At 63.8% G+C, this 57421-nt stretch carries 47 protein-coding genes, 5 tRNA genes and 1 riboswitch (1 of these 53 running past the window's edge); of the genes, 22 read left to right on the top strand and 30 right to left on the bottom strand.

Annotation, left to right across the window (positions count from 1 at the left end; genetic code table 11):
* The 7 genes in view from QWZ03_RS17425 to QWZ03_RS17395 are tightly spaced (at most 24 nt apart) and all read right to left on the bottom strand, a layout consistent with a single transcriptional unit that may run on beyond the window.
* Positions 1 to 306 carry the 5' end (the start) of a glycosyltransferase family 2 protein gene (locus QWZ03_RS17425; protein WP_290333885.1) on the bottom strand. Its footprint begins 552 nt before the window's first position, so the window shows 306 of its 858 coding nt (coding positions 1–306); the start codon lies at positions 304 to 306; the stop codon falls past the left edge of the window.
* A 1-nt stretch (position 307) separates the two neighbouring features.
* Positions 308 to 1474 carry a radical SAM protein gene (locus tag QWZ03_RS17420; RefSeq protein ID WP_290333884.1) on the bottom strand — a complete coding sequence of 389 codons (1167 nt, stop codon included), beginning with the start codon at positions 1472 to 1474 and terminating at the stop codon, positions 308 to 310.
* Positions 1467 to 5552 carry a non-ribosomal peptide synthetase gene (locus tag QWZ03_RS17415; RefSeq protein ID WP_290333883.1) on the bottom strand — a complete coding sequence of 1362 codons (4086 nt, stop codon included), beginning with the start codon at positions 5550 to 5552 and terminating at the stop codon, positions 1467 to 1469. Before QWZ03_RS17415 ends, QWZ03_RS17420 begins: the two co-directional genes overlap by 8 nt.
* The gene (locus QWZ03_RS17410) at positions 5542 to 6651 is read right to left on the bottom strand and encodes a radical SAM/SPASM domain-containing protein (RefSeq protein WP_290333882.1); all 1110 of its coding nucleotides are present in this window, start codon (positions 6649 to 6651) and stop codon (positions 5542 to 5544) included. The genes QWZ03_RS17415 and QWZ03_RS17410 overlap by 11 nt, the downstream gene beginning before the upstream one ends.
* Entirely contained in the window at positions 6648 to 7754 is a 1107-nt protein-coding gene (locus QWZ03_RS17405) for a hypothetical protein (protein WP_290333881.1), read from the bottom strand. Before QWZ03_RS17405 ends, QWZ03_RS17410 begins: the two co-directional genes overlap by 4 nt.
* Positions 7751 to 8023 (bottom strand): acyl carrier protein, encoded by a 273-nt coding sequence (locus tag QWZ03_RS17400; RefSeq protein WP_290333880.1) that lies wholly within the window; start codon positions 8021 to 8023, stop codon positions 7751 to 7753. Before QWZ03_RS17400 ends, QWZ03_RS17405 begins: the two co-directional genes overlap by 4 nt.
* 24 nt (positions 8024 to 8047) lie before the next feature.
* A complete protein-coding gene (locus QWZ03_RS17395) occupies positions 8048 to 8818 on the bottom strand; it encodes a class I SAM-dependent methyltransferase (RefSeq protein WP_290333879.1) in 771 nt (256 codons plus the stop codon).
* Between the two features lie 152 nt (positions 8819 to 8970).
* On the opposite strand from QWZ03_RS17395, the gene QWZ03_RS17390 reads away from it, so the two are divergent.
* Positions 8971 to 10527, top strand: coding sequence for a class I adenylate-forming enzyme family protein (locus tag QWZ03_RS17390; protein ID WP_290333878.1), 1557 nt, complete (start codon positions 8971 to 8973; stop codon positions 10525 to 10527).
* On the opposite strand, the gene QWZ03_RS17385 is transcribed toward QWZ03_RS17390, so the two are convergent.
* From QWZ03_RS17385 to QWZ03_RS17350, 8 genes are all read right to left on the bottom strand, one after another.
* Positions 10528 to 11826: a nucleotide sugar dehydrogenase gene (locus QWZ03_RS17385; protein ID WP_290333876.1), complete on the bottom strand. Its 1299-nt coding sequence runs from the start codon at positions 11824 to 11826 to the stop codon at positions 10528 to 10530. It lies immediately after the preceding gene.
* 136 nt (positions 11827 to 11962) lie between these two features.
* Positions 11963 to 12538, bottom strand: a complete 576-nt coding sequence (locus QWZ03_RS17380; protein WP_284195566.1) for an HNH endonuclease — start codon at positions 12536 to 12538, stop codon at positions 11963 to 11965.
* Between the two features lie 505 nt (positions 12539 to 13043).
* Positions 13044 to 13119 (bottom strand) — tRNA-Trp (locus QWZ03_RS17375).
* A gap of 74 nt (positions 13120 to 13193) precedes the next feature.
* Positions 13194 to 13270, bottom strand: a tRNA-Pro gene (locus QWZ03_RS17370).
* Positions 13271 to 13610: 340 nt separating this feature from the next.
* The gene (locus QWZ03_RS17365; RefSeq protein WP_290333875.1) at positions 13611 to 13814 is read right to left on the bottom strand and encodes a hypothetical protein; all 204 of its coding nucleotides are present in this window, start codon (positions 13812 to 13814) and stop codon (positions 13611 to 13613) included.
* 57 nt (positions 13815 to 13871) lie between these two features.
* A tRNA-His gene (locus tag QWZ03_RS17360) sits at positions 13872 to 13949 on the bottom strand.
* A gap of 199 nt (positions 13950 to 14148) precedes the next feature.
* Positions 14149 to 14220 (bottom strand) — tRNA-OTHER (locus QWZ03_RS17355).
* Between the two features lie 291 nt (positions 14221 to 14511).
* Positions 14512 to 14787 (bottom strand): hypothetical protein, encoded by a 276-nt coding sequence (locus QWZ03_RS17350; protein WP_290333874.1) that lies wholly within the window; start codon positions 14785 to 14787, stop codon positions 14512 to 14514.
* Positions 14788 to 14994: 207 nt separating this feature from the next.
* Here QWZ03_RS17350 and QWZ03_RS17345 point away from each other — a divergent pair, with 207 nt between their 5' ends.
* The 5 genes from QWZ03_RS17345 (at position 14995) to QWZ03_RS17325 (ending at position 18315) form a co-directional block, all read left to right on the top strand.
* Positions 14995 to 15288: a helix-turn-helix domain-containing protein gene (locus tag QWZ03_RS17345; RefSeq protein ID WP_284195563.1), complete on the top strand. Its 294-nt coding sequence runs from the start codon at positions 14995 to 14997 to the stop codon at positions 15286 to 15288.
* A gap of 251 nt (positions 15289 to 15539) precedes the next feature.
* Positions 15540 to 16235: a suppressor of fused domain protein gene (locus QWZ03_RS17340; RefSeq protein ID WP_290333873.1), complete on the top strand. Its 696-nt coding sequence runs from the start codon at positions 15540 to 15542 to the stop codon at positions 16233 to 16235.
* Between the two features lie 178 nt (positions 16236 to 16413).
* Entirely contained in the window at positions 16414 to 17121 is a 708-nt protein-coding gene (locus tag QWZ03_RS17335) for a Bax inhibitor-1/YccA family protein (protein ID WP_290333872.1), read from the top strand.
* 112 nt (positions 17122 to 17233) lie between these two features.
* Positions 17234 to 17701: a DUF3592 domain-containing protein gene (locus QWZ03_RS17330; protein ID WP_290333871.1), complete on the top strand. Its 468-nt coding sequence runs from the start codon at positions 17234 to 17236 to the stop codon at positions 17699 to 17701.
* Between the two features lie 179 nt (positions 17702 to 17880).
* Positions 17881 to 18315, top strand: a complete 435-nt coding sequence (locus tag QWZ03_RS17325) for a DUF3592 domain-containing protein (protein WP_290333870.1) — start codon at positions 17881 to 17883, stop codon at positions 18313 to 18315.
* A gap of 105 nt (positions 18316 to 18420) precedes the next feature.
* On the opposite strand, the gene QWZ03_RS17320 is transcribed toward QWZ03_RS17325, so the two are convergent.
* The 11 genes from QWZ03_RS17320 to dnaA form a co-directional block, all read right to left on the bottom strand.
* Entirely contained in the window at positions 18421 to 20295 is a 1875-nt protein-coding gene (locus QWZ03_RS17320; RefSeq protein WP_290333869.1) for a reverse transcriptase family protein, read from the bottom strand.
* Positions 20296 to 20641: 346 nt separating this feature from the next.
* Entirely contained in the window at positions 20642 to 22297 is a 1656-nt protein-coding gene (locus QWZ03_RS17315) for an SWIM zinc finger family protein (protein ID WP_290333868.1), read from the bottom strand.
* Positions 22297 to 25404: a hypothetical protein gene (locus tag QWZ03_RS17310; protein ID WP_290333867.1), complete on the bottom strand. Its 3108-nt coding sequence runs from the start codon at positions 25402 to 25404 to the stop codon at positions 22297 to 22299. The genes QWZ03_RS17315 and QWZ03_RS17310 overlap by 1 nt, the downstream gene beginning before the upstream one ends.
* A gap of 158 nt (positions 25405 to 25562) precedes the next feature.
* Positions 25563 to 26747 (bottom strand): 2-methylaconitate cis-trans isomerase PrpF, encoded by a 1185-nt coding sequence (gene prpF / locus QWZ03_RS17305; RefSeq protein WP_290333865.1) that lies wholly within the window; start codon positions 26745 to 26747, stop codon positions 25563 to 25565.
* Positions 26744 to 27127 carry an endonuclease domain-containing protein gene (locus QWZ03_RS17300; protein ID WP_290333864.1) on the bottom strand — a complete coding sequence of 128 codons (384 nt, stop codon included), beginning with the start codon at positions 27125 to 27127 and terminating at the stop codon, positions 26744 to 26746. The genes prpF and QWZ03_RS17300 overlap by 4 nt, the downstream gene beginning before the upstream one ends.
* Before the next feature lie 591 nt (positions 27128 to 27718).
* Positions 27719 to 30322 carry a Fe/S-dependent 2-methylisocitrate dehydratase AcnD gene (gene acnD / locus QWZ03_RS17295; protein ID WP_290333863.1) on the bottom strand — a complete coding sequence of 868 codons (2604 nt, stop codon included), beginning with the start codon at positions 30320 to 30322 and terminating at the stop codon, positions 27719 to 27721.
* Positions 30323 to 30428: 106 nt separating this feature from the next.
* Entirely contained in the window at positions 30429 to 31580 is a 1152-nt protein-coding gene (gene prpC / locus QWZ03_RS17290) for a bifunctional 2-methylcitrate synthase/citrate synthase (RefSeq protein ID WP_290333862.1), read from the bottom strand.
* 322 nt (positions 31581 to 31902) lie between these two features.
* A complete protein-coding gene (gene prpB / locus QWZ03_RS17285) occupies positions 31903 to 32787 on the bottom strand; it encodes a methylisocitrate lyase (RefSeq protein WP_290333861.1) in 885 nt (294 codons plus the stop codon).
* 972 nt (positions 32788 to 33759) lie between these two features.
* On the bottom strand, positions 33760 to 36156 hold the full coding sequence (gene gyrB / locus QWZ03_RS17280) for a DNA topoisomerase (ATP-hydrolyzing) subunit B (protein WP_290333860.1): 2397 nt from the start codon (positions 36154 to 36156) through the stop codon (positions 33760 to 33762).
* Positions 36157 to 36287: 131 nt separating this feature from the next.
* On the bottom strand, positions 36288 to 37394 hold the full coding sequence (gene dnaN, locus QWZ03_RS17275; RefSeq protein ID WP_284195544.1) for a DNA polymerase III subunit beta: 1107 nt from the start codon (positions 37392 to 37394) through the stop codon (positions 36288 to 36290).
* A gap of 203 nt (positions 37395 to 37597) precedes the next feature.
* Positions 37598 to 38998, bottom strand: a complete 1401-nt coding sequence (gene dnaA, locus QWZ03_RS17270) for a chromosomal replication initiator protein DnaA (RefSeq protein WP_284195543.1) — start codon at positions 38996 to 38998, stop codon at positions 37598 to 37600.
* Positions 38999 to 39251: 253 nt separating this feature from the next.
* Here dnaA and rpmH point away from each other — a divergent pair, with 253 nt between their 5' ends.
* The 10 genes from rpmH to QWZ03_RS17220 all read left to right on the top strand — a co-directional run bounded on the left by rpmH (position 39252) and on the right by QWZ03_RS17220 (position 47983).
* The gene (rpmH, locus tag QWZ03_RS17265; RefSeq protein WP_072426848.1) at positions 39252 to 39386 is read left to right on the top strand and encodes a 50S ribosomal protein L34; all 135 of its coding nucleotides are present in this window, start codon (positions 39252 to 39254) and stop codon (positions 39384 to 39386) included.
* Between the two features lie 75 nt (positions 39387 to 39461).
* Complete coding sequence (gene rnpA / locus QWZ03_RS17260) at positions 39462 to 39749, top strand: ribonuclease P protein component (RefSeq protein WP_308446985.1); 288 nt, start codon at positions 39462 to 39464, stop codon at positions 39747 to 39749.
* Positions 39734 to 39943, top strand: coding sequence for a membrane protein insertion efficiency factor YidD (yidD, locus tag QWZ03_RS17255; protein ID WP_284195541.1), 210 nt, complete (start codon positions 39734 to 39736; stop codon positions 39941 to 39943). Before rnpA ends, yidD begins: the two co-directional genes overlap by 16 nt.
* 22 nt (positions 39944 to 39965) lie before the next feature.
* Entirely contained in the window at positions 39966 to 41702 is a 1737-nt protein-coding gene (gene yidC, locus QWZ03_RS17250; RefSeq protein WP_290333859.1) for a membrane protein insertase YidC, read from the top strand.
* Positions 41703 to 41780: 78 nt separating this feature from the next.
* Positions 41781 to 43130, top strand: a complete 1350-nt coding sequence (gene mnmE, locus QWZ03_RS17245; RefSeq protein WP_290333858.1) for a tRNA uridine-5-carboxymethylaminomethyl(34) synthesis GTPase MnmE — start codon at positions 41781 to 41783, stop codon at positions 43128 to 43130.
* 537 nt (positions 43131 to 43667) lie between these two features.
* Entirely contained in the window at positions 43668 to 44795 is a 1128-nt protein-coding gene (locus QWZ03_RS17240; RefSeq protein WP_290333857.1) for a Re/Si-specific NAD(P)(+) transhydrogenase subunit alpha, read from the top strand.
* Between the two features lie 37 nt (positions 44796 to 44832).
* The gene (locus QWZ03_RS17235; RefSeq protein ID WP_290333856.1) at positions 44833 to 45210 is read left to right on the top strand and encodes a proton-translocating transhydrogenase family protein; all 378 of its coding nucleotides are present in this window, start codon (positions 44833 to 44835) and stop codon (positions 45208 to 45210) included.
* A 10-nt stretch (positions 45211 to 45220) separates the two neighbouring features.
* Positions 45221 to 46603 (top strand): NAD(P)(+) transhydrogenase (Re/Si-specific) subunit beta, encoded by a 1383-nt coding sequence (locus QWZ03_RS17230; protein ID WP_290333855.1) that lies wholly within the window; start codon positions 45221 to 45223, stop codon positions 46601 to 46603.
* Positions 46604 to 46882: 279 nt separating this feature from the next.
* Positions 46883 to 47054, top strand: a riboswitch (FMN riboswitch).
* Positions 47055 to 47174: 120 nt separating this feature from the next.
* Positions 47175 to 47840: a 3,4-dihydroxy-2-butanone-4-phosphate synthase gene (gene ribB, locus QWZ03_RS17225; protein ID WP_290333854.1), complete on the top strand. Its 666-nt coding sequence runs from the start codon at positions 47175 to 47177 to the stop codon at positions 47838 to 47840.
* The gene (locus QWZ03_RS17220) at positions 47837 to 47983 is read left to right on the top strand and encodes a hypothetical protein (protein WP_290333853.1); all 147 of its coding nucleotides are present in this window, start codon (positions 47837 to 47839) and stop codon (positions 47981 to 47983) included. Before ribB ends, QWZ03_RS17220 begins: the two co-directional genes overlap by 4 nt.
* Before the next feature lie 6 nt (positions 47984 to 47989).
* Here QWZ03_RS17220 and QWZ03_RS17215 read toward each other — a convergent pair whose 3' ends face one another.
* The 4 genes from QWZ03_RS17215 to QWZ03_RS17200 all read right to left on the bottom strand — a co-directional run bounded on the left by QWZ03_RS17215 (position 47990) and on the right by QWZ03_RS17200 (position 51225).
* Complete coding sequence (locus QWZ03_RS17215) at positions 47990 to 49039, bottom strand: CobW family GTP-binding protein (protein ID WP_290333852.1); 1050 nt, start codon at positions 49037 to 49039, stop codon at positions 47990 to 47992.
* Positions 49036 to 49662, bottom strand: a complete 627-nt coding sequence (locus QWZ03_RS17210) for a nucleotide-binding protein (RefSeq protein ID WP_290333851.1) — start codon at positions 49660 to 49662, stop codon at positions 49036 to 49038. Before QWZ03_RS17210 ends, QWZ03_RS17215 begins: the two co-directional genes overlap by 4 nt.
* Positions 49663 to 49668: 6 nt before the next feature.
* A complete protein-coding gene (locus tag QWZ03_RS17205) occupies positions 49669 to 50955 on the bottom strand; it encodes an acetyl-CoA C-acetyltransferase (protein WP_290333849.1) in 1287 nt (428 codons plus the stop codon).
* A 196-nt stretch (positions 50956 to 51151) separates the two neighbouring features.
* Positions 51152 to 51225, bottom strand: a tRNA-Gly gene (locus QWZ03_RS17200).
* Between the two features lie 126 nt (positions 51226 to 51351).
* Here QWZ03_RS17200 and QWZ03_RS17195 point away from each other — a divergent pair.
* From QWZ03_RS17195 to QWZ03_RS17170, 6 genes are all read left to right on the top strand, one after another.
* The gene (locus QWZ03_RS17195; protein ID WP_290333848.1) at positions 51352 to 51945 is read left to right on the top strand and encodes a hypothetical protein; all 594 of its coding nucleotides are present in this window, start codon (positions 51352 to 51354) and stop codon (positions 51943 to 51945) included.
* A 166-nt stretch (positions 51946 to 52111) separates the two neighbouring features.
* Positions 52112 to 52711 (top strand): outer membrane beta-barrel protein, encoded by a 600-nt coding sequence (locus tag QWZ03_RS17190; RefSeq protein ID WP_290333847.1) that lies wholly within the window; start codon positions 52112 to 52114, stop codon positions 52709 to 52711.
* 282 nt (positions 52712 to 52993) lie between these two features.
* Positions 52994 to 53839 carry a S1/P1 nuclease gene (locus QWZ03_RS17185; protein WP_290333846.1) on the top strand — a complete coding sequence of 282 codons (846 nt, stop codon included), beginning with the start codon at positions 52994 to 52996 and terminating at the stop codon, positions 53837 to 53839.
* Between the two features lie 448 nt (positions 53840 to 54287).
* Positions 54288 to 54767 (top strand): hypothetical protein, encoded by a 480-nt coding sequence (locus tag QWZ03_RS17180; protein WP_284195510.1) that lies wholly within the window; start codon positions 54288 to 54290, stop codon positions 54765 to 54767.
* Positions 54757 to 56358 (top strand): GMC oxidoreductase, encoded by a 1602-nt coding sequence (locus QWZ03_RS17175; RefSeq protein WP_284195509.1) that lies wholly within the window; start codon positions 54757 to 54759, stop codon positions 56356 to 56358. Before QWZ03_RS17180 ends, QWZ03_RS17175 begins: the two co-directional genes overlap by 11 nt.
* 11 nt (positions 56359 to 56369) lie before the next feature.
* Positions 56370 to 57421: ferritin-like domain-containing protein (locus tag QWZ03_RS17170; RefSeq protein WP_290333844.1), on the top strand; the 1052-nt coding region annotated here is incomplete at its 3' end.

The following is a 57421-nucleotide window of genomic DNA, read 5'->3' as shown; positions in this document are numbered from 1 at the left end:
CAGCACATAGGGGCCTTGGGCCATCGCCATGCCCAGGTTGCGGGCCGCCGCCACCCCGGCATTGGCCTGCCATGCCGTGCGCAGCCGTCCGCCATGGCGCTGCTGCAGGGAGGCGATCAGTGCGGCCGTTTCATCCACGCTGCCATCGTCCACCAGTATGATCTCGCTGGCCGGGCGGCTTTGCGCCAGCACGCTGGCTACCGTCTCCGCCAGGGTATCGGCCGAGTTGTAGCAGGGAATGACCACCGAGATGGCGGGTGGACAGGCGAGGTCCAGGCGCTTCTGTAACTGCGGCTGCCCGGCCATCTCAGCCCCCACGGGTATAGAGCAGATTGCACTTGGCGCACACCGGCATCAGGCCACAGCGCGCCAGCGTCTCCCGCTGCTGGCGAAAGCGTGGCCCCAGCCAGACGGCCTCCACCTCCTGCTGCGCCAGGTTGCCCATGCGGAACTCGGGGAAGAACTTGCAGGACACCACCTCCCCATCCGGGAACACATCCATGCGGGTGGCAAGCGACTGGCAGCGCTGCTTGTTCTGCGCCGGCACATCGCTGCCACCGATAAAGGCCGGCAGCTCGGCCGCACTCAGGGACGGGTTGTAGCGCAGCTTGATGGGGCCATGGCGGGCATCGAGCGCCGCCATGCCCTGCGCCAGCGCGGCCAGCTGATCGGCTGCCAGCCGGTAGTTATAGGAATACCAGCTGGGCCGGCCAAACACCTGGGGCGTACCGAAGTGGCGCTGGTGGTAGTCATCCATCCTGGCATTGGCCTCGTCCGACAAAAACCAGGGAAAGCTGACATAGACCGTACCCACGCCCTCCTGCTCCAGCCAGGTCACAAACTCGGCCATGCGGGCCACCATGGGGTCGGTAATCAGGAAGTTCACGGTGATCTCGCCCCGGTAGTCGCCCGCCCGCTGCGCCGCCAGCAGCGTGCGCAAGCCCTGCAGCGAGCGGGCAAAGCTGCCCTGACCACGGACAGCATCATGTTCGGCCTCGAAGCCATCGAGCGAGACCGATACCTCCAGCTGTGCCGACAGCTGCAACAGGCCCGGCAGTCGCTTCTCTATCAGGGTGCCGTTGGTACACAGGGCCACCCAGCGCGGGTCTGCCACCAGCAGGTTGACCAGGCCATCCCAATCGCGATAGACCAGCGGCTCTCCCCCCCATAGGTAGACATTGCTTTTGCGGGCACGGGTAGCAGCCAACACCTTGGCGATGACCGCCAGGTCCATGTCTCCCCCCTTGGCACCGGCCGGCAGCATGCGGTGGTAGCCCGCCTCATTCCACTGATAGCAATGGCTGCAGCGCAGGTCGCAGCGGTTGGTCAGCTTGAAGGCCACTTCCTCGGGCACCGGCCGCGCCTGTTCGGCGCCGGTCAGCTCGGCCCGCCGGCTGGCCAGGATATTGGGCGCAATGCGGCGCAGTTTTTCAAAGGCCTGCTGATCCAACCGCGGCCCCTTGGTCTTATCCATGGTGTTGCTCCTTGCTTGCCAGCGTGGCAGCCAGACAGGCCGACAGCACCTGGGCTGTGGCTTGCGGGGTATCACGCAGATACGATTCATGGTCGCCCGGCGCCACCCAGCAACGCAGTCGCCCGCCCAGCAGGGCCTGCCAGTCGCGCGCCAAGCCCGCCTGTTGGTTGGCCTGCGACAGCAGCAACTGCACTGGCAGATCCAGCGGCCTGGGCCGGTAGCGCATGGCCTGGGCAATATGGTTCGCTCCCTGGGCATGGCGGGCCTCCTGGCCCGCCTCGGCCCGGCCCACCTGCGCCAGCTTGCGCCACCAGGCGGCGGCAATCCGGCCCTGGGTGAGGGCGACGTGATAGAAATAATGCAGGCTGCGGCGCGGACGGAAAGCCGGCCGCTGGCGGACATGCCCGCGCCAGGCTGCCCAGAAATCCAGCCAGCCCAAGCGTGCCAACGGCAGCCGTAAGCGCCACAACAAGCTGGGTTGCTGCCAGCAGCGCCAGTGCCAGCGCCGCCACGGCGTAGGGCACCAGCTATCCAGCAACAGCAGCAGGGCCACCGTCTCGCCCTGCGCCTGCAACTGCCCGGCCATCTCGTAGGCCAGCACCCCGCCCACGCATTCGCCCGCCAGCGCATACGGCCCCTGGGGCTGTTGCTGGCGCAGGGTGGCAATATGCCGGGCCGCTGCCTCGCTCACCGACTTGGGCAAGGGGCCGGCATCGTCCAGCAGCAGGCCATAGACTGCCCTGTCACCGGCCAGGTGCTGCATCAGGCGGGCATACAGGGTCATCTCCGCCATACCGCCACGGCCACCGGGCAGCATGAACAAAGGTTGCCGCGTATCGCCCCGGCGTATCTCCACCAGCCCCGCAGCTCCCAGCACCGGCTCGGCAGCCAAGCGGCCGACCTGGCCGGCCAGGCCGGCCGGGGTGGCATGCTCGAACACGGCAGCCAGGGGCAGGCGGCAACCCAGCAGGGTTTCCAGCTGCGCCACCAGCCGCAGGGCCAGCAGGGAGTGCCCGCCCAGGGTAAAGAAATCCTCGTCCGGCCCCACCTGTGGCAGCCCCAACAGGTCGGCAAATACCTGGGCGATGGCCATGGTCTGCGGCCCAAGGGCGACTACGGCGGCAGCCGGCCTGGGCAGTCGCTGCAGCGTGGCCCTATCCAGCTTGCCTGTCGGCGTCAGCGGCAGGCTGGCGTGCAGCCACAGTTCGGACGGCTGTAACGGCGCCGGCAGGCGCTCCCGTAAATAGGCCAACAGCAGTGAGCGCAAATTGGCCTCGTCCGGACTGGCCGGTACCGCCACCACATGGGCCTGCAGTTGCTGCCGCGACGGCGCCGCGCAGACCAGTGCCCGGGCCACCAGCGGGTGGCTGGCCAGTACGGCCTCGATCTCGCCCGGCTCGACCCGGTAGCCGCGCAGCTTGAGCTGGCCATCAACCCGGCCCACAAAGGCCAGCGTGCCATCCTCGCGCCAGCGCATCAGATCACCACTGCGGTACAGCGGCTGGCCGTGGGCGAGCGGCAGTGACTGCAGGGCAGCCGCCGTGGCCTCGGGCTGGCCCAGATAACCCCGCATCAGGCCGTCGCCGCCCAGCCAGGCCTCGCCCACCACGCCGCAGGGGACCGGTTGCCCCAGGCTATCCAGTATGTGCACATCGGTATGGCTTACCGGCCGACCCAGCGGTATGGCGCCCTCGGTATCGGCCAGGGTCACGGTATGAAAGGTACTGAAGGTGGTGTTCTCGGTCGGGCCATAGCAATTGATCAAACGCCCAGCGGGCAGCCCTTGCAGGTAGCGCCGGGCATGGCCGGGCGACAGCACATCGCCCCCCACCAGCAACTGGCCAGGCAGGGCCAAGGCTGCAGGCTCGGCATCCTGCATGGCCTCGAACAGCCCGGTGGTCAGCCAGAGCGTGGTCACACCATGCTGCCGTATCAGGCCGGCTATCTCACCCAGGCTGGGGCGGGGCATGGGCGGCAGCACCAGGCGCGCGCCGTTGAGCAAGGCGCCCCAGACCTCGAAGGTTGCCGCATCAAACGCCAGCGGCGCCAATTGCAGCAAGGTGTGGCCCGGCCCCAGGTCGGCGTAGTTGGCACCCAGCACCAGCCGCAACACCCCCCGGTGTGGCGTGCATACCCCCTTGGGTGTACCGGTAGACCCGGAGGTGAACATCACATAGGCCAAGTCGTCAGCCGCCACCGGGCGCAACGGCGGCGTCTCCGGCAGGCCGGCCCGCGCAGTAGCGTCGAGCAGCTGCACGGGTGCCAGCCCTGCCAGCTGCGGTGCAAAGCCGGCATGGCTCAACACCACGGCCAGCGGCCGGCCGCCCAGGGCTGCCAGCACCCGGCCCGCCGGTTCATCCTGCAGCAGCGGCACAAAGGCAGCACCACACTTGAGTACCGCCAGCATGGCCACGATGTAGTCCACCCCGGCCGGCAGGCAGATACCGACCAGCGCCCCAGGGCTGACCTGGCCGGCCAGGCTGTGTGCCAGCTGGTTGGCGCGCCGCGCCAAGGCCCCGTAGCTGAGCATCTGCCCGCCGCAGACCAGAGCCGGTGCCTCGGGCTGGGCCTCGGCCCAGGTATCGAAGCAAGCCGGGATGCTGCTATCGCGGGGGTAATCAGGCCTGGGGCCACAGCCTTGCCGCCAGGCCAGTTCAAGCGCCTGCGGCGTCAGCAGGGGCAGGGCATCCAGGCTCAGGCCCGGTTCTGCCACGGCGGCCGCCAGCAGCGTCTGCCATTGCGCCAGCATGCGACTGGCCGCAGCGGGGGTAAAGCGGTCGCAGTCATACTCCAGCTGGCCACCCAGGCAGCCATCGCGCTCCCACAGGGTCAGGCTCAGGTCCATCCTGGCCGTGCCATTGGCCACATTGTCGGCTGCTACCGCCAGCCCAGGTAACGACCAGCCGGAAGGAGGCAGGTTGAGGTAGGCAAACAGGGTCTGCACCAGCGGGGGCACATGCGGCTGGCGCGGCAGGGGCAAGGCTTGCACCAGCAGCTCGAATGGCATGTCCTGGTGGCGGTAGGCCTCCAGCACCGTCTGCCGTAACTGCCCCAGCAGGCCACGAAAGCTGGCCTCGCCCTGCATCTGGCTGCGCAGCGGCAGGGTGTTGACCAGCAGGCCCACCAGGCCTTGCAGTTCCCGCCGGTTGCGGTTGGCGACAGGCGTGCCAACCACGATGTCGGCTTGGCCGCCATGCCGGTACAGCAAGGTCTGGTAGGCCGCCAGCAGCAGTACAAACAGCGTCACGCCTTCCTGCGCGGCCATGGCCCTGCAGGCCTGGCTCAGCACCGGCGACAGGTCGAACTGCACACAGGCGCCACGCCGCTGCGCCACCCCGCCCGCCGGCTTGTCGGCGGGCAGTTGCAGCGCGGCGGGTGGCCCAGCCATCCGGGCCAGCCAGTATGCCTGCAGTCGCTCCAGCGGCTCGCCCTGCAGCCAGCCGCGCTGCCAGGCGGCGTAATCGGCGTACTGCCATTGCAGAGGGGGCAGTTGCGCAGGCATGCCCTGGGCCAGGGGGCCATACAGCTGCCCCAGCTCGGCCATAAATACCTCGAACGACCAACCGTCGAAGGCCAGATGGTGGTGGGTCAGCAGCAGGCAATGCTGCTGAGCATCCAGCTGCAGCAGGCTGGCGCGCAGCAGCGGTGGCCGGTTCAGGTCGAACGGCGTGGCCGCCTCGGTGCGGGCCAGCTCGGCCAGCGCGGCCTCATCGGCCACCTGATGCAGCTGCAAGTGAAAGCCTGTGGCCGGATGTATGCGCTGCAACAGCACGCCGTCGTCCAGATACAGGGTGGTGCGCAGAGCCTCGTGCCGCTCCAGCAGCAGGGCCAGGCTGTGTTGCAGCGCCGATGTATGCAGCGGGCCGCGCAGGCGCAGGCTCACGCAGAGATTGTGCTGAGCACTGGGGCCGCTCAACTGCTCCAGCAGCCATAGCCGCTGCTGAGCAAAGCTGGCCGGCAGCGGCCCACTGCGGTCCTGCCGTGCCAGCGGCGGTGCCTGGCGCTGCGCCTGCAGGCCAGCCCGCACCGCACCCCAGCGGGCGGCATGCCCCGCATGGGTGGCAGCGCTATCCGCCATGTTGGGCCGCCGGTGCAGGCAGGGCACCGGCGCCACCGTAATAACGGCAACAGGCGGTACAGATGGGAAACAGCTGGCCGCGCAGATGCTCGCGCACCTGCCTGAGCCGCTCGCCCCGCCAGATCTCCAGCAACGGTTGCTGGTGGATATTGCCTATGGGCAGGTCGTAAAAGGAATGGCAGGTACTGACCTCGCCCCGCGCCGAAATCTCGGCGGCCAGCCAGGGCACGCCGCAGCGGCTCTTGCGGTCTACCATGGCCTGCCAGTTGGCCGAGAAGTATTGCCGGATATTGTCGGCCTGCAGGGTTTTGGGCTGGCTGTGGAACAGGATGCCGCGCTCTGCACAGGCCTGTGCCACGGCCTGCAGCTGGGCTGTCAGGCTGTCGCTGTCTATGCCGGCGAAAATGGCCGGGTCGCGCGCATAGGCACGGGCACAGGGGGCGCCCTGCACGCCGAATTCGGTCTTGAGCACCTCGGCATAGGCCTCGGTCTGGGCATGGGTGGCATAGCTCTGCAGCTCGATGCTGACGCAGGACAACAGGCTGAGATCGATATCCTGCAAAAAGAAGGACGCCACGAAATCGCAATTGGCCGGTGTCACCACATAGGTGATGCCCAGCTCGGGGTAGCGACTGCCCCTGGCCTGCTTCACCGCCTGCAGCTTGGCCAGCCCGCGCATCACCCGCTTGAACACACCACGGCCGCGTTGCCTGTCATTGATGGCCGCCGGGCCATCCAGCGATATCCACAAGCGGGTGGGGCCTTGGTCGACCAGCTGTTCGGCGTATTTCTCCAGCAGCGTGCCATTGGTGGGGAAGGCCAGCTCGCAGCCGCCCTCGCGTATGCGGCGTATCACCTGCCAGATGCCGGGGTAGAGCAGGGGTTCGCCGCCGAAGAACTCGAAGGTGGGCTTGCTCGGCAGGCACTCGTCCACCGTGCGCAGCACCAGCTCGAGATCCAGCGTCGCCAGTTTGTCCAAGCCATGGTAGGCGCCATTGTCACCCCACTCGTAGCACATGGTGCAGCGCAGATTGCACTGCTCCAGCAGCTGTATCACCACCCAGGAAGGGGCGGCCAGTGCGTCGGACAACCGTATCATGCGGCTTGCTCCTGCAGCAGCCTGGCTGCATAGGCCTGCGGATAGTCGGTGCCGCGCCCGGCGTGGGCCAGCAGATTGTGATGCAGCTGTGCCAACAGGGCGGGGTCGAAACCACTGTCGCGCCAGTCCTCGTAGCGTATGCCAAAGCCCAGCTGCAGCCAGATGTCGGCATTGCGGGCCTCGGCATAGCCATAGGGTTCCAGCAGCACGACCGGCGTGGCCGATGCCAGCGAATCGATCAGCGTGCAACCGCCCGGCTTACTGACGATGGCCTGGTTACGGCGTATCACGTCATACAGCACATGGTATTGGGCACGCCGCAGATAGAGGGTTTCACGTGAAGCAGTGACTTCGCCCATGGCTGGGAACTGCAGCTCACCGGCAGCATCGCGGTGCCAGGCCCGCCAGCCGGGCTGCAGCAGGAAGCAGGCGTCGCCGGGCCGGGCGACGGTGGCCTCCGCCTCGGTGTGGATGACGCGATCCAGCGCGAAGCCGGCCTGCGCCAGCGCCTCGGCCCGCGCCTGGTAGGTGCCTATGCCCCAGCCGCCGCCATGGACGGTCAGCCGCGCCTGCCGCTGCTGCCAGGGCAGGGGTGGGGCGCTACCCACGGGTATCTCATGCACCAGCCGGCCGGCATCGCCATGCCATAGCCAGATTTCCCGGCCCTGGGCGGCGAGATCGGCATGCACCCGGAAAGACGCCGACATCTCGGCATCGATGCGGCAATGGTCTATCTCCAGCGCCCAGCCGGTCTGGGCCTGGTAGCGCGCCAGGATGGGCAGCCAGAAGCCTGACCACACCATGAAATGGCGGCAGCCTTGCCGGGCCCAGTCCGCCAGCAAGGTCTGCAGCCGTTCGCCGTCGAGGCAGCCCTGCACGTCGCGGGCCATGCGGTGGGCCAGCTGCGCCAGGGCAAAATCGGCGTGATGTGCCTCGCCGTGGGCAATATGGCTTTGCTGGCGGCTGGCGGTGTAATAGTCCTCCAGCACCTCACAGCGCACGACCAGCCCCTGCTGGCGCAAGCGTCCCTGTATCAACAGGGCGGGGATATAAACCCCCAGCCCGACGGCCGAGGTAAGGATGACGGCGACCGGCGCACTCATGCCAGCCCCGTTGCCGCCTGGCGCCGTGGCATGTTCTGCAGAAAGCCCGCCAGGGTGGCGATGGAGCGCAGGTAATCGAACTCCAACGCGTCGAAGTCGATCTCTATGCCCAGGCGCTCCTCCACCTCCAGCATGAACTGCAGCATCTCCAAGGAATCAAGCCCGACCTCGTTGATCAGGTCGGCGGTATCACCCAGGCTCTGGGCCAGGGCAGGTTCACGCTTGAGTTTGGCCACGATGGCCTTGATGGTTGCGATGGTGGTTTGCATGTTTTCCTCCGCCGTCCTGGCACGCTAGCCCAACTCGTCCAGACGGCTGTTCTTGATGGCCAGGCCTATCCCCATGTAGGGGCCCAGACCGGGGTATTGCTCGGTGTACTCATGGCAGGTCCAGCCGGGCAGCGCCTTGATCTCCTGCCAGACCTTGGCTATGCCGGGACAGCCGATATTGCTGATATCGTGGAAGGCAATCATGTTGGCGTAGGGCGCCAACGCGGCGAACTCCCGCCGACACTGGTTTTCCTCATGGTGCGAATCGATGAACACCAGGTCTACGGTGCCGTACTGCTGCAGCAGCGCCGTGAACTCGGCGGACTGGCTGTTGAGGCAGGCAAACCGGCTGCGCGGGTTGATGGCCTGGTATTCGGTCATGGCAGCGCAAGGAATGATGTCCACCCCCACGGCAAAATCCAGCGGCCGAAACCGCTCCAGCAGTGCCACCGTGGCCAGGTAGCTGCCGCCGTGGCGTATGCCCAGCTCCAGATAGGAGCGCACCTGCAGGCAGGCCAGCTGGGCCAGATAGGGGCCGAACTGGATGGGGTACTGCCAGATGCGCAGGCCCTGGCCGCAACTACCATGCAGTGCGGGCGGAAACTCCGCCAAGCCTTCGTCATTGAGGCCCAGTTGCGGCAGCAGCGTGACGAGATGGTCGGGCTGGGCCAGCCACTCGGCCGGCTGCTGCTGGATCAGCGACAGCCTGGCCAGGTCTACGGCACGGGGCCGCAGGCCCTTGAGCAGGCGCCAGGCACTCTCCTGCACCGACGGTTGGCGTGCGACTTCATCCAATGCTCTTCCTCCTGTCTGTACCTGATCAGGTCAGCGCTCGGGCCCATGCCCTGTGACGCGCTTCACAAGTCATGCAGTGATGGCTTGCATCACCAAAGGTTTAGCGCCATGTTAGTTCATCGCCCAACTGGGCATAGTGAAGGACTTCACAGATGCGTCTGCCCGGCTCCCTGCTGCAGGATTATCTGGCGCGCAGCGCACAGCAACTGCCCGACAAGATCGCCCTGGTCTACGGCCACCAGCGTCTCAGCTACGCCGAGCTGGCCCGCCAGAGCGACGCCCTGGCCCACGCCCTGCTGCAGGCCGGCCTGGTGCGCGGTGATCGGGTCATCGTACTGGCCGATAACAGCGTCGCCAGCGTGCTCGCCCTGTGGGCGGTGCTCAAGGCCGACGCGGTGGTCTGCCCGGTGAGCCCGCATACCCGTAGCGACAAGCTGGCCTACTACCTGCACGACACCGGCGCCCGTGCCCTGATGGCCGATGCCGCACTGGCCGACCAGCACGCCCCCCTGCTAAGGCAATCCCACCAGCTCGCCTGCGTGCTGGTCGACGGCGTTGCCACCCAGCCGCTGCCCGGGCTATGCAGCCATGATGCCGCGCTGGCCGCTTTGCCACCCGGCTTCCAGCCACCGGGGCAGAACCTGGATATCGATCTGGCCGCCATCCTCTATACGTCGGGCAGCACCGGCGAGCCCAAGGGGGTGATGCTGAGCCACCGCAACATGCTGGCCGCCACCGCAGCCATCAACCACTACCTGGGCAATCGGCAGGATGATGTGATCCTGGCGGCCTTGCCGCTGTCGTTCGACTACGGCCTGTACCAGCTGATCCTGGCCACCGCTGTCGGCGCCAGGGTGCTGCTGGAGCGCTCCCACGCCATCCTGCCGCAACTGCTGGCCCGCGCCAGGCGCGAGGCAGTCACCGCCTGGCCTTTAGTCCCCAGCGTGCTGGCGCTGCTGGCCGAAATGCCCTTGGACAGGGTCGGGCTGCCTCATCTGCGCTATCTCAGCAGCACTGGCGCTGCATTGGCGCCGGGCCATATCGCCACCGCACAGCGGCTGTTCCCCCAGGCCCAGCTCTTTGCCATGTATGGTCTGACCGAGTGCAAGCGCTGCAGCTATCTGCCGCCGCAGGACTTGCCGCACAAACCCGACAGTGTGGGCCTGGCCATACCCGGCACCGAACTGTGGCTGGTGGACGAGGCCGACCAGAAGCTGGGGCCGGGGCAGGTAGGACAGCTGGTGATACGCGGTGCCACCGTCATGCGGGGCTACTGGAACAAACCCGAGGCCACCGCTCGCCGCCTGCGGCCCGGCCCCCTGCCCGGCGAGCAGGTGCTGTACACCGGCGACCTGTGTCGGCAGGACGAAGCGGGCTATCTGTACTTTGTGGCGCGGATGGACGAGGTGATCAAATCACGCGGCGAAAAGGTGGCGCCGCGCGAGGTGGAGCTGGCCCTGCTGGCACAGCCCGGCGTCAGGGAGGCGGCGGTCATCGGTGTGCCCGACCCCGTCTGGGGCCACGCCATCAAGGCCTATGTACTGCCAGCCAGCGGTGCCTTGCTGGATGTCGACAGCCTGCTGGCCGCCTGCCGGCGGCAATTGGAACCCAGCCATGTACCCCAGTACCTGAGCCTGGTGGAGCAGCTGCCACGCACCAGCAGCGGCAAGGTCGACAAGACGGCCCTGTCGGTTGCAGACAGCCAGTAGCTACAATCGCCCATCCGCCGCACCCTGCGGCAGGGCCGACTTGAGGTCGTATAGCACATGGCCGGGCTGACCCAGCGCCCGCAGGCCCGCCACGCCCCAGTGCAAAAACTCCGGCTGCGGCACGGCCAGCACCAGGGCGGCATAGCGGCCCGGTTGGGGTGGTTGGCTCAGGAGGCGGAGGTCGTACTGCCTGAAGGCCTCGGTGGCATCGACCCAGGGGTCGTAGATATCCACCCTGGCACCGCAGGCCTGCAGCTCGCGCACCAGGTCTGCCACCTTGGTATTGCGGATATCGGGGCAGGCTTCCTTGAAGGCAAAGCCCAGCACCAACACCGGGGCGCCCGCCACGGCCAGGCCAGCCCGTGCCATCAGCCGTAGCACCTCGCCCGCCACATGGTGGGCCATGCCCTCATTCACCTGCCTGGCTGCCAGCACCAGCTGCGGCGTATGGCCAACGGTGCGGGCCTGGTGGCACAGATAATAGGGATCGACGCTGATGCAGTGCCCCCCCACCAGGCCAGGCCGGTAGGGCTGGAAGTTCCACTTGCTACCGGCCGCTTCCAGCACCTCCACGGTATCCAGCCCCAGGCGCGAGAACACCATGGCCAGCTCGTTCACCAAGGCGATATTGAGATCGCGCTGGGTGTTTTCTATCAGCTTGGCCGCCTCGGCCACGGCAATGCTGCCGGTACGATAGACGCCCGCCGGCACGACGCAGCCGTACAGGGCCTCGATGAATTCTGCCGCCGCCGGGGTAGAACCCGACACCAGCTTGCAGATATCGGCCAGCCGCCGCGTGCCATCGCCAGGGCTGACCCGTTCAGGGCTATAGCCCACCACAAAGCCGGTGTTGAAGGAGAGACCCGATACCTGGGCCAGCAGCGGGGCGCAATGCGCCTCGGTCACCCCGGGGTAGACGGTGGATTCGTAGATGACCACCGCGCCCGCCGCCATGGCCTGGCCGACCAGCCGGGTGGCCGCCAGCACTGCGGCAAGATCAGGCTGCAGCGCCGCATCCAGGGGAGTAGGCACGGTGACGATATAGACATTGCAGCCTGCCAGGTCGGCAGCCTCGCTGCTGCAACGCAGCTGGCTTGCCGCCACCAGTTCGGCGGCGCTCAGCGAGCGGGTGGCGTCGTGGCCCTGCTGGATGGCGGCCACCCTGGCCGCATCGGTATCAAAACCCAGCACCGGGAATAATCGGGCAAAGGCCACCGCCAGCGGTAGCCCCACATAGCCCAAGCCCAGCACGGCTAGGCGTACGGGCTGGCCATCGGGATGCAAGGGGGGTAGAGACACGCACAGGCTCCGGTAGGCGGCAGACAATGGCGCCATCCTAGCAGCCGCCCTGGCGGTTTGCCTGTGGGCAGGTTCACAGGCCTGCAAACCCGGCAGGCAGAAAAAAAGCCAAGTGTCCGGCTGGAACGCTTGGCTTTCAGTGTGCCCGCAGGCGACTGTGTTTGGGCAGCTTGGCCCTGAGGTAGGCATGCTGATCGGCCAGCACATTGCGGCCACTGAGCAGGAAATGCTCGAACCGGCAGGGTGCGTAAGGCACATAGATCAGGGGGCGGAAATCCTCCACCATCTTGGCGCCTTTGGCCTGGTTGCAGTCACGGCAGGCAGTCACGCAATTGGTCCAGGTATCCTTGCCACCACGGCTGCGGGCCAGGATGTGGTCACGGGTCAGGTAGCGGCGGGCAAGACGGCGGCCACAGTAGCCACAGGTATTCTGGTCTCGCTTGAACAGCAGGGTATTGTCGCGGTCGCTCAGCACCAGCTGATCCCAAGCCATGGAGGCCATGATCTCGCTGCCGGCAATGGCAATGATGGGCGCCACTTCAATGCGCGAACGGGCACCATGGTGGTTGTAGCCGCCACGGAATACGGCACGGGCACGGCCCAGTTCCCACGCCACCTTGTTCTTGGCGTAGTAGGTTACGGCTTCTTCGGGATTCAGCCAGGCATAGGGTCGGCCGGCGATATCGAGGGTCAGCACTTGCTTCATGGTCATGATGTCACCTTGGTTACATGTATCTGGTTTTCTCTGGGTTGGTATCGCGCCAAGGGCCGCGCGCGATATACGGCATCCGGGCATCACAAGACCCCACCCTTGCCTGCAGTGTAGTCTCTATGGCGCCATGTGAATCAATAACTTGCTGGCATAGGCACGACAGCACCGGCCGGCCGCCGCCGCAGCGGAAAACCGAACCAAGCGACGGCAACCGGGCCACCGCCCGACACCTGAATATATCCACACAGGCCCCCGCCATGCCCGTGCGTGGCCCATCCCCATCTACCCCAGGCACCTACGGTGCAAGGGCATGGCGGGCCTCCCTTTCCACAGCCAGCCAGACCGTGGCGTTCTGGTGGGAGGCAGCCTGCCTCCCCTATCGGGCGCAGCACCCCGGCATCTGCCAGACGGGCGTGAGGGCGCCCTGGTGCTGCATGGATGTGTCTCCCCCGGCACACCGGCATCGCAAGCCAGTGCCTACGTGCAAGTTGCCAGGAGGTGAAGATGGCGACCCAGGAAGGAATCGAACCTCCAACCTTCGGATTTGGAATCCGCTGCGCTGCCAATTGCGCTACTGAGCCGGATATAGATGCCCGCTGAGGCAGAGTGTGGCCGAACAGATTCTGATTAAAGAGCCAAAGCTGTTAGGGTTACTTGGTCGAAGCGGTCAGGTTCGAACTGACGACCCCCTGGTCCCAAACCAGGTGCGCTACCGGGCTGCGCTACGCTTCGAGAACAGATCAATATCTGGCACAAGCGCCGGGAGCGCCTGGCAGATGCCATTACGGGCGTGGGATTCGAACCCACGAAGGCAGCCAACCGCCGCCCGCCTTACCAGCAGGCTCCCGCCGAAAATCTGGCCGCCAAGGGTAGGGCGCAGCGCTATTAAGCGCCGCGAATTGCCCCACTACGGTCAGCACTTTTTAATTACCCGAGTTGTTTATCTACCTGAATTGGCAAGGGTGGAGGGATTCGAACCCCCGACCACATGGATCAAAGCCATGTGCTCTACCCACTGAGCTACACCCCAACAAAAGAATGACACCGGTTCGACGGCAATGCAGGCCGTGCCCTACAGCGCGGGCCGCCAGGTCACACGAGCCGCGCCATCTATCGTGGCCAGCTGGTTCTGCCTGCGTATCTCAACCATGCTGCGACTGGCCCTGACCAACACCCCGCCACGGCTCAGCAACTCGCGCGCGGCCTGCATGGCCAATGGGGTCAGCGGCTCGAAGGCATCGAGCGACGGCTTCTTGATGCTTGTAGGGTTTGCCATGATGACTCTCCTTCCTGCCACACCTGGGCACGATTGAATGAATGAAAAGCATGTACTTGGGGGAGACCGATCGGATTCGAACCGATGACCACCGGGACCACAACCTGGGGCTCTGCCAACTGAGCTACGATCTCCCCGAAGTACACGCGAAACTGGTATACCGCTCAGCAAAGGACGGCATTTTTCAAGCACTTAGATCCATAACAGACTCTAAGATGTATCAAATTCACGTAAGCAGCCTCTGCACCGCTGCCCCTAACCTGGCAGCCATCGCACCCGCGACCTTGCCGGCACAGGCAGGCAACAGCCAGCACAGAAGCCACTTACGTGAATGCGCGGAAGGTGGGATTCGAACCCACGGCCTCGACCACATTGGGTCGCGCTCTACCGATTGAGCTACATCCACGCGGCTGCCCCGGCAACCACGCCATGCACATGCTGGGCACGGGGGAGGGGGGCAGTACGACGCCATGTTGTGAAAGATCGTTGCTGTCCGTATCCGATAAGTACCGGGAACAGGCCCCGCCGAGCGAGGGCTTTACTGCTGCTGGGTTGCGGGCCGGTGCCAATGTCCGGCAGGCACGCCGCCCGCTTGAGGTGAAGGTTCATCGATAACTCCAATGCCAAGAAAACAAAAAGCCCGGAGTCCATTTGGAGCATCCGGGCTTGGAGCCTGATCGAGTGTTTCGATCCGTCGCTAGCGTATTCCTCCAGCGACCTGTGGGGTAAACCCCGGATGCATCCTGTACATATGCCATGCCTGTTGGTACTGATTGAGCTTGCCCAGGCAGACTTCTTGGTGCTTGCGCTCATGGCGGCCGACTGGCTGGCCTGCCAGCGTCGGCTTGGCGGCAAACGCCTGAGCCACGCTCTCCGGCAACCCGAGGCGAGCGGCGCCAGCGCCGGCCGCAACAGCCAGCCACGACGTCATGCGCCGGCTGACTGCTATCAGGTTGATGGAAAGGGTGTTCACGTTTGCAGCTCCAGTTCGAAATTCAAGTGTGCCGGCCCGCTATCGGGCTGGTATGGGATGCAGTATGGCACGATAAAAAAGCCGCGCGCAAGCCCCTGCAATCAATTTATTTCCATCTGATGCACATTTTCTTCACCAAAGGGCCATAAAGTGCGCCTGGCGACCCGCTGCGGTATGATGCGAATGTCGTAGTGAGGAACGACATGCATGCCAGATACCACCGATTCCGCCAGCACACCGGCCGGCCAGGGCTATAAGTATGGCCAACGCCGCCTTGCACTCAATGTCCGGGTGCTGATGGCCCAGCACGGCTACCGCGATATCTCCAAGCTCTACCGCGAGCTCATCAGCCGTGGCTGCGATATCTCCTATTCGCAGTTCAAGCGCATCGTCGACAACCAGGCCGAAAAGCTCAATACCAATGTCCTCGATGCCCTGCTCAATCTGTTCGATTGCCGCATAGACGAGTTGTTCATCACCCTGGATACCCCGCCGGACTAGCGCCTGCTTGTGGATAAAGTCATAGCCGGGTGATAACGGGTGCAGCAGGCTTTCCCAGTTTGCCCCCCGCCCTCACTGGCTTTCATCAGCAACGGAACAGGCCGCACGCCAGTAATGAATCGAACACTCACGGGCCTGTTGTACCCGCACCGAATCTCGCCACCACTCACCCATATGGGGTATGACCGGCCTGCGCCCACTGCGTAGCATGCAGCCGGTCATATAAAACACCAAAGGGAGAGGGTAGTCAGATGACCGATCAGGCCAATGCCACCAATCAAACATTGTCCACGGCGCATGCGCTGCTGCAGGGCCTGCCTGCAACCGGGTTCGACGACACGGCCTTGCTGGCCTTCTATGAACAACAGCTGGGCAAGGTATCAGCCACCCCATTCCACGCCGAAGCGCTGGACGGTTACTGGCAGGGCCGCATCCTGAGCATAGCGTCCGATATCTACGGGCCAGGCACCCATATCTATGCGTCCTGCGGGCTCAGCGATCCCGAGGCCTTCGGCGGAGAGCGGGAAGCCGGCTTGGGTTATGAGCTGCTGGTGATCAGCCAGGGCCCCGCCGACTGGGCGCTACAGGTAATCGCACAGACCCTGTATGCCGAGGTGGTCAACGAGGCAGGTTTTCTGGAAATCGTGGAAGCACACGATGGCATGACCACCGGCGGGCTGGATATCGGCGTAGCGGCGCCGGTCAACCTGATGATCACCAAGGCTTTCGCCCCGCTGCCGCAGACCCTGCAGTCGGCCGCTGGCCCGGTTGAGATGCTGGTGATCACCGTCATCACCGACGAGGAAGTCACGCTGTCGCGCAAGTCCGGCACGCCAGCCTTGCTCAAGCAGCTGATCAGCCAGGGAGTGGGCCAACTCAGCGATCTGGAGCGCGTCCTGCCCAAGCAGGGCGGCTTGTCGCGGCTCTGGTCGCGCCTGACCGGCTAGGCGACATAGCCATCGGGATGGGCCAGGCAGCAGCAGTCTGGCTGCCTGGCCCATCCTGGTCGCGACACAACTATTCACACTCGCCCCCAAGCAGGCGGGCATGCCCGCAAGCGGCTGCTAGAATTCGCCCCGACATGCCAAATGCATGCGAACTATCTGATAATCAGGGAGAAATACTGTGCAAGAAATCTATGAGGGCGGCCCCAGTGGCGGCATGGCGGTAAACAGCCGCGCCGAGTTCATCCGCTCCACCTATGTCCACCTCAGTGTGGCCATGCTGTCGTTCGTGGCCATCTCGGCCGTCTTCCATGTCGCCGGCCTGGGCCGCGCCATGCTAAGCGTACTGGCCGGCGGCAAGTATATGTGGCTGGCCTTCATGGGCGGCTTCATGGTGGTGGGCTGGCTGGCCACCCATCTGGCCGATAATGCCGAGAGCAACCAGAAGCAGCTGGTTGGCCTGAGCATCTACGTGCTGGCAGAGAGCCTGATCTTTGCCCCGCTGTTCGCCCTGGCGGCCGTCATCTCGCCTGCCGCCATCCCCGCCGCCGGCTTTATCACCCTGCTGCTGGTCGGTGGCCTGACCTGGACGGCCTTCTCCACCAAGAAGGACTTCTCTTTCATGGGCGGCATGCTGCGCATCGGTGGCATGGTCGCCGTGGGCGCCATCATCGCCAGCGTGATCTTCGGCTTCCAATTGGGCATCTGGTTCTCCGCCATCATGGTGGTGTTTGCTGGTGGCTGTGTGCTGTACGACACCTCCAACATCATTCATCACTACCCCACCGACCGCCCCGCCGGCGCCGCCCTCCACCTGTTCGCATCCATCGCGCTGATGCTCTGGTACGTGCTGCGCATACTGCTGTCGCTGGCCAGCAGCGACGATTGATCGCTGCCCCGGCGGCATGAATGCCGCCACCGCCGCAATCCTTTGGCGCAGCCCAGCCAGCAGGCTGGGCTGCGCTCTTTCCTTCATTGCATACCGATACTTACATTCTGTCATGATCGATAAAATCAAAAGCTTTCTGCTAGTACCCGTCCTTATCCTCGTCGGCATAGGCCTGCTCTATAGCGGCGTGCAGGAATACCGCCACAGCAAGGCCCTGAATGACCACGGCAAGCTGGCTGAGGCCGTGATCGAACAGGTGAACTGGTCCACCAAGCGTGGCCGTGACCGCAACTTCAAGGCCGATATCCGCTTCACCACCGAAGCCGGCCAGGAAATCGCCGGTTCGGTCGAGCTGCCCGATACGCAAGGCAAGCAACTGCGCGACAGCGACGCCCCCGGCACGCTGAAGGTGAAGTACCTGCCGGAAGACACCACGGTGGTAGAACTGGCCGACCACCAGGACAACTCCGCCGGCATGTTCGGCGGCGGCGCCGTGGCCCTGCTGGCTGCCGTAGGCGTGGTGCTCTACCGTCGCTACAAGAAGAAATCCGCTGGCGAGATGGAAACGGCTGCTGCCTGATCTACGGTAGCCAGGCAGAAAACAAACACACCGGCTCAAGGCCGGTGTGCTTATTTGTTCCCTTCCCCCCGATAGTTTCCCTATCTTGAAGTACAGCGAGGCACCTTGCACCTGTACCCACATGGTTTTTGTTTGCCTGGTTTAAGGCAATACAGCTGCAAAACAGAAGGAATAGACCGATGTTCGAGTCGACAAGAGATGCGCTAACCCTACCCGTCCTTGCTGTGGTGGGCGCCATCATGTTGTACCAAGGCTATCAGGAACGCCGCGACAACCGGGCGCTGGAAGATCATGGCGTAACGACCGAAGCCACCATCGAAAGTGTGGACTGGCAGACCATAGACTGGCGCAACCGGAACTACTCGGCCAGCATCCAATATGAAACCGAAAGCGGACGTTCGGTGCGGGCCTCGGTTGATCTATCCGACCGCCTGGGCAAGAGCCTGCGGAATCAATCTCCGCGCGATATGCCGCCATTGGAGATACGCTATCTGCCCGAGGACACCCAGGTCGTCGTGCTGTCCAATCACGCAGATAGCTCGGATTTCCTGCTTGGCGTTGGCGCCGCCTGCCTGCTGGGCGCAATAGCCATGGCCATCTATCGCCGAAGCTGAGCGGCCCGGCACTGGCCGGCATGCCTGCGACCAGAATCCGGGGAGTGCTCCACAGGGGGATGGCTAACGACGCTTTGCGCCGCCAACAGGGTTTTGTTGGCGCGCTTAGTGCAACACCCCATCGAACAGGATGCCCACCACCAAGGCCAGGGCAAAATGCCAGCCGCTGATATGGCGGGTGCGCAGGGCATACAGCATCAATGCCAGGCCACATAGCGGCAGTAACCAGAAGCGCCCCAGCACTCCGATGGCCAGCAGGGCCATGAACTGGCCTACGGCCAGCAGGCCGTAGTACTGCTGCACCCAGCCAGCGCCAGCCGGGTTGGCGCCCTGCGGCTGGGCTGCAGGCGGTGTGGCCGTGGGGCGGCTGGATGTACTCTGTGGCACCGGGGCGGGCTTCGCGGCCTCGCGCGCTGCGGCACGCTGCTCGCGTTGCTGCTGGTCGGTCTGCTCCAACTGGGGCACAGGCCGTGCAGCCGGCAGCCAGATGCGGCCCGGCGTCTGCCGGCCTTCGGCGCTGGCCGAGCGGAAAGCGCGGCGATAGCCGGTGCTGGCGGGCGCCGGCAGTACCGAGCCCCACTTGGCACGCAGCAAAGCGGCCCGCTGGCACAGCGGCTCGCCCTTGGCGGGGTCCACCATGGCGATAAAGCGGGCATAGCCCTCCAGCGCGGCAATGACGTTGCTGTTGCCATTCCACTGCTTGCCCAGCGGGCCATCCTTTTCCACCTGGAACAGCGTCGCCCGGAAACGACGCAGCGTATCGCGGCAGATGGCCGGCTGCCGGTTCACCACCACGCCGGTCACTTCCTGCCGGCTGGCAGCGCGCATGATGCGCTGCTTGTCCGGGTGCAGGGTAAAGCCCTCGTCGGCGATAATGCGCTTGACCCGCCAGAGCAGCCGGGCCAGGCCGTCGGCCTGGGGGGCATCGGCCGAGAAGGTCATATCGTCGGCATAGCGGGTATAGCTAAAGCCCAGCTTCGCCGCCGTGGCAGTGAGCCGCCGGTCCAGCCGCCGGCACAGCAGATTGGTGATGGCCGGGCTGGACGGCGCGCCTTGCGGCAGGCAGCGTTCACCCGTCTGCACATGGTAGCGGTTGCCATCCAGCTCCACCTCCTCGCTGGGCGTCTCGGTACAGATCAAGGCCAGCAAGGTCGCCATCTGGCGCGAATAGCCAAACGACTGGAACAGGCCCCGCACGCGCGGATAGGCGATGGAGGGGAAGAAATTCTGCAGATCCAGGTTCAGCACCACGGCGCGGCCGACATGGGGCAGGGCGTTACCGACGATGGAACGCCCCGGCACAAAGCCGTGCGCCGCCTCATGCAGTGGCAGCTTGGCCAGGATACGGTCCAGCACCCAGTACTGGGCACGCTTCAGGCGCGGCATGGGGGCCGAGATCAGCCGCACGCCACCGGTCTTCTTGGCAATTCCGAAGCGGCGGTAATGACTGATGCGCGAGACACTGCGGTGATAAGCCAGAAAGCGCAGCTCGGCCAATGGCACACCCATGGCATCGGCCAGCGCTTGCGGCCCATCGAGCAGCGGCAGCTGCTTGCTTGTCAGCCTGGCGGCATCGTGGCGCGCGTCAACCAGGCCCGCCGATACACCGGCGCCCAGGTAGGTGATGTCCTGTTGCATGCGGGCATGCCATGCGGTGGCACGCTCGTAGCGCAGCTGGGCATGGCGCTGGCGGGTTTCCTCGCGGCGGCGCTTGGCAGCCGCCATGCGCTCTTTCTTCATCTCCAGCAGCGCGGCCTGTGGGTCGCGCACACGGGCCAGGTTGCGGTTGATATGTTGCAGCTCCTGGATCAGCGCGGCTTCCTGTTCGATCAGCGCAGCCACCTCGCCCTCACCGGGCGAAGCCTGGCCCTGGGGCCAGAAGCCCAGGCGGCGCATTTCTTCCAGGACGACGGCGTCCTTGCTGCTGTTACGGATGCGCGCGATGACTGCTTCGCGGCTGGTTTGGGCGGCGTCGCTCATAAGGTGGCGCTACGCCGGGCAGGACAGAGGGGGAACGCGATGGCGGGGTTCTCATCGAAGAGCCTTGTAGACTGGACTGTTCCACTCGAAGCCGTAACGCACCCCTAGCGCCATCGGGCTTGGCACAAGCCGCACCGTCATGGCGCTAGGGGTGTGTTACGGCCCAGTGAAGAGCAGGCCAGTGACGCGTGGGGCAGCTAGGTACAAGGACGGCGATCCACCGTCCGGGTTGCAAGAGCCACCCCGCCATACGCGAGCCCGAGTCTATCAGACCCGGCGTTTTCTCCTCAAGGTAAAGACTGGGTTCATTCCAAGCCGGCCCAGCATGGGCCGGTATCCGGTATCGCTATTGCGTCGCCTGGCCTGCACGCTGGCGGCCAGCCGCCAGTCGCGCGGCCAGCATGTGCTCGCAGGGGCCTTTGTTGAGCCGGTTGCGGACAAAGTAATCGCATTGGCAGCTGGCCTCCACCAGCCGCTCATCGCCATCCAGCACCAGCCTGACCGGCCGCTTGCGGCCAGCGTCGTCTACCAGGGCCTCTATCACCCGACCGGCCGCCTGGGCCTGTATCGCCAGCTTGCCCACTTGGCCGGCGGCCACCATGCCGGCCGCACGCTCCTCCCGCTCGTTGCCGTAGCGCAGCTGATCCAGCGGCAGCGGCTCGCGCGACAGCTCGCGCAGCCGGTAGGCACGATCGCCCAGGTCGTAGACCACCCGCCCAGCCTCGGCAAACAGCAGCAGGCAGGATTCCGCCACCTGTGGGTCCAGCCCGGCGGCGGCACCCAGCTCGGTGGGCGTCAGCTTCCAGTGCTGGGCCAGGGTCTGGTAGACCTTCTCGCGGGTCAGCGCATCGGCATGCTTGCGAGGGCCCAGCAGGTCGAACTGGCCGGCGCCCGACCAGTCATTGGCGGTCCAGCCCGACAGCCCCAGGGTAAAGCGCAGGCCCGAGCCTTCCACCACCCAGAAGCTGGGCAGGCCGGTGCCCAGCAGATGGACTTCCACCGTCTGCGCCAGCGCAATGAAGCGCTCCAGCGTCAGCAAGCGGCGGCGGCCCCAAACCCGTATGGTCTGCGGCTCGGTGGCCGTGTGGCTGGAACGCGGGCATACCACTTCCACGCCCCAGGGCTCGAACACGGCCCGCACCGGCTTACCCGGCTCCAGCTCGAAGCGGATGGCGCGCGGCCCGGCCTTCTCCTTGCGACGCCGTAGCAGCAGACAGAAGTTGTGCAGATCCATGGGGTGCAGATGGAGCCTGTGGCCCGGCTGGGCCATGGCCGCGCTGACCTGCAGGAAGCCGCGCACCCAGCTATCGGGCACGTCTATCTTGTGTTCCACAAACCCAGGGTCGTCGCCGGTCTGGACGGTAAAGCCCTCGGCCGCCACCGCCAGCCGCGTGGTCTTGTAGTCGCGTATCTTCTGGAACTCGTCATACAGCGCGGCCGAGTAATCGATATTGGTGGTGCCGCAGGCAAACTCGCCACGGTGATCAAACGCCTCATGGCTGCAACTGACGCTGGCATAGGTCGATTCATCGCGGCTAAAGCACTCGAAGAACACCCGGTCCGGATGCACGGTGATTACCGGATCCAGCATGATCCACAGGCTGCGATCGCTGGCGTAGATATGGTCGAAGTAGCGCTGCCTGGCCTTCCAGAAAGGGGCCAGCATGGCCTGCTTGCGCCGCTGCACCTCGCCCAGCTGGGCCTGCACCGCCTTGGCCTGGCCCTGCAGTTCGCCGGCCCGTTCCATGAACTCGGCCAGCAGGGCGCCTTCCTGCGACTGCAGCCAGGCCTGGTATTCGCTGTGATCGCGCTGGCGGGTACGCAGATCCGACACCACTACGTCATGCAAAGCCGAGATCGCCTCGCGGAAGGGCAGATGGCGATTGATGTCGGCCACGAAATGCACGGGCTTGCGCAGGGTGTCGGGCGCAAAGCTGATACCGGTGCTGCTGGCATCGTTGCTGACCCGGCTCTCGCCGTAATAACGGTACTGAAACTCCATCAAGCCACCTCTCGCACAGCCGCCGCATGCACGGCCAGACCCGTTGCAATGGCGGGATAACGCCGGCGTATATCGTAAAGACCGGCGATGTACTGCGCCCGGTCGGTCAGGGCTACCGTCACGGCCAGGTGCTCGAACAGCGTGGCCACCTCGCGCGCGGCGGGCTCGGATGCGGCCGCCCGCTGGCGCAGGAAATCCAGCACCGCAGTCTTGGCCGCACGGCCACGGTTCACCTGGGCCAGCACGGTCAGGAAGTAAGGCCGCAGCCGCACCAGGGATGCCACGTCGTCAGCCACCGCATGCTGCAGATAGTCGGCCACAAAACGCTGCACCTTGAGCGAAGGGTGCTGGGCCAGCGCCATCAGGGCCTCGGTATCGCTACCCTGGGCCAGCCGGCCGCCCAGCAGAGCACAGCCCAGGGCCTGCACATCGGCATGCTCGTGGTCGCACAGCTGAATCAGCTGCGCCATCTGCCAGTCTGCCGCCGCCACCCGCGCCTGCAGGCAGGCAATCAAGGCGCCACGGGCGTCATCCCAGCGGTTGGCCAGGGCTGGCAGCAGGCCGTCCACGCCCAGCGCAGCAAAATTGGCCGCCACCATCGCCAGCGCCCGTTGCCGCACGGCCAGGGTCTCGTGGCGGGTCAGCCTGACCCACAGGCTCAGCGGCAGCTCGGCGTCGCTATAACCGTCCAGCAACCAGCTACCCAGGCGCTGGGCCGCACGGCTGCGGGCTTCCAGCAGGCGCTGGGTGGTGTCATGCGGCTGCTCACGGCTGGCCTGGGCCAGCGGCCCGGTCAACAGGGCCAGCACCTCGTCCTGCAGGCCCGCTATGGTCTCGGCCCGGAACACCACGTCCAGCAGGTTGGGCATCAGGCCCGCCAGGAAGGCCGCATCCAGCCCGGCCAAACGCAGCATCAGCGGCTGCACGGCGTGGCGCACGGTAGCCGCCGGGCACAGGGCAAAGCGGGCAATCAACTCGGCCTGGGTCAGCAACACCGGCTCGGGCAGGGCGCCCAGCAAGCGGATGGCAGCGGCCAGCACCCGCTCGTCCTCGCTCTGTAGCAAGGGGCGGTAACTGGCCGGCGGCAGGCTGCTGACGGGTTGCTCGTGGGCGATCAGCCAATCCATGGCCAGGCAGACCACCGGCACGGCGGCATGCTGCAGCAGCCCTTGCAGGCGGCCATGGTCCACCTTGCCGGCCGCCGGGCGGAAGGTATTGCTCACCAGCCAGGCCAGGTTGTCGCAGATAGGTTCCAGCGCTTCGGTGGCCGGGTCGGCATCATCCAGCCAATCGAGCAGCCTTTGCACCGTGGCCTCGGCCACCCCTGGCATGGCCAGGGCGGCCTGGCATAGCAGGCGGCTCAGCTTGCGTACCCTGGCAGTGCGAGCCAGCAGCACCGCCGTGACCAGTGTGGGGCTGCTGGCATGGCCGGCCGGGTCTGCCTCCAGCAAGGCCAGGGCCGCATCGCAGATGGCTGGGTGGCGGCTGCCCACCAGCAGCGCCAGCCAGGCCTCGCGCCGCTCGCGGCCGGGCTCGGCGGCAATGCGCTGGAACAGGTAATCGTAGGCAAACTGGGCGGTAGCGGTATATGGGCTGTTGAGCAGGCGGCGCCACAAGGTATCGCTGATGCCAGCGCAATAGGCCGGCTGCCCAGCCAGGGCACGGGCGGCAAAGCACTGCACCTGCTCGGCGCGGGATTCCAGCGCCAGCCTCAGCAGCAGATCGGGCCGCTGATCCCAGCGCTCGGCCAGGGGCTCCAGCCGTGCCCCTAGCGTGACCGGCAGAGCCTGATCGGCAGCCCAACTGCTGGCATGACGGTTGCTGCGCACCAGCCCACCAGGGCGGAACAACAGGCGGTTGAACAGGGTAGCATCGTGGTGGCGGTAATGGTATTCGCGCCGGGTCTGGTAGCGGCGGCCATCCCATACGCTACGGCTGACTTCCATATCGGGCTTGGCCGCCGCATCGTCATACTGCAGCAGGGCCGCAAAGGCCAGCGGTGGAAACTCCGCGCTGCCTGCACCGCCCAAGCGGCGCAACGTGCGCCAACCGCGCTGCACCAGGTAGCGGCGGGTACGTTGCGAGTAGGCCAGGCGACTGTCCTGGCGGACCAGCTCGTCGCTGATGCGTACCCAGCGGCCATCCAGATACCTGCCCTGGCCTTCGTAAGCATGATGGAAAGCGGCGCCAGTCTGCTCGAAGCGCCGCTGCAGCAAGGCCCACACCGTCGCATCGCCGCGGAACTCCGCCGCCTTGTACAAGCGCCTGGCGGTACGGAAGCTGCCGGCCGCAAACGGTAGCTGCGCCAACTCATCCAGCAGCAACTGCCGCGCCAGCGGCTGGGCCAGCGCAACCTGATCCAGCTGTTCCAGCCACTCGGCACGCTTATGCCGCTGCCATGTATCGGCATCGGCCAGCACTCGCGCCAACTGCGCCGGCTCGCCCGCCTGCCAGGCCTCGCGCAGGGGCAGGGGCCAGTCACCCACCAGCCGCACAGCATGGGCTGCGCGCTCGTCCGCCGACGCCAGTTGCAGCCAGGCCAGCAGCGCCATGCGCTTGACCATCTCGCTACCACCACGCCGCGACAAACCCGCCATGGCCTCCTTCGCCCCGGCATCGCCGCAGCGGCCTATGGCCCAGGCCAAGCAGTAATCCAGCATGGCATCGCCAGTGGCCAGCAACTCGACCAGGCGGGGCACGGCAGCCGCCACCCGCAACTCGCCCACCCGCCAGACCAGGCGCGAGCGCTGCCGGGCCGCCAGCAAACGCCACTGGCCGTGCTCCAGCCGGGCCAGCAAACCTGCCTGCTGCGCCGCCGTCACACCCAACGCCGAGGCATCCACCGCCGGCACCGCGCTCTCCAGGCCCACAAAACCATCATCGAGCTTGGCCGCCACGGTGCGCGCCAGCAGGGCCTGAGCGGCCGCCAGGGGCAAGGGGGCGTTGTTCTTGTGCAGCGCCACCAAGGCTTCGCCCGGCGCACCTTGGCTCAATACCACCCAATAGCCGCCGTCATCCGCCGGCGACAGCGCCAGCGTCAGCTGCAAGGGTTCGGCCCCGGGCCGGAAAAGCGCAATCGCGCCCGTGGCCATATTGTGCGTAGTCAAACTGCCCCCTCCCGTATTCGCCAGAGATGGTCGTAGCCATCGTGGCGGACGATTATAGGGATCGGGCAGGGGCTTGCCTATGGCGCTGGCATGGGTGCTTTTCCACTTGCCAGCCAGGGTGGGGAGCGGGGCGTTTCACGTGGAACGCCCAGGCCGGTCTAGCCGGGCACCCGCACCCAGCCCTCCATCAGCACCCGGGCGCTACGGCTCATGATGGCCTTGCTCACCACCCAATCGCCATCCTGCTGGCGAGCCTCCGCCCCAACCCGCAAGGTGCCGGAGGGGTGGCCGAAGCGGACTGCCGTACGAGCACCACCACCCGCCGCCAGATTGACCAGGGTGCCGGGTATGGCCGCCGCCGTACCTATCGCCACCGCCGCCGTACCCATCATGGCGTGGTGCAGCTTGCCCATGGACAGCGCCCGCACCAGCAGATCGATATCGGCCGCCGCCACGACCTTGCCGCTGGACGCCACATAGTCGGCCGGCTTGGCCACAAAGGCCACCTTGGGCGTGTGCTGACGGTTGGCCGCTTCGTCCAGGTGCTGAATCAAGCCCATGCGCAGCGCACCATGGGCCCGCAATGTCTCAAACATGGCCAGGGCCTTGGCATCGCCATTGATGGCGTCCTGCAGTTCGGTGCCGGTATAACCGATGGCCGCTGCGTCCACGAATATGGTCGGGATACCGGCATTGATCAGCGTGGCCTTGAGCCTGCCTAGGCCCGGTACTTCCAGCTCATCCACCAGGTTGCCAGTAGGGAACATGGCGCCCCCCCCGCCGTCCTCGTCCGCAGCCGGGTCCAGGAAGTCCAGCTGGATTTCCGCCGCGGCAAAGGTCACGCCGTCCAGCTCGAAATCGCCCGTCTCCTGCACCATGCCGTTGCTGACCGGCACCTGGGCCACGATGGTCTTGCCAATATTGGCCTGCCAGATACGCACGGTAGCCATGCCATCCTGCGGAACACGCGCCGCATCGATGAAGCCATTGCTGATGGCAAACGGCCCCACCGCCGCAGACAGGTTGCCGCAGTTGCCGCTCCAATCGACAAAAGCCTTGTCGATGGCCACCTGACCGAACAGATAATCCACATCATGATCCGGCCGGCTGCTCTTGCTGACGATCACCGCCTTGCTGGTACTGGAGGTCGCCCCACCCATGCCATCGATCTGCTTGCCATAGGGGTCCGGGCTGCCTATCACCCGCAACAGCAGGGCATCACGGGCGGCACCCGCCACCTGGGCCGCATCGGGCAGATCCTGCAGGCGAAAGAACACACCCTTGCTGGTGCCGCCACGCATATAGCTGGCGGGAATCTTGATCTGCGGCGCGTGCTTGCTCATGTCTCGTCTTCCTGTATTGAATAATCCGCCCCGGCGGCCAGCGTGCGGGTGAGGGCAGAACCGGTCGCCGCCCAGATAGCCGTCAGGACTGCATCGGTCTGCTGCAATATCTCTTTGTTCCAGAACCGCAAGACCCGAAAGCCCTGCCGTCGCAGCCAGGCATCCCTGACCTCATCCACCGCGCCGCCATGCTGGCCGCCATCGGCCTCCACGATCAACCGCGCGCCGAAATGGACGAAGTCCACGATGTAGGGGCCCAAAGGCTGCTGCCGGCGGAATTTCTCGCCATCAAGGCGATGCGCACGTAAATGCCGCCACAACAGCCGCTCGGCATCGGTCATGTTCTGCCGCAGGGCTTTGGCGAACTGCCGCTGTTCCATGCTGCCCCCTCTCCCCAACCCCTCTCTCGTGAGGGGAGAGGGGCTGCTGAATGATTTAGTGCTTGCTGCTGTGTTCCGGTTGGTTTGGGGGTGGGTGAGGTGGATACATTGCTTGCTGTGCCACCGGCCCCCTCTCCCCAACCCCTCTCTCGTGAGGGGAGAGGGGCTGCTGAATGATTTAGTGCTTGCTGCTGCGTTCTGGTTGGTTTGGGGGCGGGTGGGGTGGATACATTGCTTGCGGTGCCACCGGCCCCCTCTCCCCAACCCCTCTCCCGCGAGGGGAGAGGGGCTGCTGAATGATTTTGTGCTTGCTGCTGTGTTCTGGTTGGTTTGGGGGTGGGTGAGGTGGATACATTGCTTGCTGTGCCACCGGCCCCCTCTCCCCAACCCCTCTCCCGCAGGGGGAGAGGTGCTAGAGAACGAGTTCGCTGTTGTGTCGCTTGCTTTGTTCTAACGAGGCCAACAGCCGCCCATCCCATCCCATCAGCTCGCTCAGAAAACCCCAACACCCCCACACCCACCCCTACCCGCCATCCATTCGTCACCCCTCTCCCCCCGCGGGAGAGGGGCCGGGGGAGAGGGGGAGGCCCATCACCCCCTGGCAGATGCCAGAAAATCCTGAGCAAAGCGCTGCAGCACGCCGCCGGCCTCGTAGATCGAAACCTCCTCGTCGCTATCGAGACGACAGGTCACCGGCACCTCCACCCGCTCGCCGCTGCGGCGATGCACCACCAGCGTCAATGTCGCCCGTGGCCGGCGTTCGCCGATCACGTCATAGGTTTCGGTACCATCCAGGCCCAGGGTCAGGCGGTTCACGCCCGGCTTGAACTCCAGCGGCAGCACACCCATGCCCACCAGGTTGGTGCGGTGGATGCGCTCGAAACCCTCGGCCACAATGGCCTCCACCCCCGCCAGGCGCACGCCCTTGGCTGCCCAGTCGCGCGATGAGCCCTGGCCGTAGTCGGCCCCAGCGATCACCACCAACGGCTGCTTGCGCGCCATATAGGTCTCGATGGCCTCCCACATGCGGGTGACCTGGCCCTCGGGCTCGATCCGCGCCAGCGAACCGGGCTTGACCTTGCCATCCTCGCGCACCATCTCGTTCAGCAGCGTCGGGTTGGCAAAGGTAGCCCGCTGGGCCGTCAGGTGGTCGCCACGGTGGGTGGCGTAGGAATTGAAATCCTCTTCCGGCAAGCCCATCCTGGCCAGATACTCGCCCGCGGCGCTATCCAGCAGAATGGCATTGGAGGGCGACAGATGGTCGGTGGTGATGTTGTCACCCAGCACCGCCAGGGGGCGCATGCCCTGCAGTGTGCGTTCGCCGGCCAGCGCACCCTCCCAATACGGCGGACGGCGGATATACGTGCTCTGGCCGCGCCAGGCATACAGCGGGCTGACCTGCTGGCCCGCATCCTGCTGCGGCGCAAACATGGGGATATACACCTGGCGGAACTGCGCCGGCTGCACCGCCTGCTTCACTACCGCATCGATCTCCTCGTCCGAGGGCCAGATATCCTTCAGCCGTATCTCGCGGCCATCCACCACACCCAGCACATCTTTCTCGATATCGAAGCGTATGGTGCCGGCAATGGCATAGGCCACCACCAGGGGTGGCGAGGCCAGGAAGGCCTGCTTGGCGTAAGGGTGGATGCGGCCATCAAAGTTGCGGTTGCCCGAGAGCACGGCGGTCGCGTACAGCTTGCGGTCTATGATTTCCTGCTGGATCTTGGCGTCCAGCGCGCCCGACATGCCGTTGCAGGTGGTACAGGCAAACGCCACCACCCCAAAGCCCAGCTTTTCGAGATCGGGCATCAGCCCGGCGGCCTCCAGATACAGCTGCACCGCCTTGGAGCCCGGCGCCAGTGACGACTTCACCCAGGGCTTGCGCACCAGGCCCAGGCGGTTGGCATTACGGGCCAGCAGGCCGGCGGCGATCACGTTGCGCGGGTTGCTGGTGTTGGTGCAGCTGGTAATGGCCGCAATGATGACTGCACCGTCAGGCATCAGGCCCTGGGCCTCCTGCGCTCGGGCCTGGTCCAGGCCCACGGCGATGCCGCGCTCGGCCAGATCGCTGGTGGGCAGGCGCTTGTGCGGGTTGGATGGCCCCGCCATATTGCGCACCACGGTCGCCAGGTCGAACCGCAACACCCGCTCGTATTGGGCGCCCGCCAGGGCATCGGCCCACAGACCGGTATGCCGGGCATAGGTCTCCACCAGCTGGACCTGCTCATCCTCGCGGCCGGTCAGCCGCAGGTAGTCCAGCGTCTGCTGGTCGATAAAGAACATGGCCGCCGTCGCACCATACTCCGGCGCCATATTGGAGATGGTAGCCCGGTCACCCAGGGTCAGCGCCGCCGCGCCTTCGCCGCGGAACTCCAGATAAGCCCCCACCACCTTTTCCTTGCGCAGGAACTCGGTCAACGCCAGCACCACATCGGTCGCCGTAATGCCAGGCCCAGGCCGGCCCGAGAGTTCCACGCCCACGATATCGGGCAGGCGCATCCACGACGCGCGGCCCAGCATCACGTTCTCGGCCTCCAGCCCGCCGACGCCGATGGCAATCACCCCCAGCGCATCCACATGCGGTGTGTGGCTATCGGTGCCGACGCAGGTATCGGGGTAGGCCACGCCATCCAGCACCCCTATCACCGGCGACATCCGCTCCAGATTGATCTGGTGCATGATGCCGTTGCCCGGCGGGATCACATCCACGTTCTTGAAGGCCCGCTTGGTCCAATCGATAAAGTGGAAGCGATCCTCGTTGCGGCGATCCTCGATCGCACGGTTCTTGGCAAAAGCATCGGGGTCGAAACCACCGCACTCCACCGCCAGCGAGTGGTCCACGATCAGTTGCACCGGCACCACCGGGTTCACTTTGGCCGGGTCACCACCCTGGTCGGCAATGGCATCGCGCAGACCGGCCAGGTCCACCAGGGCGGTCTGGCCCAGAATGTCATGGCACACCACCCGCGCCGGGAACCAGGGGAAGTCGAGATCCCGCTTGCGCTCGATCAGCTGCCGCAGCGCATCGACCAGATTGGCCGGCTCGCAACGGCGCACCAGGTTCTCGGCCAGCACGCGGGAGGTATAGGGCAAGCCATCCCAGGCCCCAGGCTGGATGGCATCGACCGCCTCGCGGGCGTCAAAATAATCCAGCCGGGTGCCGGGAAGGGGTTTGCGGTGGGCGGTATTCATGGATGTCCCCATCTGCTACGTGTCACTACGGTACGGTATGTTTTTTGAGTGATGCAGGGCAGCCGGCGGGGCAGGGCGCCAGGCCCCGCCACCGCAGCGGCGCCGGTCAGCGCTGTGCCAGCGGCACGAACCGCAGGTTTTCCGGCCCGGTGTAGTTCGCACTGGGGCGGATGATCTTGCCGTCTACCCTCTGCTCGATCACATGCGCACTCCAGCCGCTGGTGCGCGAGATGACAAACAAGGGCGTGAACATGGCCGTCGGCACACCCATCATGTGGTAGCTGACCGCGCTGAACCAATCCAGATTGGGGAACATCTTCTTGATATCCCACATCACCGATTCCAGACGCTCGGCAATATCGAACATCTTCATGTCGTCGGCCTGCTGCGACAGCGTACGTGCCACTTCCTTGATCACCTTGTTGCGCGGATCGCTGATGGTATAGACCGGGTGGCCAAAGCCGATCACCACCTCCTTGCGTTCCACCCGGGCGCGGATATCCGCCTCGGCTGCATCGGGCGATTCGTAGCGCTTCTGCACCTCGAATGCCACCTCGTTGGCGCCACCGTGCTTGGGGCCGCGCAGCGCACCGATGGCGCCGGTAATGGCCGAGTAAATGTCCGAACCGGTGCCGGCTATCACCCGTGCTGTAAAGGTCGAGGCATTGAACTCATGCTCGGCATACAACACCAGCGAGGTATGCATGGCCTTCACCCACTCTGCCGACGGCTTCTCGCCATGCAGCAGGTGCAGGAAGTGGCCACCTATCGAATCATCGTCGGTCTCCACCTCGATACGGCGGCCGTTATGGCTGAAGTGATACCAATACAGCAGCATCGAACCCAGCGACGCCATCAGCCTGTCGGCGATATCGCGCGCGCCCGGCATATTGTGGTCGTCCTTCTCCGGCAGGGTGCAACCCAGGGCCGATACGGCAGAGCGCATCACATCCATCGGGTGGGCGCTGGCCGGCAAGGCCTCCAGCACCGCCTTCACGCTGGCCGGTATGCCGCGCAACGCCTTCAGCTTGTTCTTGTAGCCACGCAGCTCCGCCGCATTCGGCAGCTTGCCGTGCACCAGCAGGTAGGCAATCTCCTCAAACTCACAGGCATCGGCCACGTCCAGAATGTCGTAACCCCGGTAATGCAGATCGTTACCGGTGCGGCCCACGGTACACAGCTCGGTATTACCGGCAGCAACGCCCGACAGGGCAACAGACTTCTTCGGCTTGGGCAGAACGGATTGGGTATCGGACATGCTGTACTCCTTCACGGCCCGAATGGCGGGCAGGGTTAGATTGATCTTGGGTCTGATGTAACTTGAACGGCGGGCAGCGTATGGCCACCAGGGCAAACCTTGCAGCACGCCGTAGGGCGAATCGCGCCGCCCCGCCGGGTTGGACAAGGCCGCCGCGCCTGGCGGGCCGCCTCGCCCCGATACAGCTAACGGCGCTTAGAGCGGCTAACAAAACCCAGCGTAGCGGTTCTGGCTAGGCGTGTGAGCGATGGCGCGCGCAGCAGACAGTACGTGTGTACGGCAAGCTCGCACAACAACGCCAGAAGGGTTTTGTTAGGCGCTCTTACTGCCCGCTCTGCGCAAACAGCGCATCCAGCTTTTGCTCATACTCGTGGTAACCCAGGTGCTCATACAGATCCATGCGGGTCTGCATGCGGTCTATCAAGTTCTTCTGGGTACCCTCGGCCGCAATGGTCTGGTAGCTATGCAAGGCCGCCTGCGCCATGGTGCGGAAGGCCGACAGCGGATACAGCATCATGCTCACCCCCACGCTGCCCAGTTCGTCGCGGGTAAACAGCGGCGTCTTGCCAAACTCGGTGATATTCGCCAGCACCGGCACCTTCACCGCCTCCACAAAGCGCTGGTACATCTCCAGGCTCTCCATGGCCTCGGGGAATATCATGTCGGCCCCCGCCTCCACGCAACGGCAAGCCCGGTCGATGGCCGCATCCAGGCCCTCCACCGCCAAGGCATCGGTACGCGCCATGATCACGAACTCGGCATCGGTCTTGGCATCCACCGCAGCCTTCACCCTATCCACCATCTCGTCGGCCGACACAATCGCCTTGCCCGGACGGTGGCCGCAACGCTTGGCCAGCACCTGGTCCTCGATATGCACGGCAGCCGCACCGGCCCGTATCATCTCGCGCACGGTACGGGCAATATTGAAGGCGCCACCCCAACCGGTATCGATATCCACCAGCACCGGCAACTGGGTACGGTCGGTAATCCGCCGCACATCGATCAGCACGTCTTCCAGCGTGGTAATGCCCAGATCGGGGATGCCGCAAGAGCTGGCCGCGACACCACCACCCGACACATACAAAGCCTTATGGCCACTATGCTCGGCCAGAATGGCCGCATAGGCATTGATGGCGCCCACAATCTGCAAAGGGGCTTCGGCGGCAACGGCATCGCGAAAGCGACGGCCGGCGGAGACTTGGGTCATAAGGCACTCCTGAATGAGGGATGGCGAGGCACTGAGCAGTTACCATGCCAGACCAGCATAGGCCCAGGCACGGTGTTTGGAATCAACGATATACCAGCATGGCGGGCAGGGTGGTCCTGGCCGACAGGCTGTGTAACGTTTCATATAGGAAACATGATCTCACAGGTGAAACACAAGGCGCACCCTGGAGTGTGCCTTCCCGGTTGGCCAACGCTAGGGCGTATCTGGGGCAGCGCGAATCGCCAGCGCAGGCAATTGATTGCTGGATCGGGTTTCACGTGGAGCCATGCGGCAAGCAGGGTGGTGCTCAAGCCGGTACAGGAGCAACCTTGACGACAGGCTAGGAAGCGGTAAAAGTTAACCCGCCCTAGATCACGCACTCACAGCAAGGGTGCGTCCATATGCAGCAATGATCCATGTACGACAACTTGATGAGTTCCTGGCCTTTGGAACAAACACCCAATCCCCTGCCGTTGGGCCTGGCACGATAGCGGAAGGCACTCGCGCAGAAGGGTGATGATCTGTTCTTCGGTGAAGCGCTTCCTCATGTCCAATCTCCTTCGATGGGATTGGACTCCAAATCGTGGTGCTACTCAAATCCGGGTGGACGTCGTAGAGACATCTGGCCCTAAGGTGGCAACCTGAATGTCGTGAATCGAAAAGGCAGAAGGAGGTTGAAGAAAGCGCTTATCCATACAAGCTATTGTAACCTGCTAGCTATAACAGGCGCGGTTGTCAAGATACACCAGCATCTGGAGCTGCTCCAGAATGCTCAATACAAAAGAGCCAACCCGGGGATTGACTCTTTTGCCATCAAACGACAGCACACACAAGGTTACTCAGGACAATTGTCAGTTTCTGTGTAGCCGATTTGGGCTCGAGGTGTCGGAATTTTTCAGTAACTCTGTCACTGATTTTTCACTAACTTGGCACAGTTTTCACTTTCTGTGTCACCCGACAACGACAAACACATCACACGTCAATATTCCGCGCAATCAAAGCATTCTGCTCGATAAACGCCCTACGCGGTTCCACATTGTCGCCCATCAGAGTCGTGAAGATATCGTCCGCCGCCATAGCGTCTTCTATCTGCACCTTCATCAGGCGGCGCACGGTGGGGTCCATGGTGGTTTCCCACAGCTGGTCGGGGTTCATTTCGCCCAGGCCTTTGTAGCGCTGCACGGTCATATTGCGGCGGACTTCGTTCAGCAGCCATTCCAGCGCTTCGCCAAACTCGGTGATCTGCTTTTCGTGGTCGCCACGGCGCACCACGGCGTCGGCGTCCAATAGGCCGGTCAGCAGGTCTGCCGTACGGCGCAGTTGCAGGTAGTCGCCCGAGTGCAGGAAGTCGTGGTCCAGGTACTGCATGCTGATATTGCCGTGGACAATTTTCTTGAGGCGCAGGATGAAGGCGTCGTTCTTGTCGTCGTGCACGGGTTCCAGCACAAAGGCGCTGTCGCCGATGGCGGCCATCAGTTGCTTGGCCGATTCGGTGGCGGCGGCTTCGCTGCTCATGTCGAGAGCCGGCGACTTGAGCAGGGCGTAGAGCACGGTGGGGTCGATCAGGCGTTTTTCGCGCTCGATCACGGCCTGGGCCAGCAGGTATTGGCGGGCGATGGCGTCCAGCGCGGCGCCTTCCAGCGGGTCGGCTCCTTTGCGGGGGATCAGCTGGGCGCCGCTCAGGGCCAGCTTGAGCAGGTACTGGTTCAGTTCCTGGTCGTCCTTCTGGTATTGCTCGTTCTTGCCGTGCTTCACCTTGTACAGCGGTGGCTGGGCGATGTAGATGTAGCCGCGCTCTACCAGCTCGGGCAGCTGGCGGTAGAGGAAGGTCAGCAGCAGGGTACGGATGTGGGCGCCGTCCACGTCGGCATCGGTCATGATGATGATGCGGTGGTAACGCAGTTTCTCCAGCGAGAAATCGTCCTTGCCTATGCCGCAGCCCAGAGCGGTGATCAGGGTGGCGATCTGTTCGGACGAGATCAGCTTGTCGAAGCGGGCGCGTTCCACGTTCAGCACCTTACCGCGCAGTGGCAGGATGGCCTGGAACTTGCGGTCGCGGCCCTGCTTGGCCGATCCACCGGCCGAATCACCCTCCACCAGGTAGATTTCTGACAGAGCGGGGTCTTTTTCCTGGCAGTCGGCCAGCTTGCCGGGCAGGCCCAGGCCGTCCATCACGCCTTTGCGGCGTGTCAGTTCGCGCGCACGGCGGGCGGCATCACGGGCACGGGCGGCGTCGATGATCTTGCCGACAATGGTCTTGGCGTCGAGCGGATTTTCCTGCAGGAAGTCGTTCAGCGCATCGGCCACCACTTCGTTCACGACCGGGCCGATTTCACTGGAGACCAGCTTGTCCTTGGTCTGGCTGCTGAACTTGGGGTCGGGCAGCTTGACGCTCAATACGCAGGTCAAGCCTTCGCGCATATCGTCGCCGGCCGTTTCGATCTTGGCTTTCTTGGCGACTTCGCTTTTTTCGATGTAGGTGTTGAGCGTGCGGGTCATCACCTGGCGCAGCGCGGTCATATGGCTGCCGCCGTCGCGCTGGGGGATGTTGTTGGTGAAGCACTGGACGGATTCCTGGTAGGAATCGTTCCACTGCATGGCCACTTCCACGCTCATGCCGTCCTTCTCGCCAAAGCCGTAGAAGACCTTGGGATGCAGGGCGGTTTTGTTGCGGTTCATGTATTCGACAAAGCCCTTCACGCCACCGGAGTAGGAGAAGTTTTCTTCCTTGCCGTTGCGGCGGTCGATCAGCACGATGCCCACGCCGTTGTTGAGGAAGCTCAGCTCACGGATACGCTTGGCCAGGATCTCGTAATGGAATTCGACATTGCCGAAGGTCTCGGTGCTGGCCAGAAAATGGACTTCGGTACCGCGATGTTCGGTTTTGCCGACTTCCTTCAGCGGTTCTACCCGCTCACCCCGGCGGAATTCCATGCTGTGGACCTTGCCATCGCGGCGTATGGTCAGGCGCAGCCAGTCAGACAGGGCGTTGACCACCGAGACGCCCACACCATGCAGACCACCCGATACCTTGTAGCTGTTCTGGTCGAACTTGCCGCCGGCATGCAGCTCGGTCATGACGATTTCGGCAGCAGAGCGCTTGAATTCGTCGTCTTCCTTGATGGCGGTGGGTATGCCACGGCCGTTGTCTTCCACCGAGATGGAGTTGTCGGGGTGGATGATGACCTTGATGTCGTTGCAGTGGCCTGCCAAGGCTTCGTCAATGGCGTTGTCCAGCACTTCGAACACCATGTGATGCAAGCCTGTACCGTCCTGCGTATCGCCAATGTACATGCCGGGGCGTTTACGTACCGCCTCCAGGCCTTTCAACATCTTGATACTGTCTGCACCGTATTCCTGATCGCTCATCTACCTATCCACCTGGAGCTATCGGCTGTGGCCAGCAACCGTGGTTTGCAACGGTTTGCGGCGGCCTGCCGCTGTACTGATAAAAACACCAAAGCCGGCCATGATAGCCGGCTTGGCAATGCTAGGCGCACTTAAATGCGCATGGGCATTACAACGTATTTGAAGTTGGGCTCTTCCGGCACGGTCACCAGGGTACTGCTGGTGGCATGGTCGCCAAAGGCAAACACCAGTGCTTCGTGGTCCAGATTGGTCAAAACATCAAGCAGGTAGCCGATGTTGAAGCCGATATCGAGCGGGTCGCCCTGGTAGGGGATCTCCAGCTCTTCGGTGGCTTCTTCCTGCTCGCTGTTGTTGCAGATGATCTTGAGCGTACCGTCGCTCAATACCAGCCGTACACCACGGAATTTCTCGTTCGACAGGATGGCGGCACGCTGCAGCGATGCCAGCAGCTGGGCGCGGTTCAGCGGTACCAGCTTGTCATTGCCAGTCGGCACCACGCGGTTGTAGTCGGGGAACTTGCCGTCCACCACCTTGCTGTGGATGACGATATTGCCAAAGGCAAACTTCACCTGGTTCTGCGCAATCTCGATGGTGACATCGTCGTCGATATCGGCCAGCAGCTTGTACAGCTCCACGATGGTCTTGCGCGGCAGGATCACTTCATTGCGTTCAACCGCGTTCTCCAGATCGCTGGAGACAAAAGCCAGGCGATGGCCGTCGGTGGCCACCAGCTTGAACGAATTACCCTCGGTCAGCATGAACAGGCCGTTGAGGTAGTAGCGGATGTCCTGATGCGCCATGGCGTACTGCACGCGGGCAATCAGCTGCTTGAGCTGGCTTTGCGGCAGCTTGATCACGCTCTTGACGTTGGTGTCGATGGCGAGCTTGGGGAAATCCGGTGCTGGCAGGGTCTGCAGGTTGAAGCGGCTCTTGCCGGCTTTCACCGTGAGACGGCTGTCATCCTGGTCCAGGCTGACGGTAGAGCCATCAGGCATGGCTCGCAGTATGTCCTGGAACTTCTTGGCTGATACGGTGAACTGGAAGTCACCCCCTTCATTGCTGGCGTGCTGGGTGGTGATCTGGATTTCCAGATCAGTCGCCAGGAAGGTCAGCTGGCCGTCTTGCTTGGCAATCAGCACGTTCGACAGGATGGGCAGGGTGTGGCGACGTTCGACGATGCCGGTGACGGTAGTCAGCGGTTTGAGGAGGGAATCGCGTTCTGCTTGTATCAGCAACATAATAGAGTAGTTCCTGAAGATAGATAAATAAGAGCGACCGTTTTCTGTGGATAAGTCTGCTTGCGCTTACTTTTCAACAACTTGCCGCTTTTTTGCCTTGTGGACAGCTCTGCTACGCTGTTGTGTATGAATTGTGTCCCGAATTTTGCCTCAACTCGGTACGCCAGCTTATCCACATTTGATGCATTGTTATCCCGTTGTGTTCAGTTGCGCAGTATCTGCGCCAAAACGTTGTAATCGTGGTTCATGGTGGCGTCGCCTTGGCGCAACGCTGCGATGGTCTTGCAGGCATGCAGCACGGTGGTGTGATCGCGGCCGCCAAACGCTTCGCCTATGGCCGGCAGGCTCATCTGGGTCAGGTCCTTGGCCAGTGCCATGGCGATCTGGCGGGGGCGGGCGATATCGCGGGTGCGCTTCTTGGAGTGCATGTCCGCCACCTTGATCTTGTAGAAGTCGGCTACCGTCTTCTGGATGTTTTCCACCGAGATCAGTTTGTTGCCCGAGGCCAGGATGTCCTTGAGGGCTTCCTTGGCGACTTCCAGGGTGATCTGCTCGCCAGTGAAGCGCGAATAGGCTAGCACCCGCTTGAGTGCGCCTTCCAGCTCGCGCACATTGGAGCGGATATGCTTGGCGATAAAGAAGGAGACGCTGGATTCCAGCTTGAAACCTTCCGATTCGGCTTTCTTGTGCAGAATCGCCACCCGCATTTCCAGCTCGGGCGGTTCGATGGCCACGGTCAGGCCCCAGCCAAAGCGCGAGATCAGCCGGTCTTCTATGCCCTCGATCTCCTTGGGATAGCGGTCCGAGGTGATGATGACCTGGCGATGGCCTTCGATCAGGGCGTTGAACGCATAGAAGAACTCTTCCTGCGTGCGGTTCTTGCCCGAGAAGAACTGGATGTCATCGATCAGCAGCAGATCGAGCGAGTGGTAGTAACGCTTGAACTCGTCGAAAGACTTGTGCTGATAGGCCCGCACCACGTCGGCCACATAGCGCTCGGCATGGATGTAGCGGATCTTGGCGTCGGGCCGGTGCTGGTGCACCAGGTTGCCTATGGCCTGAATCAGGTGAGTCTTGCCCAAGCCCACACCACCATAGACAAACAGGGGGTTGTAGGCCGTGCCGGGGTTTTCGCCGATCTGGATGGCGGCGGCACGGGCCAACTGGTTGGCCTTACCGGTCACCAGGGTCTCGAAGGTGAAATTGGGGTTGAGACGGGTGGTCTCGTTGGCCATGGCCAGCGACCGCAGCGGGGTGGGCTTGGCGGTGGTGGCTTGGGCCTGGGGGGCGGCGGTTTCGTTGCGGCCGGCGCTGTTGCTGCTGGTACTGGCGGCGGCAGGGCGCGCAGTCTGGGCCTTGCCCACCGTCAGTTCGATGGTGTGGGCCAGCTCGCCAAAGTATTCGGCGGCGTATTTTTCGATACGGACGAGGAAGCGATCTTTGACGAATTGAAGCGAGAACTGGTTGGGCGCGTACAGCGACACCGCCTCGTTCTCCACAGAGCAGGCCAGCGGCTTGATCCACGTGTTGAACTGCTGCGCAGACAATTCTTCGGCGAACCGGGCAAGGCAGCTCGGCCAAAAGTCTTCGGCGGGTAAGGTCATGTTTTTATTGGAAATCGTGCGGCACGGCCGATAGGTTATGCAAACGGCATACCGGTGCGGCTGCCCTTATGGGGCGGGTGGCCGTTGCACTGTCGTCTTGGCAGACAACAGGGTTAATCGGCCACGTATTCTAGTCATTTTCAACAGGCTTATCCACAGGCTGTGGAAAATAAAGGGTATTGACAACTAAGGCTTTTTTCCGTCTAATCGCACGTTTCTTCACACGACACGAACAAGTCTCAGGGGCATTGCCATGAAACGTACTTACCAACCTTCCGTTATTCGTCGCAAGCGTACCCACGGTTTCCTGGTTCGCAGCCGTACCCGTGGTGGTCGCGCCGTGCTGGCCGCACGCCGCGCCAAGGGCCGTCACAGCCTGTCGGTCTGAGCGTAGCGGTTGACGCAACGCTTCACCAGGCAGCAACGCCTGTTAAAAACGGATGAGTTTTCATCCGTTTTTAGTTTGCGCCGTATCCAGGCCAATGCCTTCTTCCAGGTCTGGATCAAGCCCAATGAACTGGGCAAGGCACGGCTCGGCGTGGTGGTCTCCAAAAAGATCGAACGCCGGGCGGTAGGCCGCAACTTCATCAAGCGCACAGCGCGCGAGCTGTTTAGACGCGAAGCCGACAAACTGGCCGGACTGGATCTGATTGTGCGTGCCAAACGCAGCTTTCACCGTAGCGAAGCCCCGGCAGCTCGGGCGGCTTTGTTGCGCCTGTTCGATCGGTTTGCGCCATGTCGCGGCTCCTGATCGGGCTGATCTACGCCTACCGCTATACCTTGCGGCCGCTCATCGGCCCGCGTTGCCGCTATACCCCGCACTGCTCCGAGTACGCCATCCAGGCGCTAAACCGCCATGGCGCGGCGCGGGGTGGATGGCTTACAATCCGCCGGCTTTGCCGCTGCCACCCCTGGGGTGGCCACGGGCACGACCCCGTGCCCTGATTCCCACGACGAGATTCCAAGCATGGATACCAAACGTCTCATAGCTTTCGTGGTGCTTTCCTTTGCCATCCTGTACGGCTGGCAACACTGGTTCGCACCCAAGCCGACTCCCGCCCAAATCGCTGCTCAGCAACAGGCTGCCGCCACTGGCACGCCCGCCGCCGCTGCAGCCACGGGTACCGCCACCGCGACTGCTGAAGGTGCGCTCACCCGTGCCGGCCGCATCAAGGTCAAGACCGATCTGCTTGATGCCGAGATCGACACCATGGGCGGCGACCTGCGCAAGCTCACGCTGATCGAGCACGGCCAGCACGACAATGCCAAGGTGCCCTTCGTGCTGTTCCAGGAAGGCCCCGAGCATACCTATGTGGCGCATACCGGCCTGATCAGCAACGGCCTCAACCTGCCCACCCATCGCACCCTGTTCAGCAGCAAGGATACGGCCGTCAGCCTGCAGCCTGGCCAGAGCAGCGTGTCGGTGCGGCTGGATGCGCCCGAGGTCAACGGTATCAAGGTCGCCAAGATCTATACCTTCAAGCGCGATAGCTATGTCATCGATGTGGCCTATGAAATCGTCAACGGCAGCCAGGCGCCGCTCAATCTGAGCGCCTACTACAGCCTGGTGCGTGACGGTAAGGACCCACGCGGTACCGGTGGCTTCTTTACCGGCGGCGCGGCCTTCACCGGCCCGGCGGTCTACACCGAAGAGAAGAAGTTCCAGAAGGTCACCTTCAGCGATATCGACAAGGACAAGGCCGAATACGTGGCCAAGCCGGCTGATGGCTGGGTGGCCATGGTGCAGCATTACTTTGTCAGCGCCTGGCTGATGTCGCCCAACGGCGGCGCCAATCTGTGCGCCAAGTCGGCCTGTACCGTGCAGGTCACCAAGAAGCCGGGCGAGCTGTATCAATCGGCCGTGCAGGTGAACCAGCCCACCATCGCCGCCGGCGCCAACTATCGCGTCAGCGTGCCGCTGTATGCCGGCCCACAGGAGACCCGCGCCCTGCAGGCCGCTGCACCTGGCCTGGATCTGGTCAAGGACTACGGCATCTTCAAGATCATCGCCCAGCCCATGTTTGCGCTGCTGGATCTGATACACGGCGGTGCCAGCATCAGCGGTGTGCAGATACCCGGCATAGGCAACTGGGGTTGGTCCATCGTGCTGTTTACGCTGCTGATCAAGCTGGCGCTGTACCCGCTGGCCGTGACCCAGTACCGCTCCATGGCCAAGATGAAGAAGCTGGCCCCGCGCATGCAGAAGCTGAAGGAACAATACGGCGACGACCGCATGAAGTTCCAGCAGGCTGTGATGGAGCTGTACAAGAGTGAGAAGGCCAACCCGCTGTCCGGTTGCCTGCCCATCCTGATCCAGATGCCTATCTTCATGGGCCTGTTCTACATGCTGCAGGCCGTGGTGGAACTGCGCCAGGCGCCATGGATGCTGTGGATACATGATCTGTCGGTGGCCGACCCGTACTGGGTTCTGCCCATCCTGATGATATTGACCATGTGGATACAGACCCGCTTCAACCCGCCCAGCGGCGACCCGATGCAGGATCGCATGATGAAGATCATGCCGGTAGTGTTCGGTGTGATGTTCATCTGGTTCCCGGCCGGTCTGGTGCTCTACTATGTGATCAACAACGTGTTCTCCATCGGTCAGCAGTGGTACATCACCCGCAAGATCGAACGCGAGGACAGCACGGTCAAGACTACGCCGGCCAAACCGGCCAAGGCCAGCAAGGCCAAGGGCAAGTAAGCCCGGCTAGCTTGTGAGAAAGATCGATTATGCCGCCCTATGGGCGGCATAATTGTTTGTGCCATCAGGATGCCCAACATGACCCAGCCCCCCCGTCGCGACACCATCGCCGCTATCGCCACCGCTCCCGGCAGGGGAGGCGTAGGGGTGGTACGGATATCCGGCAGCGGCCTGGCCGAACTGGGCCTCACCCTTGCCGGCAAGCCGCTCAAGCCACGGCATGCCCACTATGCGGATTTCCGTAGCAGTGATGGCGAGCTGATAGACCAAGGCCTGGCGCTGTTTTTCCCCGGCCCGCACTCATTTACCGGTGAAGATGTGCTGGAACTGCAAGGCCACGGTGGCCCGGTGGTAATGCAGATGCTGCTGCGCCGTTGCCTGGAATTGGGCGCCCGCCTGGCCGAGCCGGGCGAATTCACCCGCCGCGCCTTCCTCAACGACAAGCTGGACCTGGCCCAGGCCGAAAGCGTGGCTGATCTGATCGACGCCGGTTCCGAAGCCGCCGCCCGCTCGGCCCTGCGCTCGCTGGCCGGGGCTTTTTCCGGCGAGATCCACACCCTGGTGGAGCAGTTGATCAATCTGCGCATGCTGGTGGAGGCCACACTGGACTTCCCCGAGGAAGACATCGATTTTCTGGAGGCCGCCGACGCCCGTGGCAAGCTGGCCAGCCTGCACGGCCAGCTGCAAAAGGTGTTTGGCACCGCCCGCCAGGGCAGCCTGCTACGCGAGGGCATGCATGTGGTGTTGATAGGCCAGCCCAATGTGGGCAAATCCAGCCTGATGAACGCCCTAGCCGGCGAGGATGTGGCCATCGTCACCGATATCGCCGGCACCACCCGCGATACCGTGCGCGAGCTGATACAGCTCGATGGCGTGCCCATGCATATCATCGACACCGCCGGCCTGCGCCAGACCGACGACACGGTGGAACAAATAGGCATAGCCCGCACCTGGGCGGCAGTGGAGAAAGCCGACCTGGCCCTGCTGCTGATAGACAGCCGCGAGGGCATTACCGAGCACGACCGCGACATCCTGGGCCGCCTGCCCGAGCGCCTGCCCCGTGTGCATGTGTTCAACAAGGTCGATCTGACCGGCGAGGCGGTGGGCCACGCCGAGGAAGACGGCCATGCCGTGCTGCGCCTGTCGGCCAAGGCAGGCCTGGGCCTGGATGAACTCAAGCGCACCCTGCTGGATATGGTGGGCTGGGGCGGCACCGACGCCGGCGTATTCCTGGCCCGCGAACGCCACCTCGATGCCATCCGCCGCGCCGCCAGCCATCTCGAAACTGCGGCCCTGGTCTGGCAGCAGGTAGAACTGTTCGCCGAGGAACTACGCCTGGCCCAGAACGCCCTGGCCAGCATTACTGGCGAATTCAGCGCTGACGACCTGCTGGGCGAGATATTCAGCCGCTTCTGCATAGGCAAGTAACCTTGGGGTGGTAAGAGCCTGTTCAAAGTCTTTTCACCGGGCCGGCGCGAGGCGAAAAGACTTTGAACAGGCTCTAAGGTAGGGCGCTGATGCCAGACCGCCACCACACTGTGGCCTATCTGCCATTGTGTGCTGCAACATCTTCCCAATGCCCCAAAAGCGTGCTTGAATAGGGCAACCGTTCAAACGCTTGTTTGAAACGCGCGGCGTGATACGACACGTCCGTGTGCAAGCGACCGGGTCGGCCATACGCCAGCCCCTACACCTCGCCGCCATCCGCGGCGACACCGAACCCAGCCGGGTTCGACAGCCCGCCGCATGATCGGGCTGCAGCAAGCCAGTTCGCAAACTACATTGAGACGGGTGCAGCCCAGCTGCCATCCGCGATTGAGTATCCGCGCCATGTACTGCCCCTTGGGCAAGTGGTGCGGCAGCGGTGGTTCTCCCGCGCAGGCGGGCTTCGTTGCCAAATCCAAGGCCGCATCCCATAGGGTTGCACGCCTTTGATTTGGAAATGAAACAAGGCGAGGTGTAGCAATGAAAATAGCCATACCCAGGGAAACAGCCCTGCGCGAGACCCGCGTGGCGGCCACCCCCGAGACGGTGAAGAAATACGTGGCCATGGGCCATGCCGTTGCCGTGCAAAGCGGCGCTGGCGTGGCATCGGCCGTCCCCGATACGGCCTATGCCGAGGCGGGCGCCAGCATCGCGGCCGACTACGCGGCCACGGTGGATGGTGCCGACGTGGTCTTCAAGGTGCGTGCGCCATCGGCAGAAGAATTGCCGGCACTGAAGGACGGCGCGGCCGTCATCGCCCTGTGCGATCCCTACCGCAACCCGCTGCTGGCCGATTACGCCGCCCGCAAGCTCGATGTCTACGCCATGGAGCTGGTGCCCCGCACCACCCGGGCGCAGGCCATGGATGTGCTGTCGTCGCAGGCCAATATCGCCGGCTACAAGGCTGTACTGCTGGCGGCCGAGTACTACCCGCGTTTCTTCCCCATGATGATGACGGCTGCCGGTACGGTAAAGCCGGCGCGGGTGCTGATACTGGGTGCCGGTGTGGCGGGCCTGCAGGCCATCGCCACGGCCAAGCGCCTGGGGGCTGTGGTGGAGGCCTTTGATGTGCGGCCGGTCGCCAAGGAGCAGGTGGAATCGCTGGGCGGCAAGTTTGTGGAAGTGCCCCTGAACGAAGAGGAAAAGAAGCAGGCCGAGACGGCGGGTGGTTATGCCCGCGAGATGTCGGACGATTACAAGCAGCGGCAGGCCGCCTTGGTCGATAAACATGCCCGCAATGCCGATATCGTCATCACCACCGCCCTGATACCAGGCCGCCCCGCCCCCGTGCTGATCAAGCCCGAGACGGTGGCCGGCATGAAATACGGTGCGGTGCTGGTAGACCTGGCGGTGGAGAACGGCGGCAACTGCCCGCTGTCGCGGCTCAATGAGGTGGTCACCACCGACAACGGCGTCAAGCTGGTGGGCTACGGCAACCTGGCTGGCATGGTGGCGGCCGATGCCTCGGCCCTGTATGCCCGCAACCTGCTCAACTTCGCAGGCCTGATCCTGGACAAGGAAAAAGGCTATGTGGTGAACCGCGAAGACGACATTGTGGCCGCCAGCCTCGTCACCCATGCGGGTGACGTCCTGTTCGGCAAGGGCTGAAGCCCGCTTCGATTACACAGCATTCAGGGAGCCTTCCATGAGTAGCACAGAAACCGTCGCGCAAGCCGCGACCCAGGCCGCCCAGACGGCGGCAGCCAGCCTGCCGGTGGAGCAGCTGGTGCAAACCCCCTTTGTGGCCACCTTCACCATCTTCGTGCTGGCCATCTTCATCGGCTATCACGTGGTGTGGAGCGTCACCCCCGCCCTGCATACCCCCTTGATGGCGGTGACCAATGCCCTGTCGTCCATCATCGTGGTGGGCGCCGTGCTGCAGACGGTCGATATCGGCGGCCAGGCCATCACCCTCACTTCGGTGCTGGGTGCGGTGTCGGTCTTTCTGGCCAGTGTGAACATTTTCGGCGGCTTCGCGGTGACTTCGCGGATGCTTGAAATGTTCAAGAAAAAGAAGAAGTGAGGCGAACCCCATGAACCTGATCGCGCAATACGCAGACTGGATCTACCTGGTCGCCGCCGTTCTCTTCATCTTGACGCTGAAAGGCCTGTCCAGCCCCACCGGTGCCATCGCCGGCAACCGCTACGGCATGGTGGGCATGGCTCTGGCCGTGCTGGTCACCCTGGTGATTGCCCCCAGCCCCAACTTTGCGCTCATCGTCCTGGCCATGGTGGCCGGTGCGGCGGTAGGCCTGTACCGCGCCAAGACCGTGCCCATGACGCAGATGCCCGAGACCGTGGCGCTGATGCATTCGCTGGTGGGCCTGGCCGCCGTGCTGATTGCCCTGGCTGCCGTACACAACGGCGACCAGCACCACAGCACGGTGCAGCGGGTAGAGCTGTTCATCGGCTGCTTTATCGGTGGCATCACCTTCACCGCGTCGGTGGTGGCCTGGGGCAAGCTCAGCGCCAAGCTGGCGGCCAAGCCGCTCAAGGGCGGCTGGGTCAAGCCGGTGCAGATCGGCCTGGCGCTGGGCATGGTGGGCTTTGGCGGGCACTACTTCATCACCGAATCGCTCACCTCCTTCTGGGTGATGACGGCCTTCTCGGTGGTGCTCGGTTACTTCCTGATCGCCCCCATAGGCGGCGGCGACATGCCGGTAGTGGTGTCCATGCTCAACAGCTACTCGGGTTGGGCGGCAGCCGGCATCGGCTTTACCCTCAACAACTCGGTGCTGATCATCGCTGGCTCGCTGGTGGGTTCTTCGGGTGCCATCCTCAGCTACATCATGTGCAAGGCCATGAACCGATCGCTGATGAATGTGATCTTCGGCGGCGGTATGGGGGGCGATGAGGCAGCCGGTGCGGCTGGCGATGCGGTGCAAAAGGCCTACAAGTCCGGCAGCGCCGACGATGCGGCCTTCATGATGAGCAATGCCGATTCGGTGGTGATCGTGCCTGGCTACGGCCTGGCCGTATCGCGTGCCCAGCATGCGCTGCAGGAATACGCCAACGCCCTGACCGAAAAGGGTGTGAAGGTGCGCTATGCCATCCACCCGGTGGCGGGCCGCATGCCCGGCCATATGAATGTGCTGCTGGCCGAGGCCGAAGTGCCCTACGAGCAAGTACAGGAGATGGAGGAGATCAACTCGGACTTCTCCAACACCGATGTGGTACTGGTGATAGGCGCCAACGACGTGGTCAACCCGGCCGCCTTGAAAGATAAGCAGAGCCCCATCTATGGCATGCCTATACTGGAGGCGCACAAGGCCCGCACGGTGATCGTGGTCAAACGCTCCATGAGTGCGGGTTATGCTGGACTCGACAACGAATTGTTCTATCTTGACAAGACCATGATGGTGTTCGGCGATGCCAAGAAGGTAGTGGAAGACATGCTTAAAGCGGTCGCGCACTGACCGCCTCTTTCGAAAGACCGTCCATAACAGACGCTTCAGCCGCCGCCCAGGCGGCTGTTTTTTTGCCTGGCCATGTTGCGGGGGTTGGTGGGGCAGGGCTTGGGTGCCAAGCAAACGGTTTCACGTGGAGCGCTGGGAGGCGTGACCGTGGCGCGGGTGATGGCGCTGAATTAGCGTCGGTTCTTCAAGGAGCCCGATTCATGGCAGGCGCTCAGAGCCTGCTGTTTTTGCGGACAGGACAGTCTCCCTGCTACCATGCTGGCGCCGCCCGCCTGGGCGGTGCGTCTTCAGGGCGGGGTGAAATTCCCCACCGGCGGTAGGGTGTAGTCCATCACACCAAGCCCGCGAGCGCCTGCACCGTCTTTGTCCCTTGGGTCAAAGCCATGCAGGGTCAGCAGATCCGGTTCAAGGCCGGAGCCGACGGTCATAGTCCGGATGAGAGAAGACGAGAGGTCGTGTCCTGCCCCCGTGGCAGCGGCACGCGCTTCCCATTGGCCAGTCCCTGGGCATAGCCTGGGTGCTGCGCTGCGCCCTGAACGCTTACTTGCCACTATCCGACAAGGAGCGTTTTATGAGTTTGTTCCAGCACTATTTTGCCCAAAGCACCCCGCAAAGCCGCCTGGCCGCAGCCCTCGCCGCAATACGCCGGGGCGAGCCCGTGGTGTTGCGCGATGACGAGAACCGGGAGAACGAGGCCGACCTGATCGTGGCAGCCGAGTTGATCACCCTGCCGGTGATGGCCCAACTGATACGTGATTGCAGCGGCATCGTCTGTCTCTGCCTGCCCGATGCCCAACTAAGGCAGCTGGCGCTTCCCGCCATGCCGGTGCGTAACGGCGGCAGCCGCTATGGCACAGCCTTTACCGTTTCGATCGAGGCGCGTGAGGGGGTCAGCACAGGGGTATCGGCACGCGACCGCATCACCACCACCCTGGCCGCCTTGAGCGGCAACCCGGCCGCCCTGGTCAGCCCCGGCCACCTGTTCCCTATCCGCGCCCAGGCCGGTGGCGTACTGGCACGGCGGGGCCATACCGAAGGCTCGGTCGATCTGGCCAGTATGGCCGGCCTGCGCCCGGCGGCCTTGCTGTGCGAGCTGACCCGTGACGATGGCGAGATGCTGCGCGGCGACGAGGTGATACGGTATGCCGAGCAGCATGGCCTGGTGGTGCTCAATGTGGAGGATATCGTGCAGGGCCGGCTGGCTGCAGCTGCACAGGAAGCGACGGTGGCGGCATGAGCCCCTACCACGGCCTGGACTGGTTGGCCATGGCCCTGACCTTTACCGCTGTTTATCTGGTCGGCAACCGGCAACGCAACGGCTTTCTGCTGATGAACGCCCGCAACTACCGTAGCTGGCCGAACGAATTGAACAGGCTCTAAGCGCTGCTAGGAAGCCGTGTCCGCCAGGAGACAGTCCGTCAGGGCTGTCTCCAGCCGCTGCCAGTCGGCGCTATCCGCCTGGGCGATCAGTTCCGCCCGGCTATCCCGGCGCCAGGCGATTTCCACGGCGCTGGTTTCGCCGCCTACCCAGTTGAACAGCAGCCAGCCGTGATCGGTGTGGAATACCCCCTTGGCGCGGGAGAGCGGCGGCAGGCCCAGCGCGGCGTGGTCGTGCAGGCGCTGGAACAACAGAGCCAGCTGCTCGGCCGAGAAACGCTGTGCCGCCGGCCAGACCCAGCCCCGGCTGGTCTGCCCCGGCTCGCTATGATCCTTGCTGCTGACGCCCTGCGGCGGCGGTGCATCGTGGGATAGCGCAGGCTTGCTGCGGCGTGCCGGCGCGAGCGTGGCATGGCCCAGCGCCGGGCCGGCGGCTTGGCCAGCTGTCGGCACCTCGGCTGCCAGGTCCAGCAGCGCGCGGTCGAACACGCCATCACGGGTGGTGATGATAGCCAGCTTGGGGGGGAACATGGCCTGTGCCATGGCCAGGAAGCGATCCACCTGGGCGGCGTCGGCGCGGTCGCATTTGTTGGCGATCAGTACCTCGGCCAGGCTGATCTGGTCGCGCCAGGTCTCGTGGGTGGTGTAGCGGCTATCGTCCAGCTGGCGTGGATCTACCAGCGTGACCGTGGCACGGATTTCCAGCGCGGCGGCAAGAAAGGGATCGCGCAGTACATCAATGATGCCGGCCGGGTGTCCCAGGCCGCTGGGTTCGATGATCAGCCGGTCCGGGCGGCGATCGCGCAGCAGCCGCGTCAGGCTGACCCGCAGCATGGGGCTGGTGGTACAGCAGATGCAGCCACCCGGCACCTCGACCACATTGAGCTCGTCGCTGGCCGCGCTGATGGCCGCGCCATCGATGCCGACTTCGCCAAACTCGTTCACCAGCACCGCCCAGTATTCCTGTGGTGGCTTTTCGGCCAGCAGGCACCTTATGGCGGTGGTCTTGCCCACGCCCAGAAAACCGGTGATCACGTTCACCGGGACTTTTTGCTTCATCGGTGTTCCAGCCAATCCAATATCGGTTGCCATTGTTCCAGATCACGGGCCACGCGGGGGGCGGGCAGGTCGAACAGACCCAGGCCGCGGGGCAGGGTCTGCAGATAGTATTGGGTATCGCGCAGGCTGCTCAGCACCGGCAGGTCGAACTGGGCCAGGAAATCGACCAACTGCTGGCTGGCACGGGTGCCGGTCTTTACCCGCATGCCCACCACACCGACCTTTACCTTGCCTTTGCGCACCTGTTTTTCCTCGGCCAGGCGGGCGAAGAAGTCCTGGCTGGCCCACATATCGAAACTGGAAGGCTGTACCGGCACCAGGATATGGTCGCTGCATTTGAGCGCCGCCTCCAGCCGCTTGCCGCGCAGCCCGGCCGGGGTATCCAGTATGGCGACCTCGGTTCCCCTGGGGGGCTTGGTCAGTTCGTCCTCGTCGCCTTCCCAGCGGGCAATGGCCGGGAAGCTGGCGGAGCGCAGGCCCAGCCAGTGGGCCGACGACTGCTGCCTATCCAGGTCGCCCAGTGCCACCGCTTTGCCGCGCCAGGCATAGTAGGTGGCCAGGTTGGTGGCGAGGGTGGATTTACCGGCACCGCCCTTGGGGTTGGCTATCAGCAGGGTGTGCATGGGGGGTCACGGTTTCTCGAGTATGGCGGCGATACCCATGCCGCCCGCCGTACAGATGGAGATCAGGCCGCGGCCACTGCCACGCTGGTTCAGCAGCTTGGCCAGTGTCGCCAGCACCCGTCCGCCGGTGGCGGCAAACGGGTGGCCAAAGGCCAGCGAGCTGCCGTTTACATTGAGCTTGGCCGGGTCGATGGCGCCCAGCGCCCCCTGCAGGCCCAGGCGTTCGCGGCAGTACTGGTCCGACTCCCAGGCGCGCAGGGTGCACAGCACCTGGGCGGCGAAGGCTTCGTGTATCTCATAGAAATCGAAGTCCTGCAGCGTCAGGCCGGCATCCTGCAGCAGGCGGGCTACCGCGATGGTAGGGGCCATCAGCAGGCCTTCGCCCGCCACAAAATCGACCGAGGCGGTCTTGGCGAAGGTCAGGTAGGCCTGCACCGGCAGGCCACGCTTTGCGGCCCAGTCCTCGGATGCCAGCAGCACGCTGGAGGCGCCATCGGTCAGCGGCGTACTGTTGCCCGCTGTCAGCGTGCCCTTGCCGGACTCCTTGTCGAAGGCCGGCTTGAGGGTGGCCAGTTTTTCCAGCGTGCTGTCGGGCCGCAGATGGTTGTCGCGGCTCACCCCGGCGCAGGGCACGATCAGGTCGTCGAAAAACCCCTCGGCCAAGGCACGGGCGCCTTTCTGGTGGCTTTCCCAGGCCAGCTTGTCCTGCTCCTCGCGGCTGATGCCCCATTGCTTGGCCATGATCTCGCAATGCTGGCCCATGGACATGCGGGTGCGCGGCTCACCCGCATTGGGCGACGCCGGCTTGAGCTCACCCGGCCGGAAGCCCTTGAAGGCCGCAAAGCGCTCACCCAGGCTTTTGGCATTGGCCAGCTTGATCAGCCGCTTGGCAAAGCGGGCACCAAATACGATAGGGGCGTCCGAGGTGGTATCGGTGCCGGCCGCGATGGCGCTGTCTATCTGGCCGATGGCGATCTTGGCACCCAGTTGCACGGCGGCCTGCAGGCTGGTGCCGCAAGCCATCTGCACGGTGTAGGCAGTAGTCAGCGGCGACAGCTTGCTCGACAGCACCGCTTCACGCGCCAGATTCCAGTCCTTGGAATGCGAAATGACCGCGCCTGCTCCCACCTCGTCGATTTCCACCCCGGCCAGCTGGTAGCGATCCGCCAGGCCATTGAGGGCGGCGGTCAGCATGTCGAGGTTGGAGAGATCCTGATATTGGGTATTGGAGCGGCAGAAAGGGATGCGGCTGCCGCCCAGGATGGCAACGCGGCGCAGTGTGCGTTCGGTCATGATGTATGTGCCCAGAGCGGGAAAAATCACAGTGTAGCTTGCCAAGCAGTTGCTAGGCTGGCGGTGTGACGGCCCGCTTTACCCCACGACTATGGCATATATGCAACATGAATAATTTGGCCTGCCACAGGGCAGAAAGCAACAAGGCCAACCTTGTCGGCTGGCCTTGTCTGTGGCCGGGATACGGCCTGGAATCTGGAGCGGGCGATGGGAATCGAACCCACGGCTCTAGCTTGGGAAGCTAGGGTATTACCATTATACGACGCCCGCAGCGGGGCAGATTCTAGGCGTCTATGCCACAGCAGAGCAAGCATTTAAATTTGTGGAGCCGACTTTTCTTTGCCAGATTGATACAATGTCGCCCTTTATAAAATTACTGATAAGCCTAGGAAATCTATGATTACCCGTGGTTTGAAGCTGGCCTGTGCCGGCCTGCTGCTGAGCGCCCCCCTTACTGCCCTGGCTGACGGCGGCCGTGTACCGCATCCTTCGCTGCGCCTGATGATGACCGGCGGCATTACGGCAGGTGGCGATACCATCTACGTCGCCAACTACAACGATGGCTCCAATTCCTCTATCCGTGCCGGTGACAAGGTCAACCTGGGCGTGGGTGCCTACTGGCGCCGAGAGAACAGCCCTTGGTCGCTGCAGCTGACGGCCAACTACCATACAGACAACGCCAGCGCCGCGAATGGCCGGGTGGATTTCAAGCGCTACCCGATTGAGTTCCTGGGCCACTATCACTTCGAAAACAATCTGTATGTCGGCGGTGGCCTGCGCTACGCGGCCAAGTCCAAGTTTACCCTGGAGCGGAATGGCAGCTTTTCGCGCGTGGATGTGGACAGCAAGCCGGGCCTGGTTGCCGAACTGGGCTGGGAACCGGTAGCCGACCTGCTGCTGACCTTGCGCTATGTCGCCGAAGAGTACGAGATCGACGGCGCCAAGTTTGATGGCAACCATGTTGGTGTGACCGGCGCCGTCCTGTTCTAAGCGCCGCTCTAAGCTAGCGCCTAGGCTGGCCTTGCCCAGCCTGTCTACCGCGCCCGCAGTGCAGGGCGCCTGATAGCTTCGAATCCAATCGTTCGCTTTTCCAAAGGCTAGGCACAGCAACCCTGTGCCCGGCCTGCTTTCCATAAAAACACAAGGGAGTACGGTTATGCGCCGTCCATTTATGCGCCTTGCAGTGCAGGGCTTGTTGATTTCCGCCGCCGTGGGTGCCACGGCTGAAGTATCGGTGCCACACAAGGCCCTGCGCTTCACCATGACCGCCGGCCTGACTGCAGGTGGCGACAAGATAGACCAGATCCAGTTCGACAATGGTCACGACCAAAGCATCCGTGCCGGCGGCAATGTCAACATGGGCGCCGGTATCACCTGGCAGCCGCAAAACAGCCCGTTCTCGGCCCAACTGACTGGTAACTACCAGGTTGCCGGCGTGTTCGCCAAGAACGGTAGCGCCACCTTCAACCGCTTCCCGGTTGAACTGATCGGCTTCTACAACATCAACGACAAGTTCCGCGTGGGCCTGGGCCTGCGTCGCGTCTTTAACCCCAACTACTCCTACGACGTGGGTAGTGGCTACGACCTCAACTTCAAGGATGCCACCGGTGCCGTGATCGAGGCCGGTTACTTCTTTACGCCGTCCATTGGACTCAACCTGCGCTATGTGAAGGAAGAGTACGAGCTGGAGAACAGCCGCAACAATCTCAAGGTGGACGGCTCGCACGTCGGTATCAACAGCACCTTCATGTTCTGATATAGCGCGGGGAGATGCCCTGTCTCCCCGTGTGCTGCAACCCTCTCCAGGCCACCCACGGCTTAGGGTGCAAGCAGCAGGCATGACGACAACGCCCCGGCCTTATGCTGGGGCGTTGTCATTTCTGCCCCTGCCATGCCGCTACCGGCGGTCAGCCAGTTCGGGTATCTGCCGCCAGGCTCGCCTGCTGCGCTTGTGTTCCCGCCGGACTTTGCTAGAAACACACAAGGGCGCGTCCATAAGCAGCCCCATACCAATAAATATCGTCTAGGAGGAAGCGCCATGAAGGTGCAACGTACCCTGCTGTCCGTCAGTCTTGGCCTGTCTGTCTTTACCTTCCCGCTCACTGCCCATGCCTGGGGCCCCGAAGGCCACCGCATCACCGGCCTGGTCGCCTACGAACTGCTCACCCCACAAGCCCGCGCCGCCGTGCGCTATTACCTGGGTTCGGACGATCTGGCGGCAGCGGCCGTGTGGATGGACCAGAACCGGCCCACCCTGGGCAACCAGTTTCCAGGCTCATCGGCCTGGCATTTCGATGATGTGCCGGTCTGCCCGGACCCCAGCGTGGACACCTGCCCCAACGGCAATTGTGCTTCCAACAAGATCGCCAGCTTTGACCGGGTGCTGTCCGACAGCGATGCCACCAAGGACGACCGCACCCTGGCCCTGCGGCTGGTCGTGCATATGGTGGGCGACATACACCAGCCCCTGCACTCGGCCGACAACCACGATCGCGGCGGCAACCAGATATCGGTGCTGCTGAATGGCCGCAATACCAACCTGCATGCCGCCTGGGATACCGGCCTGGTGCGGGCCAGCTTGCGTGGCAGCAGCGAGCAGCGCTATGCCGAGGGACTGCGGACCACCTATCGCGACCAGATCAAGGGCTGGCAGTCCGGCACCGTGCAGAGCTGGATACAGGAAGCGCATCAGCTTGCCATCCAGGATGTCTATGGCGGCCTGGGTGGGTTTCAGTGCCCAGCCAACACGGCAGGCACCCAGGTGACGCTGGATGCGGCCTACCAGGCGCAGGCGGGCAAGGATATCCCGCTGCAACTGGCCCGTGGCGGTGCCCGCATCGCCTATGTGTTGAACCAAGCGTTCGCCGGTTTTACGCGCCCCTGATTGTCGAGCCTGCGATGAATGCACCTCGCTGATGGGTGTGACGGCTTGAGCAGGCACCAGGGGAACCCTGGTGCTGGACGTTGGAGCAGTCTGAACCAAGGGCTCTCCCCTGATTGAGCCCACACCCCCCGCCCTCGCCGCCGCGAGGGAGCTTCGCTAGCGCTCATCATCATTTTGAATAGGCTTCGGCGCCTGTAATGAATATATCTCGTCGATCGGTGCGACGGCTTGAGCAGGCACCTGGGGAACCCTGGTGCTGGACGTTGGAGTGGTCTGAACCTAAGGCTCACCCCTGGTTGAGTCCACTCCCGCCCTTGCCACTCCACTGGATCTTGTACGCGCTTCAGCGACTGAAAAACTAACCGGTGCAAGACGCCGGGGCAGTCCAGGTAGGGCTGCCATGGCGCCAATGCGCTTCCCGCCATTCCTACTGGCCAGGAGTAACCTCATGTACCAGACACCCGCCAAGCATCCGCTCAGCGCCGAACTGCCCGCGCTGGACGATGCCACCTACGCCGCCATGTGGGCTTTGTTCTGCCATATCGGCAAGTACTGGCAGAACATGCCCGACCCCGAGCCGTTCCGCTCACAGCTTTACAGCTTCATGCTCAACCGCATCAATCTGCGGCCGGTCTACCGCGACTACTACCTGTTTGCCGCCGCGACCCTGCGGGGGCTGATAGAGCAACATGGCGAGGAGGGCGCCTATGCCTTTCTGTTTACGGATGCCGATGCCAACAAGGCGCCGCCCGAGACGGCGTTGGCCGTGACCCGGCAGAAGGTCGCCAACGAATTCATGGCACTGCAGTTGTCGCTGGGCGGCTTCAAGGCGTTTGGCGCCATCAATTACTGCGGCTTTATCGGCGGTGCCAATATTCCTGGCCAGGCCGCACCCTACCGCACCATGGAGGCCGACCATGAAGGTTGAAACCCTGATCATCGGTTCGGGCGTAGCCGCCGCTGCCCTGGCCCAGCGGCTGCTGGCCAAGAACCCCAATGCCAGCATCCTGATGCTGGAGGCCGGCCGCAAGGTCAAGATGCAGGACGCCGCCATCTGGCAGGACTATGTCGTCTCCGGCAAGCTGCCTTATACCCAGTATTACGATCTGCCTTACCCCGACCGCGACCAGCCCGGCGAAAACCTCAGCGCCGGCACCACCACCGTACCCCTGGATGGATCGCGAGCGCTAACCTATGGCGGCTCCACCATACACTGGGGTGGCTGGTCGTTCCGGCTCAAGCCGGAGGACTTCGCCCTGCGTACCAACACCGGCCATAGTCTGGACTGGCCCTTCAGCTACGCCGACCTGGAGCCCTACTACAGCCAGGCTGAGCATTACATCGGGGTATCAGGCGATTCGCACGACACCACGGTGCCGCGCCATTGCGACTACCCTTTCCCGGCTTTCCCCTACACCCTGGAAGACCAGCCGGCCGCCGAGGCCATGGCCTCCCTGGGCATGGCCTATTCGCACCTGCCCATCGCCCGCCATGGCATCACCGACACCACCTCGCGCCATGCCCCCTGCCAGACCACGGGCACCTGCAAGTACTGCCCCTTCGGGGCCCGCTACTCGGCCAACAACTTCCTCGACGATATGCAGAACTGGGGCAACTTCCCCGGCCTGCAGATACGGCTCAACAGCATCGTCCAGCAGATCAGCATGCGCAGCCGGCAGCAGGCAGGCGGGGTGGTCTATCTGGACAGGGAAACGGGCCAGCAGGTCGTGGTGGAGGCCGACCGCATCATCGTGGCCGCCGGTACGCTGGAATCGACCAAGTTGCTGCTGCGCTCACGCTCTGATCACTGGCAGCAAGGCATAGGCAACGACCACGATCTGGTCGGCCGCAATATCGTGACTCACCCCTATTTCATCTTCAGTGGCAGCGCCCCTGGCAATCCGCTCAAGCTGCAGCCGGAGATGAACTTCCCCACCCTCTGCTCGCGCCACTTCGACAGCCCGGCCGAGCAGGCCAAGGGCAAGTTCATCCTGATCAACCCGCCCAGCTCGCCCGCGGTCAACCTGCTCAGCAAGATGCAGGCCGGTGTCAGCCGCTTGGACATGGACCGCTATGTGGCCGGCCCACGCCAGATACAGCTGCATGGCATGGTCGAGATTTTTAGCGAGCCACAGAACCGCATTGCCAATATCGACAAGCTCAACCACCTGGGCATGCAGGAAACCCTGGTCGACTTTGGCCAAGCCGCCGGGTTCGACCCCCGCATGCAGGCGATTCAGGGCCATGTGCAGCGCTTGTTCGAGGCCATGGGCGCCACCATGAATGCCAAGCCCACCATCTCGTGGCGGGCCGACCATGCCGCCTGCACCCTGCGCATGAGCGATGACGACAGCGAGGGCGTGACCGACCGGCATATGCGGGTACACGGCGTGGACAATCTCTATGTCTGCTCCAACGCCACCTTTCCTTCTACCGGTGCGGTCAACCCCACGTTGACGCTGGCGGCGCTTGCCCTGCGCCTGGGCGACCACCTGAACCAAGCCACCTGCCAGCCCTGAGGATGCCCAACATGACTCTGGAACAACATAAATCGCGACTCTATCCGCTGCTGCAGACCGCCATGGAACTGGAGCTTTCGACCATTCCGCCCTATCTGACCGCCTTACTCAGCATCAAGCGCGAGGCCAACCGGGTGGCGGCTGGCCTGATACGTAGCGTCATGATGGAAGAAATGCTGCATTTGGTGCTGGTGGGTAACCTGATGTCCAGCCTGGGCGGCCGGATCTGCCTGAACCAGGACACCCTGCCCAGCTACCCCCTGCGGCTGGAGTTTGAAGGCCATGGCTTCAAGGACAGAGAGTTCGACATCAACCTCGAGGCCTTCTCGCCCCAGGCCGTCCAGACCTTCTTGCAGATAGAGCTGCCTACCAGCCTGGCCCGCCAACCCCAGCGGCTGATGGCACGGCCCAAGATCACCGTACCCGGCATCACCCTGGGCGAGTTCTACCAGCGCATCATCGCCGCGCTGGATGCCCTGTGCGCCGCCTACCCGGAATCCGCCGTATTCAATGGCGACCCTGGGCGGCAGATCAGCGAGCAGTATTACTGGGGCGGCGGAGGCAAGCCCGTCATCATCAGCAGCCTGGCCCAGGCCAAAGCGGCACTGGAGGTAATCATCAAGCAAGGGGAGGGGGGCGACGACAGTATTTTTGATGGCGACGAGCATTACTTCGACCAAGCCGAAGAAGTCGCCCATTACTTCCGCTTCAATGAAATCGCCCAAGGTCGTCGCTACCGCCCCGGCGACAAGCCGAATGAACCGCCCACAGGCGAGGCCTTTACGGTGGACTACCAGGCCGTCTACCCCATCAAGCGCAACCCCCGCCACGGCGACTATGCCGCGGGCTCGCGCCTGGCCACACTCAACGAGCAGTTCAACCGCCAGTATTCCTTGATGCTGAGCCAGCTGGAGCAAGCCTTTAACGGCCACCCGGCCGTGCTGTACGACGCCATTGTCAACGGCATGCACGGCATGACCCCCATTGCCCAGGAGATGATGACCCTGCCGCTGGACGGCAGTGCCGGGGCAAGCCACGGTGCGCCCAGCTTTGAATGGGTAGC

This window comes from Chitinimonas viridis (genome assembly GCF_030409555.1).
Classification (GTDB): domain Bacteria; phylum Pseudomonadota; class Gammaproteobacteria; order Burkholderiales; family Chitinimonadaceae; genus Chitinimonas; species Chitinimonas viridis.
Note: the sequence above shows the minus strand (reverse complement) of the source record. Positions and strands in the feature narration are given on the sequence as shown.

What these genes read in the sequence shown, in the direction of transcription:
- QWZ03_RS17420 (WP_290333884.1), bottom strand. Translation starts at nt 1,474, where the DNA reads ATGGATAAGACCAAGGGGCCGCGGTTGGATCAGCAGGCCTTTGAAAAA.
- QWZ03_RS17415 (WP_290333883.1), bottom strand. Translation starts at nt 5,552, where the DNA reads ATGGCGGATAGCGCTGCCACCCATGCGGGGCATGCCGCCCGCTGGGGT.
- QWZ03_RS17410 (WP_290333882.1), bottom strand. Translation starts at nt 6,651, where the DNA reads ATGATACGGTTGTCCGACGCACTGGCCGCCCCTTCCTGGGTGGTGATA.
- QWZ03_RS17405 (WP_290333881.1), bottom strand. Translation starts at nt 7,754, where the DNA reads ATGAGTGCGCCGGTCGCCGTCATCCTTACCTCGGCCGTCGGGCTGGGG.
- QWZ03_RS17400 (WP_290333880.1), bottom strand. Translation starts at nt 8,023, where the DNA reads ATGCAAACCACCATCGCAACCATCAAGGCCATCGTGGCCAAACTCAAG.
- QWZ03_RS17390 (WP_290333878.1), top strand. Translation starts at nt 8,971, where the DNA reads ATGCGTCTGCCCGGCTCCCTGCTGCAGGATTATCTGGCGCGCAGCGCA.
- QWZ03_RS17380 (WP_284195566.1), bottom strand. Translation starts at nt 12,538, where the DNA reads ATGACCATGAAGCAAGTGCTGACCCTCGATATCGCCGGCCGACCCTAT.
- QWZ03_RS17365 (WP_290333875.1), bottom strand. Translation starts at nt 13,814, where the DNA reads ATGGCAAACCCTACAAGCATCAAGAAGCCGTCGCTCGATGCCTTCGAG.
- QWZ03_RS17345 (WP_284195563.1), top strand. Translation starts at nt 14,995, where the DNA reads ATGCCAGATACCACCGATTCCGCCAGCACACCGGCCGGCCAGGGCTAT.
- QWZ03_RS17340 (WP_290333873.1), top strand. Translation starts at nt 15,540, where the DNA reads ATGACCGATCAGGCCAATGCCACCAATCAAACATTGTCCACGGCGCAT.
- QWZ03_RS17330 (WP_290333871.1), top strand. Translation starts at nt 17,234, where the DNA reads ATGATCGATAAAATCAAAAGCTTTCTGCTAGTACCCGTCCTTATCCTC.
- QWZ03_RS17325 (WP_290333870.1), top strand. Translation starts at nt 17,881, where the DNA reads ATGTTCGAGTCGACAAGAGATGCGCTAACCCTACCCGTCCTTGCTGTG.
- QWZ03_RS17320 (WP_290333869.1), bottom strand. Translation starts at nt 20,295, where the DNA reads ATGAGCGACGCCGCCCAAACCAGCCGCGAAGCAGTCATCGCGCGCATC.
- QWZ03_RS17315 (WP_290333868.1), bottom strand. Translation starts at nt 22,297, where the DNA reads ATGGAGTTTCAGTACCGTTATTACGGCGAGAGCCGGGTCAGCAACGAT.
- prpF (WP_290333865.1), bottom strand. Translation starts at nt 26,747, where the DNA reads ATGAGCAAGCACGCGCCGCAGATCAAGATTCCCGCCAGCTATATGCGT.
- QWZ03_RS17300 (WP_290333864.1), bottom strand. Translation starts at nt 27,127, where the DNA reads ATGGAACAGCGGCAGTTCGCCAAAGCCCTGCGGCAGAACATGACCGAT.
- acnD (WP_290333863.1), bottom strand. Translation starts at nt 30,322, where the DNA reads ATGAATACCGCCCACCGCAAACCCCTTCCCGGCACCCGGCTGGATTAT.
- prpC (WP_290333862.1), bottom strand. Translation starts at nt 31,580, where the DNA reads ATGTCCGATACCCAATCCGTTCTGCCCAAGCCGAAGAAGTCTGTTGCC.
- prpB (WP_290333861.1), bottom strand. Translation starts at nt 32,787, where the DNA reads ATGACCCAAGTCTCCGCCGGCCGTCGCTTTCGCGATGCCGTTGCCGCC.
- gyrB (WP_290333860.1), bottom strand. Translation starts at nt 36,156, where the DNA reads ATGAGCGATCAGGAATACGGTGCAGACAGTATCAAGATGTTGAAAGGC.
- dnaN (WP_284195544.1), bottom strand. Translation starts at nt 37,394, where the DNA reads ATGTTGCTGATACAAGCAGAACGCGATTCCCTCCTCAAACCGCTGACT.
- dnaA (WP_284195543.1), bottom strand. Translation starts at nt 38,998, where the DNA reads ATGACCTTACCCGCCGAAGACTTTTGGCCGAGCTGCCTTGCCCGGTTC.
- rpmH (WP_072426848.1), top strand. Translation starts at nt 39,252, where the DNA reads ATGAAACGTACTTACCAACCTTCCGTTATTCGTCGCAAGCGTACCCAC.
- yidD (WP_284195541.1), top strand. Translation starts at nt 39,734, where the DNA reads ATGTCGCGGCTCCTGATCGGGCTGATCTACGCCTACCGCTATACCTTG.
- yidC (WP_290333859.1), top strand. Translation starts at nt 39,966, where the DNA reads ATGGATACCAAACGTCTCATAGCTTTCGTGGTGCTTTCCTTTGCCATC.
- mnmE (WP_290333858.1), top strand. Translation starts at nt 41,781, where the DNA reads ATGACCCAGCCCCCCCGTCGCGACACCATCGCCGCTATCGCCACCGCT.
- QWZ03_RS17240 (WP_290333857.1), top strand. Translation starts at nt 43,668, where the DNA reads ATGAAAATAGCCATACCCAGGGAAACAGCCCTGCGCGAGACCCGCGTG.
- QWZ03_RS17235 (WP_290333856.1), top strand. Translation starts at nt 44,833, where the DNA reads ATGAGTAGCACAGAAACCGTCGCGCAAGCCGCGACCCAGGCCGCCCAG.
- QWZ03_RS17230 (WP_290333855.1), top strand. Translation starts at nt 45,221, where the DNA reads ATGAACCTGATCGCGCAATACGCAGACTGGATCTACCTGGTCGCCGCC.
- ribB (WP_290333854.1), top strand. Translation starts at nt 47,175, where the DNA reads ATGAGTTTGTTCCAGCACTATTTTGCCCAAAGCACCCCGCAAAGCCGC.
- QWZ03_RS17220 (WP_290333853.1), top strand. Translation starts at nt 47,837, where the DNA reads ATGAGCCCCTACCACGGCCTGGACTGGTTGGCCATGGCCCTGACCTTT.
- QWZ03_RS17215 (WP_290333852.1), bottom strand. Translation starts at nt 49,039, where the DNA reads ATGAAGCAAAAAGTCCCGGTGAACGTGATCACCGGTTTTCTGGGCGTG.
- QWZ03_RS17210 (WP_290333851.1), bottom strand. Translation starts at nt 49,662, where the DNA reads ATGCACACCCTGCTGATAGCCAACCCCAAGGGCGGTGCCGGTAAATCC.
- QWZ03_RS17205 (WP_290333849.1), bottom strand. Translation starts at nt 50,955, where the DNA reads ATGACCGAACGCACACTGCGCCGCGTTGCCATCCTGGGCGGCAGCCGC.
- QWZ03_RS17195 (WP_290333848.1), top strand. Translation starts at nt 51,352, where the DNA reads ATGATTACCCGTGGTTTGAAGCTGGCCTGTGCCGGCCTGCTGCTGAGC.
- QWZ03_RS17190 (WP_290333847.1), top strand. Translation starts at nt 52,112, where the DNA reads ATGCGCCGTCCATTTATGCGCCTTGCAGTGCAGGGCTTGTTGATTTCC.
- QWZ03_RS17185 (WP_290333846.1), top strand. Translation starts at nt 52,994, where the DNA reads ATGAAGGTGCAACGTACCCTGCTGTCCGTCAGTCTTGGCCTGTCTGTC.
- QWZ03_RS17180 (WP_284195510.1), top strand. Translation starts at nt 54,288, where the DNA reads ATGTACCAGACACCCGCCAAGCATCCGCTCAGCGCCGAACTGCCCGCG.
- QWZ03_RS17175 (WP_284195509.1), top strand. Translation starts at nt 54,757, where the DNA reads ATGAAGGTTGAAACCCTGATCATCGGTTCGGGCGTAGCCGCCGCTGCC.